The sequence below is a fragment of the Nodosilinea nodulosa PCC 7104 genome, from assembly GCF_000309385.1.
GTDB classification, from domain to species: domain Bacteria; phylum Cyanobacteriota; class Cyanobacteriia; order Phormidesmidales; family Phormidesmidaceae; genus Nodosilinea; species Nodosilinea nodulosa.
In genome coordinates, this window is sequence record NZ_JH976537.1 from 3576169 (window position 1) to 3620611 (window position 44443).

General features: G+C 59.6%; 46 protein-coding genes and 1 pseudogene (1 of these 47 cut by a window edge). 18 read left to right on the top strand and 29 right to left on the bottom strand.

Translation table 11 applies throughout. The features are described 5' to 3' along the window. Together LEPTO7104_RS0116450 and LEPTO7104_RS0116455 are read right to left on the bottom strand one after the other, a co-directional pair. On the bottom strand, window positions 1–79 hold the start of the coding sequence (locus tag LEPTO7104_RS0116450) for a glycosyltransferase (RefSeq protein ID WP_017299678.1). It extends 917 nt beyond the left edge of the window; only the first 79 of its 996 coding nucleotides appear in the window; the start codon lies at window positions 77–79; the stop codon falls past the left edge of the window. 34 nt (window positions 80–113) lie between these two features. Next, on the bottom strand, window positions 114–1019 hold the full coding sequence (locus LEPTO7104_RS0116455) for a LysR family transcriptional regulator (protein ID WP_017299679.1): 906 nt from the start codon (window positions 1017–1019) through the stop codon (window positions 114–116). Window positions 1020–1331: 312 nt separating this feature from the next. Between LEPTO7104_RS0116455 and LEPTO7104_RS34160 the strand changes: the two genes are divergently transcribed. Then, on the top strand, window positions 1332–1655 hold the full coding sequence (locus LEPTO7104_RS34160; RefSeq protein ID WP_017299680.1) for a hypothetical protein: 324 nt from the start codon (window positions 1332–1334) through the stop codon (window positions 1653–1655). 248 nt (window positions 1656–1903) lie between these two features. Here the strand turns inward: LEPTO7104_RS34160 and LEPTO7104_RS0116465 are convergent, their stop codons facing one another. The 3 genes from LEPTO7104_RS0116465 to LEPTO7104_RS0116475 all read right to left on the bottom strand — a co-directional run bounded on the left by LEPTO7104_RS0116465 (window position 1904) and on the right by LEPTO7104_RS0116475 (window position 4940). Further along, window positions 1904–3397: a glycosyl hydrolase family 57 gene (locus LEPTO7104_RS0116465; RefSeq protein WP_051158503.1), complete on the bottom strand. Its 1494-nt coding sequence runs from the start codon at window positions 3395–3397 to the stop codon at window positions 1904–1906. A 337-nt stretch (window positions 3398–3734) separates the two neighbouring features. Next, complete coding sequence (locus tag LEPTO7104_RS0116470; protein WP_017299682.1) at window positions 3735–4058, bottom strand: phasin family protein; 324 nt, start codon at window positions 4056–4058, stop codon at window positions 3735–3737. Window positions 4059–4226: 168 nt separating this feature from the next. Continuing rightward, on the bottom strand, window positions 4227–4940 hold the full coding sequence (locus tag LEPTO7104_RS0116475; protein WP_017299683.1) for a uracil-DNA glycosylase: 714 nt from the start codon (window positions 4938–4940) through the stop codon (window positions 4227–4229). A gap of 146 nt (window positions 4941–5086) precedes the next feature. On the opposite strand from LEPTO7104_RS0116475, the gene LEPTO7104_RS0116480 reads away from it, so the two are divergent. The 5 genes from LEPTO7104_RS0116480 to LEPTO7104_RS0116500 all read left to right on the top strand — a co-directional run bounded on the left by LEPTO7104_RS0116480 (window position 5087) and on the right by LEPTO7104_RS0116500 (window position 10001). Then, window positions 5087–5965: a S1 RNA-binding domain-containing protein gene (locus tag LEPTO7104_RS0116480; RefSeq protein ID WP_017299684.1), complete on the top strand. Its 879-nt coding sequence runs from the start codon at window positions 5087–5089 to the stop codon at window positions 5963–5965. Between the two features lie 5 nt (window positions 5966–5970). Continuing rightward, window positions 5971–6846, top strand: coding sequence for a Tab2/Atab2 family RNA-binding protein (locus LEPTO7104_RS0116485; RefSeq protein ID WP_017299685.1), 876 nt, complete (start codon window positions 5971–5973; stop codon window positions 6844–6846). A gap of 93 nt (window positions 6847–6939) precedes the next feature. Further along, the gene (locus LEPTO7104_RS0116490) at window positions 6940–7806 is read left to right on the top strand and encodes a carbohydrate ABC transporter permease (protein WP_017299686.1); all 867 of its coding nucleotides are present in this window, start codon (window positions 6940–6942) and stop codon (window positions 7804–7806) included. 176 nt (window positions 7807–7982) lie between these two features. After that, complete coding sequence (locus LEPTO7104_RS0116495; protein WP_017299687.1) at window positions 7983–8561, top strand: SH3 domain-containing protein; 579 nt, start codon at window positions 7983–7985, stop codon at window positions 8559–8561. A 561-nt stretch (window positions 8562–9122) separates the two neighbouring features. Then, window positions 9123–10001, top strand: a complete 879-nt coding sequence (locus LEPTO7104_RS0116500; protein ID WP_017296738.1) for an IS982 family transposase — start codon at window positions 9123–9125, stop codon at window positions 9999–10001. A gap of 26 nt (window positions 10002–10027) precedes the next feature. Here the strand turns inward: LEPTO7104_RS0116500 and LEPTO7104_RS0116505 are convergent, their stop codons facing one another. Next, the gene (locus LEPTO7104_RS0116505; protein ID WP_155523666.1) at window positions 10028–10606 is read right to left on the bottom strand and encodes a helix-turn-helix domain-containing protein; all 579 of its coding nucleotides are present in this window, start codon (window positions 10604–10606) and stop codon (window positions 10028–10030) included. Between the two features lie 453 nt (window positions 10607–11059). Between LEPTO7104_RS0116505 and LEPTO7104_RS34165 the strand changes: the two genes are divergently transcribed. The 4 genes from LEPTO7104_RS34165 (at window position 11060) to LEPTO7104_RS37050 (ending at window position 15294) form a co-directional block, all read left to right on the top strand. Continuing rightward, on the top strand, window positions 11060–11965 hold the full coding sequence (locus tag LEPTO7104_RS34165; RefSeq protein ID WP_017299689.1) for a hypothetical protein: 906 nt from the start codon (window positions 11060–11062) through the stop codon (window positions 11963–11965). A 142-nt stretch (window positions 11966–12107) separates the two neighbouring features. Continuing rightward, window positions 12108–14117, top strand: coding sequence for a serine/threonine-protein kinase (locus tag LEPTO7104_RS34170; protein ID WP_017299690.1), 2010 nt, complete (start codon window positions 12108–12110; stop codon window positions 14115–14117). 105 nt (window positions 14118–14222) lie between these two features. Continuing rightward, window positions 14223–14687 (top strand): globin family protein, encoded by a 465-nt coding sequence (locus tag LEPTO7104_RS0116520; protein WP_017299691.1) that lies wholly within the window; start codon window positions 14223–14225, stop codon window positions 14685–14687. Window positions 14688–14796: 109 nt separating this feature from the next. After that, a complete protein-coding gene (locus LEPTO7104_RS37050; RefSeq protein WP_017299692.1) occupies window positions 14797–15294 on the top strand; it encodes a transposase in 498 nt (165 codons plus the stop codon). Here LEPTO7104_RS37050 and LEPTO7104_RS0116530 read toward each other — a convergent pair. From LEPTO7104_RS0116530 to LEPTO7104_RS0116550, 6 genes are all read right to left on the bottom strand, one after another. Next, window positions 15291–15749, bottom strand: coding sequence for a GatB/YqeY domain-containing protein (locus tag LEPTO7104_RS0116530; protein WP_017299693.1), 459 nt, complete (start codon window positions 15747–15749; stop codon window positions 15291–15293). The two genes, LEPTO7104_RS37050 and LEPTO7104_RS0116530, sit on opposite strands and share 4 nt — an antisense overlap. 217 nt (window positions 15750–15966) lie before the next feature. Next, window positions 15967–16410: a hypothetical protein gene (locus LEPTO7104_RS0116535; protein ID WP_017299694.1), complete on the bottom strand. Its 444-nt coding sequence runs from the start codon at window positions 16408–16410 to the stop codon at window positions 15967–15969. A gap of 107 nt (window positions 16411–16517) precedes the next feature. Further along, window positions 16518–17867 (bottom strand): 3-phosphoshikimate 1-carboxyvinyltransferase, encoded by a 1350-nt coding sequence (gene aroA, locus LEPTO7104_RS0116540; RefSeq protein WP_017299695.1) that lies wholly within the window; start codon window positions 17865–17867, stop codon window positions 16518–16520. A 161-nt stretch (window positions 17868–18028) separates the two neighbouring features. Next, on the bottom strand, window positions 18029–18181 hold the full coding sequence (locus LEPTO7104_RS43660) for a type II toxin-antitoxin system HicA family toxin (protein ID WP_225887095.1): 153 nt from the start codon (window positions 18179–18181) through the stop codon (window positions 18029–18031). 100 nt (window positions 18182–18281) lie between these two features. Continuing rightward, window positions 18282–18515, bottom strand: a complete 234-nt coding sequence (locus LEPTO7104_RS0116545) for a type II toxin-antitoxin system HicB family antitoxin (protein ID WP_017299696.1) — start codon at window positions 18513–18515, stop codon at window positions 18282–18284. Window positions 18516–18563: 48 nt separating this feature from the next. Then, window positions 18564–19646, bottom strand: a complete 1083-nt coding sequence (locus tag LEPTO7104_RS0116550; RefSeq protein ID WP_017299697.1) for a PIN/TRAM domain-containing protein — start codon at window positions 19644–19646, stop codon at window positions 18564–18566. 189 nt (window positions 19647–19835) lie between these two features. Between LEPTO7104_RS0116550 and LEPTO7104_RS0116555 the strand changes: the two genes are divergently transcribed. Further along, the gene (locus LEPTO7104_RS0116555; RefSeq protein WP_017299698.1) at window positions 19836–20975 is read left to right on the top strand and encodes a histidinol-phosphate transaminase; all 1140 of its coding nucleotides are present in this window, start codon (window positions 19836–19838) and stop codon (window positions 20973–20975) included. Between the two features lie 60 nt (window positions 20976–21035). On the opposite strand, the gene LEPTO7104_RS34180 is transcribed toward LEPTO7104_RS0116555, so the two are convergent. Both LEPTO7104_RS34180 and LEPTO7104_RS0116565 read right to left on the bottom strand, forming a co-directional pair. After that, window positions 21036–21512 (bottom strand): hypothetical protein, encoded by a 477-nt coding sequence (locus tag LEPTO7104_RS34180; protein WP_017299699.1) that lies wholly within the window; start codon window positions 21510–21512, stop codon window positions 21036–21038. 444 nt (window positions 21513–21956) lie between these two features. Continuing rightward, window positions 21957–22547 (bottom strand): GNAT family N-acetyltransferase, encoded by a 591-nt coding sequence (locus LEPTO7104_RS0116565; RefSeq protein ID WP_071527265.1) that lies wholly within the window; start codon window positions 22545–22547, stop codon window positions 21957–21959. 192 nt (window positions 22548–22739) lie between these two features. Between LEPTO7104_RS0116565 and LEPTO7104_RS42380 the strand changes: the two genes are divergently transcribed. Next, window positions 22740–23699 carry a hypothetical protein gene (locus tag LEPTO7104_RS42380; protein ID WP_026072778.1) on the top strand — a complete coding sequence of 320 codons (960 nt, stop codon included), beginning with the start codon at window positions 22740–22742 and terminating at the stop codon, window positions 23697–23699. Between the two features lie 26 nt (window positions 23700–23725). Here the strand turns inward: LEPTO7104_RS42380 and LEPTO7104_RS0116575 are convergent, their stop codons facing one another. Continuing rightward, entirely contained in the window at window positions 23726–24538 is an 813-nt protein-coding gene (locus LEPTO7104_RS0116575; protein WP_017299701.1) for a histidine phosphatase family protein, read from the bottom strand. Between the two features lie 201 nt (window positions 24539–24739). On the opposite strand from LEPTO7104_RS0116575, the gene LEPTO7104_RS34190 reads away from it, so the two are divergent. The 3 genes from LEPTO7104_RS34190 to LEPTO7104_RS0116590 all read left to right on the top strand — a co-directional run bounded on the left by LEPTO7104_RS34190 (window position 24740) and on the right by LEPTO7104_RS0116590 (window position 29043). After that, window positions 24740–25543 (top strand): cation diffusion facilitator family transporter, encoded by an 804-nt coding sequence (locus LEPTO7104_RS34190; protein WP_083887080.1) that lies wholly within the window; start codon window positions 24740–24742, stop codon window positions 25541–25543. 133 nt (window positions 25544–25676) lie between these two features. Beyond that, entirely contained in the window at window positions 25677–27242 is a 1566-nt protein-coding gene (locus tag LEPTO7104_RS34195; protein WP_017299703.1) for a D-Ala-D-Ala carboxypeptidase family metallohydrolase, read from the top strand. Further along, window positions 27208–29043 (top strand): alpha/beta hydrolase, encoded by a 1836-nt coding sequence (locus tag LEPTO7104_RS0116590; RefSeq protein WP_155523667.1) that lies wholly within the window; start codon window positions 27208–27210, stop codon window positions 29041–29043. The genes LEPTO7104_RS34195 and LEPTO7104_RS0116590 overlap by 35 nt, the downstream gene beginning before the upstream one ends. 83 nt (window positions 29044–29126) lie before the next feature. Here the strand turns inward: LEPTO7104_RS0116590 and LEPTO7104_RS0116595 are convergent, their stop codons facing one another. Continuing rightward, window positions 29127–29951, bottom strand: a complete 825-nt coding sequence (locus tag LEPTO7104_RS0116595) for an SDR family oxidoreductase (protein ID WP_017299705.1) — start codon at window positions 29949–29951, stop codon at window positions 29127–29129. After that, the gene (gene rnc, locus LEPTO7104_RS0116600; protein WP_225886998.1) at window positions 29948–30631 is read right to left on the bottom strand and encodes a ribonuclease III; all 684 of its coding nucleotides are present in this window, start codon (window positions 30629–30631) and stop codon (window positions 29948–29950) included. The genes LEPTO7104_RS0116595 and rnc overlap by 4 nt, the downstream gene beginning before the upstream one ends. A gap of 47 nt (window positions 30632–30678) precedes the next feature. On the opposite strand from rnc, the gene recF reads away from it, so the two are divergent. Beyond that, on the top strand, window positions 30679–31809 hold the full coding sequence (gene recF, locus LEPTO7104_RS0116605) for a DNA replication/repair protein RecF (protein WP_026072780.1): 1131 nt from the start codon (window positions 30679–30681) through the stop codon (window positions 31807–31809). A gap of 239 nt (window positions 31810–32048) precedes the next feature. Here recF and mutS read toward each other — a convergent pair whose 3' ends face one another. Further along, window positions 32049–34733 (bottom strand): DNA mismatch repair protein MutS, encoded by a 2685-nt coding sequence (gene mutS, locus LEPTO7104_RS0116610; RefSeq protein ID WP_017299708.1) that lies wholly within the window; start codon window positions 34731–34733, stop codon window positions 32049–32051. A gap of 103 nt (window positions 34734–34836) precedes the next feature. Between mutS and LEPTO7104_RS0116615 the strand changes: the two genes are divergently transcribed. Then, window positions 34837–35064 carry a hypothetical protein gene (locus tag LEPTO7104_RS0116615; RefSeq protein ID WP_017299709.1) on the top strand — a complete coding sequence of 76 codons (228 nt, stop codon included), beginning with the start codon at window positions 34837–34839 and terminating at the stop codon, window positions 35062–35064. A 249-nt stretch (window positions 35065–35313) separates the two neighbouring features. Here the strand turns inward: LEPTO7104_RS0116615 and LEPTO7104_RS0116620 are convergent, their stop codons facing one another. From LEPTO7104_RS0116620 to LEPTO7104_RS40200, 10 genes are all read right to left on the bottom strand, one after another. Continuing rightward, entirely contained in the window at window positions 35314–35760 is a 447-nt protein-coding gene (locus tag LEPTO7104_RS0116620; protein ID WP_196358121.1) for a tellurite resistance TerB family protein, read from the bottom strand. Between the two features lie 218 nt (window positions 35761–35978). After that, window positions 35979–36365 carry a ribosomal maturation YjgA family protein gene (locus LEPTO7104_RS0116625; protein WP_225886999.1) on the bottom strand — a complete coding sequence of 129 codons (387 nt, stop codon included), beginning with the start codon at window positions 36363–36365 and terminating at the stop codon, window positions 35979–35981. A gap of 21 nt (window positions 36366–36386) precedes the next feature. Then, entirely contained in the window at window positions 36387–37709 is a 1323-nt protein-coding gene (locus tag LEPTO7104_RS0116630; RefSeq protein WP_017299712.1) for a DUF58 domain-containing protein, read from the bottom strand. Continuing rightward, a complete protein-coding gene (locus tag LEPTO7104_RS0116635; protein ID WP_017299713.1) occupies window positions 37709–38683 on the bottom strand; it encodes an AAA family ATPase in 975 nt (324 codons plus the stop codon). The genes LEPTO7104_RS0116630 and LEPTO7104_RS0116635 overlap by 1 nt, the downstream gene beginning before the upstream one ends. Beyond that, the gene (locus tag LEPTO7104_RS0116640; protein WP_017299714.1) at window positions 38680–39861 is read right to left on the bottom strand and encodes a DUF4350 domain-containing protein; all 1182 of its coding nucleotides are present in this window, start codon (window positions 39859–39861) and stop codon (window positions 38680–38682) included. The genes LEPTO7104_RS0116635 and LEPTO7104_RS0116640 overlap by 4 nt, the downstream gene beginning before the upstream one ends. Further along, window positions 39858–40445 (bottom strand): DUF4129 domain-containing protein, encoded by a 588-nt coding sequence (locus tag LEPTO7104_RS0116645; protein WP_017299715.1) that lies wholly within the window; start codon window positions 40443–40445, stop codon window positions 39858–39860. The genes LEPTO7104_RS0116640 and LEPTO7104_RS0116645 overlap by 4 nt, the downstream gene beginning before the upstream one ends. A gap of 100 nt (window positions 40446–40545) precedes the next feature. Continuing rightward, window positions 40546–40872 carry a type II toxin-antitoxin system RelE/ParE family toxin gene (locus tag LEPTO7104_RS0116650; RefSeq protein WP_026072787.1) on the bottom strand — a complete coding sequence of 109 codons (327 nt, stop codon included), beginning with the start codon at window positions 40870–40872 and terminating at the stop codon, window positions 40546–40548. Continuing rightward, complete coding sequence (locus tag LEPTO7104_RS37060) at window positions 40856–41143, bottom strand: hypothetical protein (protein WP_155523668.1); 288 nt, start codon at window positions 41141–41143, stop codon at window positions 40856–40858. Before LEPTO7104_RS37060 ends, LEPTO7104_RS0116650 begins: the two co-directional genes overlap by 17 nt. 86 nt (window positions 41144–41229) lie before the next feature. Beyond that, a complete protein-coding gene (locus LEPTO7104_RS0116660) occupies window positions 41230–41970 on the bottom strand; it encodes a DUF4386 domain-containing protein (protein WP_017299718.1) in 741 nt (246 codons plus the stop codon). A 161-nt stretch (window positions 41971–42131) separates the two neighbouring features. After that, window positions 42132–42284, bottom strand: coding sequence for a hypothetical protein (locus tag LEPTO7104_RS40200; protein ID WP_017299719.1), 153 nt, complete (start codon window positions 42282–42284; stop codon window positions 42132–42134). 189 nt (window positions 42285–42473) lie between these two features. Between LEPTO7104_RS40200 and LEPTO7104_RS0116670 the strand changes: the two genes are divergently transcribed. Continuing rightward, complete coding sequence (locus LEPTO7104_RS0116670) at window positions 42474–43493, top strand: AraC family transcriptional regulator (RefSeq protein WP_017299720.1); 1020 nt, start codon at window positions 42474–42476, stop codon at window positions 43491–43493. A 567-nt stretch (window positions 43494–44060) separates the two neighbouring features. Here the strand turns inward: LEPTO7104_RS0116670 and LEPTO7104_RS34205 are convergent. After that, window positions 44061–44443: pseudogene (locus LEPTO7104_RS34205) on the bottom strand (ISKra4 family transposase); the annotation flags it as partial.

Genomic DNA, 44443 nt, shown 5'->3' on the forward strand with positions numbered 1-44443 from the left:
GGGTCTTGAGTTCGGCAAACAGCCCGCCGCAGTGGAAACGCTTGCCGGTGCCAGGGACCAGAAAATAGAGGTGACGCATCGATGTAACCCTGGATGATTAAAGTCCTGGAATTCTAAACGGCTTTGGCGCAGCTAAACTCACCCACCTCCCGCAGAGCGTCTAAAAAGGCGTAGAGCGCTGGGGTGTGCAGGGCGTCTTTGAGAATGGTGGCCCCGATTGGGCGGGAGATCGGGAACGGTAGCGAGCAGATCTGCACCTCAGGCGGCACTGGCTGGGCGGCCAGACGAGGCAGAATGGCGAGGCCCAATCCCTGCTGCACCATCGCTACCATGGAGGAGTCGTGGCGAATGCAGTAGGCAATCTCCAACGGATGTTCTTGAGCACCCAGCACGGTGCGAATGCGCAGGCCGCAGCTGCTGTGGCTGGAGCCGATGATCGGCATTTTGCGCATCTCATCGACGCTGAGGGTGCCGGTGATGGGGCGATAGCTGGGAGGCAGCAGGGCCACGTAGTCGTCATCAAAAATCGGCAGGGTTTCTACATCGTCGCCGTCGATGGTTTCGGCGACGCAGAGGTCAACTTTGCCTTTGACCAGGGCCTGCTTGAGCTGGTGCAGCTCATCCATTTCGTGGACGCTGATGGCGATCGCCGGATACCGACGGTGCAGCCGCGCGATCGCCCCCGGCAGCACGTGGGTCGCCACGCTGCGAAAGGAGGCAATCCGCAGGGTGCCCCCCTGCACCCCGCGAGCCTGGTTGGCCTCGCTGGCAATGGTGTCGAGCAGGCCCAGCATGGCGCGGGCGTGGGCGGTAATGCGATCGCCCACCGGGGTCAGCCGCGCCCCGTGGCGACCGCGCTGCAGGAGGGTAATGCCCAGCTCGTCTTCCAGGGTGGCGATGGCGTGGCTGACGGTGGACTGGGTGACATCGAGCTGAAGGGCGGCTTCGCTGAAGTTGCCGCAGTCTGCGATCGCCACCAGCGCGCGTAGCTGAGAAAGCTTGATTTTGCTGAGGTTCATCGCTATTACAACCCCCTAAATGCTGATTTCAAGGCTAAGGGCTGAGGCCATAGCTAGCCTATCGATTTTTTGCATAGAACCCATTCACGTCATGCTTTGTTACATTTCTGCGGCTCGCGTAGATTGTGTATATCGACGAAAGCAGCCCAGCAATCACTGCTCCACAGCAAGGGTTCACAAACCCGCTAATCAGCTTCAGCACTGTCATGCGTTACGGCTCGGCAAGGTCCCTCAAGGGTCCACTGAGTTTGCTGCCTCAGCGTCGTCTGCTTCAACTCTGGAGCAATATTTTAACCCTAGGGAGGCAATGCCATGGACACTACCCGCAATCCCAACCGCGATCTGCAACAGCAGCGTCAGCGCCTAGAAGCCCTGGTGCAACCCACCCTAGGCGCTCGTATCGATTCCAGTCCCAGTCACAACGGCCCCATCTACAGCGGTCTAGGACGGGCCATCAAACAATTAGGAGATAAAACCATGAGATTCTTTACCGGTCAAAACGAACTTCGCATTTGGCAGCGCAGCCGCAACGGTCAACCGCTCTGGTTTGCCCACGACCCGGTGACTAACCGCACTCGCTCGTTTTACTCCGAGCAAGACGTGCGCACCTGGCTCGACCAGCGCTACTACGAATAGGTTGGGCTGGCGCTTGCGATCGCTGCGCACAGCATGAACCACAGCGATCGTGAACAGATTCTTTCCACACCCCAGGGCAGCAGGTCAAACTTGCTGCCCTTTTTACGAACATTTTTGAGCTCAACCCTGAGCCTGAATGGCAGAATCTCGAATGAAACCAGGTCTTCAGGCGGGGTAAACGGCGTCTGCCCCGACCAGTCGGGGGTTGTGCAACCAAGACTCGGGACTGGTTCTGCCCCAAACACCCCCTAAGCGAAATCGTGGGCAAGAATGGCCTGACCGCGGCGGTAAAGCTCTTCGGCGTAGCCCGTCCAGGTGCCCTGACCCCAGTAGCGAAAGCAGCTAGTTTGCAGCAGCAGGTTGTGAATCAGGGCGTTGCGGTAGCGATACTGCCGCTCTAGCGTATCGCCCTGCTCGCTCTGGCGCTGCATAGTCTGGTGAAACTGGGCGCTCAGGCGCTGCATCGGGTCGAGCACGTTGTCGTAGCCCTGCACCCAGCTGCGATCGCCCGTCCAGGAGCCACCCTCCATCGAGAAGCTCTGGTCTTCGGCGTGGATGGAGGCGATCGCATTCGCCACCGCCTCGGTTCCGGTCGCATCCCCCATCGCTGCCCACAGTCGGCTCTGCCCCACCGCCTGACAGGTGGGGAATGTCTCCGGCCTGCACCCCGCCGCCGCCAGCAGCTCCAGGTATTCGGTGCCGTTAAAGCCCACGACACCCCGCTGGCCGCCGCCCTGGTCGCGCATTTCGTACCACGATCGCATGAAGGCGCTGGGGAACTCGTTCATCATCACGCCGCCGTTTTCGCCGTCGCTGATCTGGCTGACCAGCGGCGGCACGGCGGCATCGCCAAGGACAACTTTGCCCAGGGTTTTGGCTTCCCAGTAGGGCTGCATTTGGCCCACCAGCTTGGTGTCAGAGCCCTGGGTTTTGACCAGCACCACGATCTCTTCTACCTCGCCCTGAGAATTGCGGGCCACCAGGCGGTGGGGCAGGTGGGGCTGCGATAGCCCATGCCCCTCTAGCGATTCCACCGTGTGCTCCTGCACCAGCATCCAGCGGTAGCCGCAGTCTTTGAGCGTTTTGACAAAGGCGTAGAGCACGTCGGGGTGGTTGGGCAGGTGCATCTCCGGCGGCGAAAAGCCCCGCACCCGAGCCAGGGCCTCGGGGCCAAACAGGGCGGCAAAGTGGTGCTGCCAGGCGCGAATGTGCAGCTTGAGATCGGGCACCGGAGTTGAAGGTACCACCGCATGGCCCCAGCAGGTGCCCAGCCACTCCACGTAGGGCTGGTAGGCGGAGTCGCAGGCCAAACGGCGCAGCTTGGCCAGAATATCCTGCCGGTCCATCTGCTGCAGGCCCCAGAGCAGAGTACCCGAGTAGTCGAGCATGACCCGAGGGTTACAGCCCTGGCTCACCAGCTCGGGGATGAAATCACCCAGGCGAGCGTAGCAGTAGGCAAAGGTGCCCGCGTTGTGGTTGTCCCCCTCGTAGGGATGCTCAAACATGTACTGGAGATGGTTAATCACCTCGCCCGTGGCCCCAGCGGGAATGCTGGGCTGGTGCATGTGCAGGGCGATCGCGAAGCCCGCCGAAATATCGGCCAAATTCAGGTTGGTGTGGTTCAGAAATACCGGCTCACCGCTGGCCATGACCGCCGCGACATCGGCCTCTCGACCCGACAGGGGAGGTAGTCCTTCTTCTAGGGCGGGCCAGTCCATGGGAGAGAGTACAGCACCGGTCATAGGAACCTCCGAGCATGGCACCACCGACTGCCGCCGGGGAAACCTGTGGTCACTATTTAGTGTTGCACTGACGAGAAGAGTTAACCACGGCTAGTAACATTTCGTGGTCTGCAAGATCGCCCAGGCATACACCCGATGCTCGCGGCTAGCCACAGCAATAAAGCAGCTTCTGCAAAAGAGGACATCTCCAGATGGGGGCGCAGGGCCTGCGCCTTGGAGGAGAAACAAAATGCCCAGGTCTTTTCGTCGTCAGAATTGGCTTTGATAACGTTGGTCACCGTCTCGGAGGGAGGCGATCGCTATGCCATCCAAGATTTCTGTCCAAGCCATAAATTGGCTATTTCCAGGCGCGGTTTTCCAGGTCGCGCACCTGGCGCTCCAGGCGATCGAGGCGGCCGCGCAGCTCATCCATTTCGGCCTGGCGGGGTACACCCAGATCTTGCAGCGTATTGCGAAACAGCCGCTGAAACTGATCTTCTAGTGCTCCATTGCCCTCGTTGAGCTGGGCCATCACTTCATCTACCAGAGTTCTGGCCTGCTCGGGGTTAAACTTGCCTTCCCGCACCCATTCTTCGGTCACGACCTTGACCCGCTCGGCTACCAGGGAAGTTGTTCCCACGCCAATCATCAGCAACTGACGCAACAGATTATTGGTATCCATTCATGTCTCCTTATGGTGTGCGGGGCTCGGTCTGACGAGGCTTGGCCTGGTAGACAGGTCAAAGGCTGCTCAGCGACTTTTTGGCCACTCGTCTATTTTGTCAGAGATTCCCTAGGCCCAGAGCATTGCCAGAGTATTGAAAGCCGAACCCAGCGCGGCGGGTAGCCCTCAGCGGCTCGTCAGCTCATCTACCTTGGCCCGCACTGCCTGAATGTCCTGCCACATCAGCCATTTGGGGCTGCCCTTGTCGCGCGACGGGTTGCGCAGCAGGTAGGCAGGGTGAAAGATCGGCATGCACAGGCGACCGTCCCACTCCATCCACTGGCCGCGAACTTTGCTAATGCCCGACTTAACCCCCAGAATTCCCTTGAGCGCCGTAGCCCCGGTGAGCAAAATGATTTTGGGATCGACCAGGCGAATTTGCTCTAGCAAATAGCCTTTGCAGGCGGCCACCTCCGCAGCGGTGGGCACGCGGTTGTCGGGCGGGCGACATTTGACGATATTGCAGATGTACACGTCGGTTTCGGTGTTAAACCGCACCGACTCCAAAATTTTCTCCAGCAGCTGACCCGACTTGCCCACAAAGGGTAGCCCCTGCTCATCCTCCTGCTGCCCAGGCCCTTCGCCGATAATCAGCACCGGGGCGCTGGGGCTGCCTCGGCTGACTACGACATTGGTACGGGTGGGGGCCAGAGTACAGCGCTGGCAAGAGCGGCAGTGGGTGCCCAGGATCTCTAGATTGGGGTAAATTCCCGGCGGAATCGGCACCGCCCCGCTGGTGGGGATGGCCTCAAAATCGACGCTGCTGGGGTCTGCACCGGCCTTGTCTGCGATGCCATCGGCGGCACCAGCATTGAATAGACTAAATTGCTCGTCGGCCATCGGCTCTGGGGGCTATATCGTTGTCTCGGCATCATTGTAAAGGGTCTCGGGCCGCCCTGCCGCGTCTATGGCTCAGCGGCAGCCCAGGTTGGCGTTGTATAGTAGAAAGCTAGTCGAATTCTGTTTGTTGTCCAGGAGCCTCAGCCTTGACTTTTTCCGCCGAAGATTTTGCCAAAGCCCTTGAGGCGCACGACTACGATTTTCAGGTGGGCAGCACCGTGCGGGGTACCGTGATTTCCTGTGCTAACGACGGAGCCACGGTCGATATTGGCGGTAAGTCATCGGCCTTTTTGCCCATTCGTGAAGCGGCGGTGCGGGCCATCAACTCCTTTGAAGGGGTGCTGGAACCCGGCGTTGAATACTCGTTTCAGGTGATTCGCGACCAGGATGCCGACGGTCAGGTGCTGCTGTCGATTCGTAAGCTCCAGCTCAAGCAGCTGTGGGACAAGCTGGCCCAGCAGGCCGAAGCCAGCGAGGTGCTAGAGGTCAAAGTGACTGGCTACAACAAAGGCGGGGTGACGGTCGATGTGGAAGGGCTGCGGGGCTTTGTGCCGCGATCGCACCTGGGCCGCACCTATGAAAACCTTGAAGATGCCGTGGGCCAGCGCCTCACCGTGGGGTTTCTGGAAGTCAACCCCGCCGCCAACAAGCTGGTCATGTCGGCCCGCCTTGCCGCCCGCAGCCAGGTGATGAGCACCCTGGAGCTGGGCCAGTTGATCGACGGCACTGTAGCCAGCCTCAAGCCCTTCGGCGCGTTTATCGAGTTCGACGGCATTAGCGGTCTGCTGCACATCAAGCAAATCAGCAAAAACTACGTCGAGTCGCTGCCGTCAGTGCTGAAGGTGGGTCAGCCGATCAAGGCGGTGGTGGTGGCCCTCGACCCCGAGCGCAACCGCATTTCTCTCTCGACCAAGGTGCTCGAAAAGTACCCCGGCGAGCTGATCAAAGAGTCTGAGGCCGTGTTTGCCGACGCCGAAAACCGCCTGGGCGACATTAGCCGCATGCTCGGCGACAGCGAGGCCTAGGCACTATGGGCACTGTGTGGGAACTCGACTTTTACTCCCGGCCCGTGCTGGATGAGAACGATAAGAAACTCTGGGAAGTGCTGCTCTGCGAGGGCCTGGTCGATAGCCAGACCGACAGCGCTGACACCTTTCGCTACAGCAAGTTTTTGCCCAGCAGCGAGGTTAACTCGATCGCGCTCAATGGGGCGATCGACGAGGCGATCGCCGCCGCCCAGGCCCAGGGCATTGCTCCCCCCAGCCGGATTCGATACTTCCGCTACCAGATGCAAAACATGATTTTGCGGGCCTGCGACGAAGCGGGCATTCCGGCCCGGCCCAGCCGTCGCACCCTGGCATTGCAGGGGTGGCTGCGCGATCGCACCCAGACCGTCTATCCCCATATGGAGGGCTATGCCAGCGCGCCTTCTCCCTCGGTGGCTGCCCCGCCCCCCAGTCCTCAGCCCTTACCCGATGCTCTGCTGGGCCAGCGGTGGGCCTTTGTCAGCCTGGAGGCCGCCGCTTTTTCCGACCTGCCCGAATGGGATATCGGCTTTGGCGAAACCTTTCCCCTGGCGATGGCCGAGCTGGCCCCCAATACCCCCATCCCCGGCCTGCTGATTTTTTCCCCCCGGGCCACGGCGCTAGCCGCCTGGATGTCGGGACTGGAGCTGGCCTATTGGCGCATTGAGGCGGGCAAAAACCCTGCGATCGTGCTTGAAACCGGCGCTTCCGACAGCTGGATTTTGGCTGGATTGACCAACGCCACATTGCTCTCCGAGGCCCAGGCCTTTGAGGCCGCTAAGGCCAAAGCCAACCAGGTCCACTTCATCGGCATCCAGGCCAGCCCCGAGAGCGAATCCTTTGCCGGGTTCTGGCTGCTGCAAGAGCTGCTGCTGGGGTGAGAAGATGGCATCCACCAAGGTCACTCGCCTGTCAGATCGCCGGTTTCTTCAAGAAACCGGCGATCTAGTCTTGCCTCATTGGAGAGACGAGTGATGCCAGAGACCAGGCTGCCAACCTTCTTTCATAGCTTTACAAAATGGCCCCACTGGCGCAACCTGGGCCTGTACGCGCTGCTGCTGGCGATCGCCCTGGCCATGGTATTTCCGCTGCTGTGGCTGCTCAGCACCTCCTTCAAAGGCTCGACCGAGAATCTGCTGGCCAACCCGCCCCAGCTGCTGCCCCAGCAGCCCACCCTGGATAACTACCGGCAGGTGTGGCAGTCTAACCCCTTTGGGCAATACTTTCTCAACAGCACCGTGGTGGCGGTGCTGACGGTGGCGGCCAATCTGCTGCTGTGCTCCCTGGCCGCGTACCCGCTGGCGCGGCTGTCGTTTTTGGGTCGCGACACTCTGCTAGCGCTGATTGTGGCCACCATCATGATTCCGTTTCAGGTGGTGATGATTCCGCTATACATTTTGGCGGTCAACCTGGGGCTGCGCAACACCTACCTGGGGCTGGTGCTGCCCTACCTGGCCTCGGCCTTTGGCATTTTTCTGATGCGCCAGGCCTTTCAGGGGGTGCCCAAGGAGCTGGAGGAGGCTGCCCGCATGGATGGCTGCTCTGACCTGGGAATCTGGTGGAATGTGATGCTGCCCGCCACCCGCCCGGCCCTGGTAACGCTGGGAATCTTTGTGTTTATTGGCACCTGGAGCGAATTTCTCTGGCCGCTGATTTTACTCGATCGCCCCGAGCGCTACACCCTACCCCTGGGGGTGGCCCGGCTGGCGGGCAGCTTTTCGCTAGACTGGCGGCTGATCGCGGCGGGGTCGATTTTGTCGGTGCTGCCTGCCATTGTGGTTTTTGTGCTCTTGCAGCGCTACATCGTGCCTACGGAAACAGGCAGCGGCGTGAAGGGATAGGGGAGAAATTGTACGGCCATTGCCTTCCCGGCGGGCGATCGCCAGAACAGGCCCAGCTTTATCAGTTCCTTAGATTAATCCCCTAGGTTGACATTGATGATTTATTCAAACATCGTTCCAGCCGAGTCGTTCCCACGGGCTACGGCTTTCCTTTTTGCAGTTAAATTCTACAAACCATGAAAATGAAGACCCTGGCCACTGGCCTAATTGCCACCGCCGCCGCCATTGGCCTATCTGTGTCTGCGGCCTTTGCCCAGGTCGCCGAGGTGAATATCGATCTGCTCAACGTGCGCTCTGGCCCCGGCACTAGCTTTGCTGTTCGCGGCACCATACCGATGGGTGCCCAGGCCAAGATTATTCAAACCCAGGGTGACTGGCTGTACATTGTCACTGGCCCGATCGAGGGCTGGGTCTATGCCCCCTACGTCACCATTTTGAATCAGCCAGGGCCGGGGGTTGACGCTCCGGTGACTACTGTTATGGTGTGCAACGGCACCAACCGCACCACCGCTCGCGTCTATCGCCAAAACGGCGAACTCAAGCTGCGGGTGCATGATCGCCTCGATCACATCACCTGGCTCGACACTCCCGCCCGCATGGAAACTGGCGCTGGGGCAACCGCCTACGTCAATATCAACGGTGAGCAAACCACTCGGGTTTTGCAGAGCCAAAGCTCGCCGACGAACTGCTCGATTCAAACCACCAACCGCCCTCTGGAGACTGGCGTGGTGACCGAAATAGAGCAGCCCCAGTAGGCTCACAGCTTGCCCTGCCTCCTAATGCGCAGATGGCTGTCAACCAGCGGCTCTGAGACCTGGTCATTGAGCGCCACCCTTCCGACTGATGCTAATGCAGGCTGATTTACTGACAAAAGCCCTGCCGTAGGTTGGTGTTGAGCGAAGTGAAACCCAACAGCAGCAAGCCTTTGTTCGGTTCTGCTGTCGCGCCACCCAACCTACGGCAGCATCAGGGTTTCAAGGGTTTTGCCAGTCAATCAGCAATGCAGGTGGCCACGCTTAGTTCCAAGCCTCACCCGGTTTTGCGCCCGGGCGCTATGTGGCGCGCTTGCTGCTTTTGATCAGGACAATCATATATCTCTGAAGGCTTTCCCATTAAGCCTTCCTTATTGCTGTAACTAATTAACCTGAGTTCGGGATAAGGAAAGGAGGGGCTCTGTAAGCTGATATAGCTGTAGCCAGTCTGGTTAAGACATGTCTCCTATGACCGTTCAAACGTTTGAACGGTCATAGGGTTCCTGGATGTCCTAACCAACGTGACTATGGCTATATCACGTAAATGATTCAGCAGGCCCCCCTATGGATAGTCTAGAAGAGCTGTTTTGCCACATTGATGATTTCTGCTGTCAGTTCGAGCCGAAATGGCACCAGATGCTGCTGGGTGAAGGCGTTCAACACCGTCAGCGCCAGCGATCGCTGAGCTTAAGCGAGGTGATGACAATCTTGGTGTGCTTCCACCAGCAGCACTATCGCAACTTCAAGGCGTTCTACAACAAGCATGTCTGCGTGCACTGGCGAGAGGCCTTTCCTGGCCTGGTCAGCTATCACCGCTTTGTGGAGTGGATGCCGTCGGCTCTGCTGCCCTTATGCGTGTACCTGAAGCACTGTTTTGGCGCTTGTAGCGGCATCAGCTTTATCGATAGCAGCAGCCTCAAGGTGTGCCACAACCGTCGGATTCGACGCCACAAGGTGTTTCGCGGCCTGGCGGCTCGGGGCAAAACCTCAGTTGACTGGTTCTTTGGCTTCAAGCTCCACCTGGTGGTTAATGACCAAGGGGAGTTGCTCAACATCCAAATCACGCCGGGCAATACCGACGACCGCAAGCCCGCCTGTGACTTGCTTCAAGGCCTCTATGGCAAGGTCTTTGCTGACCGGGGCTATGTCTCCAAAGCACTGGCAGAACGCCTCTTTGAGACCTGTGGCATCGAGTTCTTTGCCAAACCCAGGCGCAACATGACAAACCACTTGATGCGGCTCACCGACAAGTTACTGGCCCGCAAGCGCGCCATTGTCGAAACCGTCATTGACCAGCTCAAGAACATCTCCCAGATTGAGCATTCCAGGCATCGCAGCCCTACCAACTTCATGGTCAATGTCATCTGTGGCTTGATTGCCTACTGCCATCAGCCCAAGAAGCCTTCCCTCAATCTTGACTTCGCTCTTCCTCCATCGGCTTAACCCGAACTCAGGTTAATTAGGTTAAATTAAGCGGGTACGCCAGCGGCGGCAGCAGTATCGTCCGAAAAAGCGACCACAAGCACATCCACATCCTGAATCTCAGAGAGCCAGTCAGAATGGTTATGCTGTAGTGATTTTAGCTCTACTGATTTATGCTCGCTGGCCCCGGTTTGGACATGGCACCCCATTCGTTCAAGGCAGCTACTTAGGGCATGCATCAAAGTTTGCTCATTCGAGCTAGGTTCTCTTTGCCAAATGATTGCGACTTTTATCTCTCCTGCAAACTCCTCGCCCAGGGAATGGGCAATTTCTGCAGGGCTATAGTGGCGCATAACCGCTCCTCGAATGCGCTTTTTACTAACTTTCTCCCCTAGGGCAACAGATAGCTTCTTCCAGAGCTTATAGCCTACAGACTTCTCAACATACTCAGGATTCAGAGGGTAGATCTCTTCATAGGTTCTCCCCTCCCAGGAGCCAACAAATATGTTGATCTCCAAATCATTAAGGCGTCGCCCCAAGGCCCTAAATAGAGCATCATCGACAAACAGAAGGGCATCTTGAGCCGTAATGTCTTCAGAGTTAAGCATTCTTTGACTGTGTTGCATTGCGTGCACCTATCGCTTAGGCCACATGGGAACCGGAATTCTCCTTCTTAGGCAGCAAAAGTCTTATCAGAGAAGCTGAATCCATATATCATTCTACGCCCAACTGCAAAAATTAGGTTGATCCAGATCACATCCAAAAGTGATAATGCCAACCCATAAAAACACAGGAATCACACCGGGGCATTGCAAGTTTAGCTAGGCTTTGTCTGTGACCCAATGGTCTTAGGTCGATGCTGGTAAATCAGGGTAAAGTCTGAGTTTTTGCGAGGATTAGAGCAAGAATTCATTTAGAAAGCTATCCACAATTCACGAGCCTGTTCTATTTTTTGGCAAATCAGTGAGTTTTTATGGTTGATGAAACATCCCTAAAAAGGAACATTATGGTTTCATCACCTCTCCCTGTTCTGTGAATCGGCTCGATTAATTATCACATCACAACCCTGGAGAGCACCTATGCGTCAGAATTTTCTTGAGCCAATTGAAAACCGCCTCCAGAGAGGCTACAGCACCATGTTTGGCTGTACAGCGCTTGGGTATTGGTACGCCTTCATAGCTATAGCTAACGAGATCGGACCCTACTTAAAAAGCACTGATGCGCCCTATCACAATGCTGACCACACAATCCAGGTATTGTCAGTGGGGCAAACGATTTTGGAAGGGCGTCATCTACAGCACCACAACCTTACGCCCCAGGACTGGCTCAATATGATGGTAGCCCTACTGTGCCACGACATCGGCTATGTTCGAGGCATTTGTCCTGGCGATGATTGCTCTGTCAACCGTTTTTCAACTGGTCACGGAGAAGACTGGATCGTGCTGCCAAGCCGTTCGACAGACGCCAGCTTAACCCCTTACCATGTCGATCGAGGAAAAATGTTTGTAAGTTATCATTTGGCGGAGCATCATCTGTTAAATGTTGACACGGTAGTCGCCTGTATTGAACACACCAGATTCCCTGTTCCGCCTGAACCAGGCTACCAAACCACCAGCGATTTACCAGGTCTGTGTCGGGCGGCTGACCTGCTGGGGCAGCTCAGCGATTCAGACTATCTGAAAAAGCTCTCGTCTCTATTTTGCGAATTTACAGAAACAGGGACCAATGCTGCAATGGGATACGAATCGGTGGCTGATCTACGGGCCAACTATCCCCATTTTTATTGGCATGTGGTGTATTCATTTATTCAACCTGCTCTCAGGTATTTGGCCGTAATCCCAGACGGTCGCCGGGTCATCGCCCAGCTGTTTACTAACGTATATCTGGTGGAGTTAGAGCAGTCATTGTCAGAGGCTTCTCCAACGGGCTGGAATCAGCAGGCTCCAGATCAAGGGCTTTGTCCTTTTGCTGACTCGGCAATTTAGGCCTGTCCAGAGAATGCCTCAGGGCCTGACTTAACCCTCGGAAACTCAGCCCAGCTGTTTATAGCAACAGTGCGGGTTTGCGCTAATCTGTGACAGATACAGAGAACCCACCACTAGCTAGAGTGGTTCAGCAGTACGCGCCATGGCTGAAACAGGACAGGGAGAACGGTTGCTTGGAAAACGCTACCGGGTGCTGCGGCAGCTCAGCCGGGGTAGCTTTGGCGACACCTACCTGGCTGAAGATAGCCATCGGTTTCAAGAGCTGTGCGTGCTCAAGGAGTTTAACCCCCAGGTACCCGGTAAACTGGCGCTTGATAAGGCCCAAACCCTGTTTGAGCGCGAGGCCAGCATTCTCTACCAGATCAATCACCCCCAGGTGCCTCGATTTCGCGAGCTGCTGCGCGATGGGGTACGCCTCTTTTTAGTGCAGGACTACGTTGAAGGCCCTACGTACCGGGAGTTGCTCGATCGCCGCCGGGCGTACGACGGGCGCTTTAGCGAAGCCGAGGTGGTTCAGTTTTTGATGCAGACCCTGCCGCTACTGCAATATCTGCACAGCATCGGCATTGTGCACCGCGACATTTCGCCCGACAACCTGATTCAGCGCAACGCCGACGGTCGCCCGGTGCTGATTGACTTTGGCGGTGTCAAGCAGCTAGTGGTCAACGTGCGCTATCAGCTGGGGGTGACCCAGCCCTACCAGGCCACCGACGGCAGCATCACCCGGCTGGGCACCGCAGGTTATGCTCCCGAAGAACAGCGGGCATCGGGACAGGTCAGCCCCGCAACGGATCTCTATGCCCTGGGAGTTACGGCCCTGGTGTTGCTGACTGGCAAGGAACCCAAGGAGCTGTATGACGATCGCCGCGATCGCTGGGTCTGGCCCGAGCAGGTAGAACTCTCGGCAACCCTGACCCAGGTGCTGACGCAGCTGGTGGCCCGCCAACCCGGCGATCGCTACCAGTCGGCGGGGCAGGTACTGGCAGCGCTCAATCTGGCCCATCCAGACCCTCTCTCGGCGGCCTGGTCCCAGCCCATGCCCATCCGCATGCAGCCGGTGGTGCCGCCGCCTCAGCCCACGGTAGCCGTGGCCCCGGTGGCCCCCTACGCCCCGCCTATGGCCTACGACCCCACAGCGACGGTACCGCCACCGCCGCGAGCGGTGCCGGTACAAAAGACATCGACAGGGTGCTGGCCCGCCCTGGTGGGGCTACTGCTCACAGTGGGGGTGGCCGGGGGGCTGTGGTGGTGGCTCGACCCGCTGAGCCAGTTTGGCGGCGGTGGGTCAGAGGTGGTGTCGCCCGGCGGCAGCGATGCGGGCAACCCCAACCTGAGCGAGGTCGAGCGCACCCGCAAGCAGGCTCTGCGCGATCGCGCCGTCGCCCTCGGCGTTGACTGGGGCTATCTCACCAGCCTCACCGATCAGCTTTTCTTTGAGAAAAACCCCAACCGCCAAGGCACCCAGCTCACCGATCAGCCCGCAGACGAGCCGCTGCGAGCCGAGTGGGATGCGATCGCGAATCGCAATCTAGACCTGCTCGAAGCCAATCTCAGCACCGAGGCCCGCCGCAAGCTGGGCCGCTATAACCCCACCGACAGCGATCGCTGGAAGCGTCAGGTCAACCAGCTCTATGTCAGCACCAATGCTCTCTACGACCTCACCGATGCCCGCTTTAACCAGCTCTTTCCAGAGCGGGCTAAGGGGGGCTTTGTTGAAACTCCCATCGACCAAATCCGGCTGGCCCTGGCGCAGGATCAGGTCAACGCCATGGAAAGCGGCGCTAACCTGACTGAAATTACCTTCCAGCAGGGAGCCCTAAGTCAGCAGCAGCAGGGCAACCTCAACCCCGGCGGCGGCCAGGTCTATATTCTCAACCTCAGCGCCGGGCAGCTCCTGCGCCTCAACCTCCAGGCCCCGCCCGACAGCACTCGCCTGTCAATTTACGTGCCGGTCCCCACCGACGAGGTGCCCCATCTGCTTGCCGATGCCGAGCAAAATACCTGGGCTGGTGAGCTGCCCCAGTCTGGCTACTACGAAATCGTGGTGGTCTCTAGGGCCAGCAGCCCCATCGCTTACAACCTGACCGTAGCCGTTGACAATGTCACCAACGACATCCTCAACCGGCCAGACCCACCGGCAAAAGACAACTAGCGTCATCGCCGAAGAAACAGCCACCCCCGGCGGATGTTACCTTTTGCAACACATTGGGCAAGTTAGGGAATGCCGTTCGCCTATGCCTAAGCACCTTCTGCCGCCATGAACCATGCCCTGCTCGCCACTATTCAGCAGTCTGACGGTCGCTACCTGAGCGATTTGGAGCTTCGCCCCCTGGCGCAATTTGTCGCATCCTTTGACTCTCGGGTGAAAACCTACACCCGCCTCAAGGCTGAGGGCGAGACGCTAGTGCTCAGCGCTCTGCGGCAGCTCATGCTCACCCATCAGTCGGCGGTTCAGGAGCACGGAACCAAGTGCCAGCGCGACATGCTCTACAGCCTGGATTGCATTGCCAAAGCTATTCTGCTCGACAACTCCGACGGCTTTGTAGAAGAGTACGTGGTGTGGATGCAAAATATTACCCGCGCTCTGCATAAAGAAGACTCTGCGATCGCCGCCTACCGCAGCCTGCAAACCGAAATTGCCGCGACTCTGCCCGCCGAGGGCGCCCATCTGGTCAACGGCTATTTAGATAAACTCATTGCCGCCTTTGCCGAAGGCATGTAGGGCAATAGCCCCAGCCCCAAGCTGGCTGAAACTTCCCTCCCAGGGCTGATGATGGCCCAGCGCCACTGGGCAGACTATAGGGTACTGGTGCATTCATGGTTTAGCGCTCATGAGCCTACGCAGTCACGCCTACACCATAGCCGCTTCGAGGGCAGACATTTTGACCGATTCCGCCGCCCCTAGAGCCTATTTAATCGAGCTTTCGACCGTTCAGCAACAGCCTCTGCTAGGTGACTATGACCAGGGCAATTTTCGCCCTAACGACTGCGGTCTCATCGTCGCCGACGAATGGGTGCGATCGGCCACCAACCGCAAGGGCATTGACATCGATGTCTGGACAATTACCCCTAATCGCCTGCAAAGTATTGTCTTTTTACAGGTGCCCATTGCTCCAGCGCTGGTCTTAACAGGGGGGCTAGGTAGCCAAAAGCCGTGGTTGCTGTCGTCGTTTATCGCCAGCTTTAAAGCAGCGGCGGCCAAGCGCATTAACCTACGGCTCAACCAGGTCGGCCAATCGGTGTGGCAGCGCAACTACGACGAATGCCTGATCGCCGACGAATCCCAGCTTTCTGAACTGCGCCATCAGCTTCAGGTAGTGGCGCGCTAACTGCCCAGTTTGGCCTTGACCAGCGCCTGCACCTTGCCTCCGTCAGCCCGGCCCTTGAGTTGCTGCATGGCCGGCCCCATCACCTTACCCATGTCCTTGGGCGATGTGGCCCCGGTTTTGGCAATCAGGTCGTCAATGACGGCTTCTACCTCGGCATCGCTGAGCTGTTGGGGCAGATATTCTGCAATAATCTCCAGTTCTTGAGCTTCTTGGGTCGCCAAATCTTCTCGCCCAGCCTTCCGGTACTGCTCAACGGAGTCTTTGCGCTGTTTGGCCAGCTGGGTCAGCACCTCTAGCTCCTGCTCAGGAGTGAGTTCGCTCTGGCCGCTGGGGCGCACCAGAGTTTCTTTTTCGAGAATGACTTTTTTAATGCTGCGCACCGTCTCCAGACGGAGTTTGTCCTTCGCCTTCATGGCGGTTTTAATATCGTCGCTAATGCGATCTTTTAAGCTCATTGAGAAGACATCCTTGCACTTGCCTAAGCGCATCGTAGGCTACCCTCTCACTTTACCGGGTGATTGAAGGAGGTGGGGAGTGGGGGGATGGGGAAGGTGAGGGAGGTGAGGGAGATGGGGAAGGTGGAGAAGGTGAGGAAGGTGAGGAGTTCAAAACTTCTCCATCCCCTCATCCCCTCATCCCCTCATCCCCTCATCCCCTCATCCCCCTATCCCCTCATCCCCCTATCCCCTCATCCCCCTCCAACTGCTGCCCTAAAAAATTGATTAAATCGGCGCAGGTAAACAGCTGGGTTTCATCAAAGTGTTCGCTAATATCGAGGCCAAAGGTGGTGTAGAAGTCTTCGCACAGGGTGAGTCCCCAGTCGAACCAGCACACCGCCGGAAAGGCCAGATCGTCGACCAGGTGGTCGCTGGGCCGGACCCGACCGATCTCAAGACCGGAGTAGGCGTGCAGATGGTGGTAGGCAAAGGCGATGAGCGGCTGGGGCAGGGCATGGGCCACGGCCGGAGGCGTCCAATAGCGCACAAACCACTGATCGCTGGTGAGGCAGGGGCGCGATTGCAGCCACTGGTTGACCCGGTGGCGGGCGACCATGTCAGGGCTGAGGGCCATGTAGGTGGTGAGGCTATTGACAAAGTTTTTCAACGGTTGCCACATCGGTTTCTGAAACGGCGAGCCTCTGGGGCGTGGCCTCTGGGGCGTGGCCTTTGAGCTTGGTTAGAGTGTGCCCAAGCTTACGGCTCAAGTCATGGTTTAGGGATGAATTAGCCCAAGCCGCAAAGTCGAGCCAGCGTAGCTGAAAAGCTGGGATAGGAAACCGCCGCTGCCTCTGCCCGCTGAATCTGAACGGGGCCTTTGGTGCGCAGGGCGGCGATCGCCAGGCTCATCGCCACCCGATGGTCAGTATAGCTATCGACAATCGAACCGCTGAGAGGGGTGCCGCCATGGATGGTCAATCCATCGGAGAGTTCTTCAATGCGGGCACCCAGGCTGGCGAGCTGGCTGGCCATGACGGCGATGCGATCGCATTCCTTGACCCGCAGCTCAGCGGCATCGGCAATGGTTGTGGTGCCTTCGGCAAATATAGCCGCCACCGCCAGAATCGGGACTTCGTCGATCATGCGGGGAATCAGATCACCGCTCAGGCTAACGGCCCTGAGGCGGCTGTGGCGCACCCGCAAATCTGCTACGGGTTCCCCGGTCACCTCGCGCGGATTCTCTAGGGTGATGTCGGCCTCCATCATTCGCAGCGCATCGAGAATGCCGGTGCGGGTGGGGTTAATGCCCACATTCTCGACCACCAGGTCAGAGCCGGGGGTAATTGCCCCGGCCACCAGCCAAAAGGCCGCCGAGCTAATGTCGCCGGGCACCACAACGGTTTGTCCGGTCAGGGTGGCTGGGCCGCGCACCGTAGCGCTACAGGTATCGGCATCGACAACAATATCGGCACCAAAGGCCCGCAGCATGCGCTCGCTGTGGTCGCGCGACAGGCTGGGTTCGGTTACCGTAGTGGCACCATCGGTCATTAGCCCGGCCAGCAGAATGCACGACTTGATCTGGGCTGAGGCGACCGGGGAGTGATAGTGGATAGGCTGGAGCGCCTGCCCCCGCACCGCCAGGGGAGCCAGACGGTTGCCCTGCCGTCCCCAGATCTCGGCCCCCATCTGGGTCAGGGGTTTGATGACGCGGTCCATGGGGCGCGATCGCAGCGAGCCGTCGCCCGTGACCGCAAAGTAGCGATCGGGGTGGGAGGCCAGTATCCCCAGCATCAGTCGCAGGGTGGTGCCCGAATTGCCGGCATTTAGCACATCGGCGGGCTCCTGCAAATTGCCCAGCCCTACCCCCTGCACCCTCACCCACTCGTCCTCCAGGGGTGACAGGGTGACGCCCATGGCCTGAAAGCAGGCGGCGGTGCTGCGCGGGTCTTCGCCCAGCAGCAGGCCCTGAATGCGGGTTTCGCCACTGGCGATCGCCCCCAGCATCAGCGCCCGGTGGGAAATAGACTTGTCCCCCGGCACCCGCACCCGCCCGGTCAGAGTCACCCCATCACTGGGAAACTCCAGGGTCATAGTTTGATGGGGTGCAGCGTCGGTCAGCTCAATGCGGGCGGTCATGGCAGCGGTAGTGAAAAGCCGATGCTGATCGTACCCTATTGTGTCCAGGGCTTTTTGATGACGTGAGTGATATTTCTACTACTGATAGAAATGTGTGAAAAGCTCTGACTCTGGAATGTACCGACACGCATGCCTGTAAATAGCCCGGCAAGTTCCTGTGTCTAACTGTCGGTGGTTAGTCCTGTGAGAGTTTCCTTGCCCAAACCACTTTCTCTACGCAACTTAATGTGGCTACCCCGTTGACTGTGAACCTGAAAGCCAAAGCGCTCCAGAATAGTGACGAGCTCTGCCCCTGATAGCCGTTTTGCCCTAATGGTTCGCCAAGCTTAAATTTGGGGATCATCGTTTCCTGAAAGCTCTATAAATCAAGCCTTTCAGGAATCACCTATTCCAATTCTTAATGCTGGCACTGCACTAGGCATAGATCGGCTGCAACTCAAAAGTGACCAGAATGTGGGGATGAGACACTAAGCCAAACTCTGCGGGATCTTCCCCTTCTAAATGTAGAGAAACAGCTTCCTGGAGGTTATCGACAACCTCGCCCAGCGTTTCTCCTTGGGTGACTACAGAGATTTCCAAACACTCTGCAATGTAACCACTTTGTTCTCCGGGGCGAATAAACGATTTAATCGTTTGTTGAAGCTGCATCGTCATTCTCTTCAAGAAAATAATTTCGACGGCCTACTTATCTAACACTCACGACGCCACCATTGATGTTTTAGGCCGGGCAAAGATCATGCGCCCGGCGGAGGTTTGCAGCGAACCCGTTACCACTACTTCTAGTTCTTCGCCAATGTAGTCGCGGCCCTCTTCGACCACCACCATGGTGCCGTCGTTGAGGTAGCCCACGCCCTGGGAGGGTTCTTTGCCTTCCTTAAGAATTTTCAGGTCGATGTCGTCGCCGGGCAGGTAGGCGGGGCGAATGGCCTGGGCCAGGTCGTTGATGTTTAGCACCTCAACGTCTTGGAAGCTGGCGACTTTGTTGAGGTTGTAGTCGTTGGTGAGCAGCATGGCGTTGAGTTCCTGGGCCAGCTTCACCAGCTTTGCATCCACCGTGGGAATGTCGTCGTAGTCGACGGAGTTGATCAGCAGCCGATTGGGATAGGCTTCACGAATGCGATTGAGCACATCTAGACCCCGACGACCGCGATCGCGCTTTTGGTCATTCGACGCATCGGCCACCTGCTGGAGCTCTTGCAGCACAAACTGGGGCACCAGCAGCTGACCCTCCAGAAACCCCGTAGCCATCAGCCCTTCTATGCGGCCATCAATGATGCAGCTGGTGTCGAGCACCTTGGTTTTGCTGGGCTTGAGGGTGCCCTCGGCGACCAGGGTTGACTCCAGCGTGCTGGGGCTGATCAGGCGCAGCAGCGATCGCCCGTGGGTATCGGCCAGATTCATGCCCGACACCGCAAACAGCACGCTGCCCAACACCGCCGTCATCGGCTTAATAAAGCCAAATTCTGCCGGAATCGGCAGCAGGAACAGCGGGGCCAGCATCAGGTTGGCGATCAGCAGACCCAGGACCAGGCCCACGGCGCGGGTGAGAATGCGATCGGGGGGGAGTTCTTTGACCTGGCGCTCCAGGCGGCGGTAGCTGGTCTGGGTGACCAAGCCTAAGCCAGTGCCAATCAGCCCGCCAAACACCGCCGTGACCGACCCCAGCGCCTCAATATTCGTGACCTGCTGCAAAATCGGTTCGGGCAGCAGGTCAATGCTATAGAACCCGATGCCCGCCCCAGCAAAGATGAATGAAAATACGATGAGTGCGTCTAGCATGGTGATCTGCGGTTCGGGCCTTGATTTTGCAGCGGCTAGAGGCTAAGCCCTTAGCCCCTTTTAGTGTACTCCGCCAGCTTAAAAGCAGCTGGGGAAGCCAATCTGGCAAAAGTATACCGCTAATGCCCGTCCTCCTAACCGTTCCACGGGCTCTGCAATAATGGTGGGGTTACTGCACTTGCGTTCTCCATGTCTTTGCCCTTTTTGCGATCGGCGGTGGTCCAGCTGGCGGCCTATGCCCCCCATATTGAGTCCGCAGAGGATCCATCCCCCGCTCAGCTGGCCCTAAGTTTGGATAGGCTTGACACCAACGAGTGCCCCTACGACCTGCCTGAGGCCCTGAAAGAGAAGCTGGCCTGGCTGCTGCACCACGACATTGCCGCTAACCGCTACCCCGACGGCGGCCATGGGGCACTAAAGGCTGCGATCGCCCAGTACGTAACCGAGACTGCCTCCGCTGAAGCCAGCTTCAGCGCTGCCCACATCTCCGTCGGCAATGGCTCTGACGAGCTGATTCGCTCACTGCTGATTGCCACCTGCATCGGCGGCGAAGGCGCGGTACTGGTGGCCGATCCCACCTTCTCGATGTACGGCATTCTGGCCCGCACCCTGGGCATTCCCGTGGTGGCGGTGGGCCGCAGCGAAGACACCTTCGAGGTGGATCTGGCGGCGGCCCAGCAGGCGATCGATCGCCCCCAGGGTCTGCCAGTGCGAGTGGTGTTTATGGTGCACCCCAACTCCCCCACCGGCAACGCCCTCACTGCCGCCGAGATCGCCTGGCTGGAGCAGTTACCCCCCGAAATTCTGGTGGTCGTGGACGAAGCCTATTTTGAGTTCAGCCAGCAAACTACCGTGGATGCTGTACTTAAGCGCCCCAACTGGGTGGTGATGCGAACCTTTTCTAAAGCATTTCGGCTGGCGGCCTACCGGGTGGGCTACGCCGTCGCCAATCCAGGCCTGACCCAGGCCCTGGAGAAGGTGCGCCTGCCCTACAACCTGCCCAGCCTTACCCAGGCGGCGGCGCAGCTGGCGCTGGCCCACCGTCAGGAGTTGCTGGCGGTGGTGCCCGAAATTCAACAGCAGCGGCGGGAACTGGCGGCGGCGATCGCCCGCCATACGCCCCTGCGCCTTTGGCCCAGCGCCGCCAACTTTCTCTACGGACGGCCCCCCACTCCGCCGGGTCAGCCGTTGAAGGCAGAGCTAGAGCGCTGGTTCAACCATCTGCGGGCACAGGGAACGCTGGTGCGCCACACGGGCGGCGGCTTGAGAATCACCGTGGGCACCCCGGCGGAAAATCAGCGCACCCTGGCCCACCTCCAGCAGGTTTAAGAGGGAGCCACCCGAGGGCTGAGCCTGCGGGTGTCGCCCGGCAGCTGAGCGCAGTCGAAGCTACACCAAAGCCCTGGCCCGCCGTACGGTGTAGGGCAGCACTCCCACCAGGAGGGCAAAGGCTTCATCGGGGACTTGATCGACCATATTCTGGTCAAAATAGCTCTTAAACTGCTCCAGAATGAGCTGGGCGCGATCGATGGGTACGGGCTTGTCGGTAAAGTTTTGGGTCAGCCGCACCCACTGCAGGCGAATTTTGAGCGCTTTTTGCTGAGCTCCAGCGGAGTCGGGAGAAATGAGCGACAGACTGCCCAGGGGAATGACCGAGCGGCAGTCGGCGTCAAGACCGCCGCCAACGGCAGCCCCAGGACCGGCAAACTCGGTGTAGAACTCTTTGTGGATAATCAGCCCGTTACGGCGGCGGCTGTTGACCACCCAGAGTTCACCGCCTCGAATCCTGGCCAGAATGTCATCATCCTCTGACAGCAGCAGGTTAGATTCAAAAAACGGGTTGGACAGGCGGCTTACTGAATTCACAATGGGGGGCCGGGCGGGCTTGGATGCGTCAAACAGACCAGGGGAACGTAGGGAGTTTCCCGATCCTGGCCCTGAACTATTCGGCTCAAAATTAGAGATCATCCCCGCCACATCATAGCGACAACGGCTTAGTTAGCCCCGACCTGCACTAACTCCCCAGGCTATGGACCACCTGATGGATCACAGAGCCTTCAGGTACTTATTCTAGAGTAAACGCCGAGTCGCCCCTCGCAGAAGTATTTAGCTGTGCTGAAGGAGGGATAAATTTCTACCGCTATAGTTTGAGGTTTGTGTGAAGTCACCCGGTTCGTGCCGGACTAGGGGCTGTCATCAATTAATCGCCAATAGTCTAAGAATCAGCGGTTACAGTCCCTAGCCTGTTTTTTGGGTCGGGCGTGGCAATGCCTATGGGATAAGGATCGTAGCCAGAATTGATGACACGCCCTAGGGCCAGGGGGCGGGCGGCGTGAGGGGCTTGTGCAGCAGCAGCCGACGGGCCTGTAGCCCGATCCAGGAGGCTGGGGTATCTTCGGTCTGACATACTTTGAATCCAGCTTTGCGGTAGAGCGCCTGGGCGGCCACATTATCTTCCATGACGTGGAGGCGCAGCTCGTAGATGTGCCACTGGCGCGCCAGTTGCTCACAGGACTGTAGCAGCGCAGTGGCTATGCCCTGCCGCCGAAAACCCTCTGCTACGGCTAAGTTGGAAACGTACACGTGGCGATCGCCCTGCCAGGGCCAGGGCTGGCGAAGAGAGGCTTCTACGGTGCCCGCGATCGCGGGGCGCTCGGTCGGGGGCACCGCCATCAGGCAGGCATACCGGGGAGACTGAGCCTTGAGCCGCTGCTTCAGATCTTCCTGGATGCCAAAACGGATAAAGGGATATACCCAGTATCGCCAGCCTGAACAGTCGTAAAAGCTGTTGGTGAGGACATCGGTTAAGCGCTCGATGTCCTGGAGCTGGGCGGAGCGAATCAGCGGTTGGGCGGCGGCCATGGTTGGCAAAGGCGATGAATCGGAGTCGATTTGTACCATAGGTTCCAGCAGCCCCCGCAAAATAATACACGGCGTTGGCGTCCGCGCAGCCCGTTGGCGCATTCAGCCCGGACGTGATGACAATCGCCTGTGCAGTCAATATACCCCCCTGTCACCAGTCAGCGAGTAGGATCGAAAAGTTGGTTTGGCCCCACCCCCCTACGCCATCACTCCCCCAGCCACCTCCCAACTATGGCTACCTCCCCTTTCCTGATCACCTTTGCCCACCACCGCGACCCAAGACTTCTGTGGCCCGCAGCGGCGGCGGCATCGGTTGTCGTTCACGGGGTGGCCCTGGTCATGGTGCGGACCCTGGCGATTCAAACGCCGAACCTGCCGGAGGGAGAAATGGCTCCCCTGCCTATTCAGATGGTGACCCTTCCCCCCGACCTGCCGGCCCCCGGTGAGCAAAATACCAGCGTGGCGGCCCCGCCCAGCGATCTGGCGGCGGAAGATGGAGCCGCGATCGCCGAGTCGCCGACCCCTGTGACCGCCCAAACCCCGCCTGACTCCGTAGCGCCTGACAGTCCTGCCCCCATCAGCCCGCCCCTGGAACCATTCACGGCCCCGGCTCCGCCTCCTGTGGTGAATAGTCCGCCAGTGGTGCCAGTACCAGCACCGCAGCCAAAGCCAGTGGCCCCCCTGCCTCCGACCGTGGCCCCGGCTCCGCCCCGCCCCGCCGCCCCTGCCGCCCCTGCTCCCGCCGTTGAAGCTCCACCCTCGCCTGCGGTAGCGCCAGCGCCAGCACCGCCGCCTGCGGCCTCCGCTCCCGAGGGGGCAGGGGGAGCGGGGGGGCAGGTGGTCCCCGTGGGCATTCGCCTGAACCCCAGCGGCAGGGATATTCCTGAAACGGCACCTCAACTGCTGGGCGCCACGGCTATTGATGTGCAGCCCCTGGCCTCGGGCTGCGGCTTTGCCAACCTGGATGCCCTGCTGACGGGGATGGTGGCGACTTCGGTGCAGCTACAGATTCGCGTGGAGCCCAGCGGCGAAATTTCCCAGGTCAGGTCGTTGCAGGGCACCGGCAGCGGTGCGGTGGACGATTTGGTCAGCTGCGTGGTCAGGCAGCGGCTGCGGCTACAGCCTGCCACCTCGGCGGGGGTTCCCCAGCTGACCGACGCATTTATTCTGGATGCCCGGATTCAGTTTTGAGCCATGGGGCTTGAGGCCTCAGGGTTTCAAGCCTCGGATTTGAGCCAGTGGTCGCAGTCGTTAAAGCGTTTGATTTGCCACAGCTCGGTGTTGAGGCGGTTGGGGCCGGTCTGGGGCCAGCGATCGCGGTCGAGCCAAAACTCAAACCGGGCGGAGTTGGCCATCGGCAAACCCCAGGCGCGATCGCAGCCCAGCAGCCCAGCGATCATCTGCTGCAACATCCAGTGGTGGCTGATGACGAGCACGCGATCGCCATTGCCGTGCCGATCGAGCAGATGGTTGACGGCGGCGCGCGCCCTGGCCTGCCCCTGCTCTAGGGTTTCGGCCCCAGGGATGGGCTGCCAGTCGAGGCTGGTTTCTAGCTGCTCGCAGAGGTCGGGGTGGCGATCGCGGGCCTCCGCCCAGGTGAGGCCCGTAAAAATACCCGCATCGTATTCTTTGAGATCGTCGCGCAGGGTCACCGCCACGGTCCGCCCGCCGATCGCCACAGTGGGGCCAGGCGCAGGGGCCCCATCGGGCAGTTCCGCCAGCGGCTCGGGGCAGGCCGGGTCGGCCAGTCCCCTGAGCAGCCAGGCCAGGGTGGCCGTGGCGCGCCTCAGCGGACTGCAATAGATGTGGGTGGGGTACCAGTCTGCCGCCGCCAAATGCCGCCCCAGCCGCAGCGACTGCCGCGCCCCCAGGGGAGTCAGCCCGGTAGAGCTAACGCCCTCCATGCGGCCTTCGCCATTGCCCACCGACTGACCGTGGCGCACCAGAAGCAATTTGAGCACGGCCATAGGCCCTCGGCTGAAGCGATCGCTGGGTTGATTGTAGGCGTCAGCGGCACGGCGGGCATACATTGCGCGGGCGGGGGCGGGCCAGTTGAGGGGCCAGTCAATGGCAAAACTGTCTGCCGCGCGGGCCAGGGCCAGCGAAACATGCCAGAATGCGTAGGCAAATTCTCGCTATAGCTGTAGCCAGTCTGGTTAAGACAAGTCTCCTATGAACGCTCAAACGCTCAAACGTTCACAGGGTTTCTGGATGCCCTAACCAACGTGACGATGGCTATATCCTCTGTCCCCGGCCCTCTGTCGCCCATGCCACCGACCGTTCACCCTGTCCAACCTCTGCCCTGCCCCTGTAGCCTAGATGCCGTCGATCGCCAGCGGCTGGGGCTATTCCTCGTCCTGGTGCTGGGGTTTGCCGGGGTGGAGCTGCTGGTGGGCAGCCAGAGCCACAGCCTGGCCCTACAGTCTGACGCCGGGCATATGCTGGTCGATGGCAGCGCGATCGCCCTGGCACTGTCCGCCAGCTGGCTAACGCGGTTAACCTCGGCTCGCTCCCGAGCGGGGCAGCCTTCTCCGGAGGCGATCGCGGCCCTGATCAACGGCCTCGGGCTGCTGGCCATGGCGGGGCTGATCTGCCTAGAAGCCTGGCAGCACTTGAATGCGCCTACTACGGCCCTGGCCAGCGGACCGATGGTCAGCACGGCTCTGGTAGGGTTAGGCATCAACGGGTTTGGAGTTTGGCTCCTGCACAGCCGGGGCAATATCTCGCTGAACCGCCAGGGAGCTTTTTTGCACGTGGCCGCCGACCTGGCCAGCTCGATTGGCGTGATTGTGGGAGCACTTTGTATGGCCTTGTTTCACTGGGTCTGGGTCGATGGAGCGATGAGTTTGGCGATCGCGCTCCTGATCGCCAGCAGCGTCCTGCCCCTGATCTACCAGAGCTGGCGGCAAATTACCTGCCCCATTCCGGCCTCCTCCCCTCCCCCCGACCTCGCCAGCGCGGGCTGGCTAGAAACCGGGCGCACCGATTTGAGCCTCCTGGTCGGAGCGCCCCGCCATCAATCGCCCCCCGATTGACAACCGGCGGGTAACAAACCTGGAGGATTGGGCCACAAAACTGCACCATATCGCCCATTCGATTCTAATATTCATAGCTAGGTGGCCATCTCTGCATGGGCCAGCACTGCACTGTGTCTACGGGAGTCAAACCATGGGTACATGGGTCAAGGAAACCGATGAAGCTTTTTACCTGATGCAGGGAAACCAGTGGATCTCCCGCATTCAAAAGCGACCCTCCTCTGGCAATCCGAAGGAGCAGGTGCTAAACGTCGAGGGCATGCGGGACTGGTTTTTGCGGGCCGACGCCCCCCTGGCTATGACCGTATCGGTGGGGGCGGGCGGGCCGGAGCCGGAGCAGATTGGCAGCGGCTCCTCGGGCGGCGGAACCCCACCCGAGGGAGAAACTCCTCCCCCCGAGGGCGGCGGTGGCACCGATCCCACCGATCCTGAAGAGCCAGATCCAGGAAGTGAACCGGATCCTGAACCCGTCAAGAGCATGAGCCTGCGGGTTAAGAGCACCACCTACTTTAAGCTTCAGCCCAAACTGGCCAGCCAGCTCCCCGATGCCGAGAAGGTGCTGGTCACCAACGGCACCACCTTTGACATTCAGTACTACATCGACGTGGGCTTAAACCACTGGAAGGTGCAGCTGCTTGATCCTACCCTGGGCGACAAAACCAACCGCACCTGGTATGTCTATACCCCAGATATCGACGTACTGACAGGCATTCGGCTGCGGGTGATCAGCGATACCCTCTTTAAAACCGAGCCTAAAATATCGTCGCAGCTGAGCGAAGCCCAAAAGGTATTTGTCAAAAACGGCACCCAGCTCAACCTGCTGGCCTTTAAACCCGCCGCAGGCGACCACTATGAGGTCGAACTCGCCGACGCCATTGTGGGAGCTGAAGTTAACACCAAATGGTACGTCTACAGCCCCGACACCAAGGTAGACGGCAACCGTCAAACCCTTGAAATAAACGGCGACACCATTTTCAAATCGCGCCCCGTGCAGTCGAGCCAGCTCGCGGACGCCGAAAAAGTGCTGGTGAAAAAGGGCTCGGTATTTTTGCTGAACTCCTACGCCCAGCCCGAGAACAACCACGTGCGGGTGGCTCTACAGGGGGCTTTTCTAGGTCCCCAAAACCTCACCTCCTGGTATGCCTACGTGCCCGACATCCAGATTTCTGGCACGGAAATTGGCAACCACCCCGGTGATCAGGGTACAGGCCAGCCGGGCAACCCAGCCGACCGAGGCATCGCGCTGAGCTTTCCTGGCTTTACGGGCACCTACTATTCCAACGATCCCATTCAGCCCAAAAACCGCTACGGGGTGCGGGGCAACTTTACCTGGGGTGAAGCCCTGCATGTCAACCGCTCCACCGGGGCCTACCGTAGGCCCGCCAACGCGGGGGTGATCTACGGCGTTTTGCGCGTGGCCGATGTGATGGAGGAAATTCGCAAAATGTATGGCGATAAACCCCTTCAGATCAACTCCTGGTACCGCGATCCGGCCACCAACGCGGCGGTGGGGGGTGCCTCCATGTCTCGCCACCTCTCGGGTGATGCGGTGGACTTTGTGGTGCCGGGGGTGCGGTGCTCTGATGTCTATGCCAGGCTGGATGGCTGGTGGGGCAGTCGGGGGGGGTTGGCCAGTTCGTCGGTATTTACCCACATTGATGTGCGTGGCTACAAAGCTCGCTGGAGCTACGGCTACTAAATTCACGGCCCTACGCCAAAATTTGCGTGGCCTGGGGTGGGCGAGAGCTTGCCGGGCTGCTCTGCGGTTTTTGGCCCTGCTCGCGCTGGGCCTGGGGCTAACTCTGGGGGCAGGACCAGGCTTAGGCCAGGTGGTTTTGCCGCCTCCCGGCACCGATCTCACCCCTAATTTGGCCGACTTTCCGCTGGTGCGAACCTACGATCTGGGCGGCAGCCACCTGGAGCAGGTGGGGGTGGAGGCGGCCTTGGCGGCGATGCCGCTGTCGCTGACCGGGGCGATCGCGCTGCCCCCCGGCCATTCCCCCGTGCCCTGGGTCGTGGTACTGCACGGTCGCCACGCCGGGTGCCACTTTCAACCCGATGCCACCAGCCAGTGGCCCTGCGCCCCAGAACCTCGCTTTGATTTGGGCTTTGCCTACCTGGCGCAGGCGCTAGCTGAGGCTGGCTACGGTGTGCTCATTCCCGACTTGAATGCGGCCTTCAGTGAGACCTACGGGGCTACTGCCGACAACCGTAACGAGCTAGCCGACCAGCGCAGCGGCCAAATTATCGATGCCCACATGAGCCGTCTGGCCCAGGCCGATCGCGGTGATGACCCTGGCTTTGGGCTGCCCTTGGCGGGGCGGGTTGATTTGGGGCGGCTGGCCATGGTGGGCCACTCCATGGGGGGCGGCGCAGCGGCGCTGAACGCTCTTCAGCGACTTAACGTAGACTCGGCTGCATCGCTTCAGGCCAAAATTGCGGAGGGGCTCGGCCCGATCGCGGCTCTGGTGCTAGTTGGCCCCACCCGCAGCTACCCGATCGCCCAGCGGCCCGATGCCTACCAGCTGCCGGATGTGCCGACAGCGGTAATCGCGGGCGGGTGCGATCGCGACATTTTTGACCTCAGCAGCCTCTACTACGCGGAAACCGCTCGGGCGCAGCCCCGCACCAGTCCTGTGGTCGCTATGCTGCTGCCGGGGGCCAACCACAACTATTTCAGCGCCGCCGTCACCGAAGATGACTACTACCGCAGACCCAACAATGCGCCGCTGTGCAACCCGCAGCGATCGCGCGATCGCCTGTCGCGGGTGGCTCAAGAGACATTTCTGGCCCAGTACACCACAGCCTTCTTGCAAACGGTCTGGGCCTTTCCAGGGGATGATGTCGCCTTAGCCAGGGTGGGGCTGGCGAGCGATCGGGCGGCTCCGGCGGCACTGTGGGGACAGGCGGTGCTGACAACGCTGGTATCGCCTACTGCCCAGCGTCGCACTATCTTTGATGCCAAGGAGGCCCCCACCGCCACGCTGACCGCTGGGCTGGAGGCAGCATTCTGCCAGGCACTGTCGGATTGCCATGGCCCAGAACCGGCCTTGGGCCATGGCACCCCGCGACCCTACCCCCACTTTCCAGACCTGCTGAGCCTGGGGTGGACTACCCTCCCGCAGCAGCTGCAAGTGCCGCTGGAGAGCCTCGACGTCGGCGACTTTACCAGCCTGGCGCTGCGCCTGGCCCCCGATCCATCCTGGCTGATGCCTCAGGGACAGCCAGCGTTTGCGGTGGTGTTGCGCGATCGCCAGGGAGGTGCCGCACGAGTCGAAATTCCGCCCACCGTGCCCGCACTGCGGCAGTTTGAGCCTGATCCTACCCAAGGTGCCACGGCCCCCGTTTACCCGAGCGATCTCCGCATTCCCCTGGGCCAGTTTTATGGGGTAGACCTGACCGCGTTGAGCAGCGTGGAGCTAGTGTTTGACCAAGCGCCCCAGGGTCAACTCTACCTGGCCAGCATGGAGTTTGTGGGGAGGAGTGATTTTGGATTTTAGATGGGCGATTTTGGATTTGGTGCAGTTCCAACGTGACAGCTTTTAGCTGCAACCGCCTCACCCTCGCAAATCCAAAATTCTCCCTAGGTGCCTTCAAAGCTTGGATGCCGAAACCCATAGCCCGCCGCCTTGAGCTTTTGGTTCGACACCCGCACGTTGTAGGGCCGCGCGCTGGGCTGAGACGGGTCCCACGTAACAGGGTCGAGCTGGTTGGCGGTACAGACGCGATCGATTAGCTCGCGCACGGTGGGGATTTCGTCCTGCACCAGGTTGTAGAGGCCGCTGAGGGCGTGGGTTTGGGCGAATGCGATCGCCCCCACAATGTCCTCTAAGTGCACCCAGTTGCTGGCCTCGTGCCCAGCGCCGGGGCGGGTCTGCCCGGCGGCGCGGCTGTAGATTTTGGCCAGTTCTCGCCCCGGGCCGTAGATGCCGCCGAGGCGAAAGATGCAGACGTTTCGCTCCGGCGTAGCAGCTTGCAGGAGCGTTTTTTCTGTCGCCTCCATCGTGCGCCCGTTGTCGGTGGCAGGTTTGGCGGGGTCGTCTTCGCGCACCCAGGCCCCCTCGTAGTTGCCGTAGACCGAGTAGGTGCTGGTAAAGATGATTTGCTTCAGGCCAGGAGCCTGCTCTAAGGATTTCACCACGGTTTTGGCCGTGTTTAAGTAAACCTCTTCGTAGTTGGCCTGCCGACCGGCCCCCACGCAAATCAGCAGGGTGTCTTGGTCTTGCAGCAGGGCGGCAATTCCCTCGGCATCGGAGCCATTGACGACCTGAACCGCTGCCGCAACCTGGCGTAAGTCGTCCACGCGATCGGGGCTGGTCGTTGTGGCCGTAACGCTGATGCCCTGGCTGCTCCAGAGCTGAGCCACAGCTTTACCGACATATCCACAGCCCAAAATTGCCGCATTCATGGGTTTAACCTCCTGAGAGCTTCTAGAGCTGCGTTTCTGCGGGCTTCTTTCTTGCTGCGTCCCTGGCCGATGCCGTAGCTGGTTTCGCCCACTACCACCTCAACGGTAAATTCCTTGGCGTGGCCGGGGCCAGTATCGCCCCGGTCTCTGTATTCTGGGGATTGAGGGCCCAGGTGGGCATGGACGTACTCCTGAAATTCGCTCACCGGGTCGATGGCTGGCAGGTCTAGGACACGATCGACCAGCGGGTCAAAGATCGATTCAACGTAGCTTAAAGCCGCTGCAATACCAGCATCGAGTCGGTAAGCCCCAATCACCGCTTCAAACATATCGGCCTGGACGCTGGGGTTGTGGCGTTCGTGCTGCGCCCCAGCTCCCAATTGCATTTGGGCCGGAATGCCGAGTGCTACAGCCAGCTCAGCTAGATGCGCCCCATCCACCAGCTGGTCAGCCCGCTGCGACATTTTCCCTTCCGACATCTTGGGATAGCGGGCAAACAGCAGATCGCGCACTACAAACTCTAGAATGCTATCGCCCAAGAACTCCAGCCGCTCGTAGTCAGGGCCATCGCCAGGATGCTCGTTGGCGTAGCTGCTGTGGGTAAGCGCCTGCCGCAGCAGTGCCAGATTTTGAAATTTCGGTAGCTCCATAGTTCTGTGGCTGGCGGATGAGCGAGGCATCGGTGCCGTCCTGTATCCTAAACCAAGTCAAGCCCCGACTCGCGCCCTTGTACCTCACCCACCTATCGCTCCGGCACTTTCGCAACTATGGCGAGCAGCAGATTGATTTTGCCGCTGCCAAGACGATTTTGGTGGGCGAAAATGCCCAGGGTAAGTCAAACCTGCTGGAGGCGGTGGAGCTGCTGGCGACGCTGAAGTCGCACCGCACCAGTCGCGATCGCGACCTCGTCCAGCAAGACCAGCCCGCTGCGCAAATTAGCGCTTCGGTTCGCAGAGATTTAGGCGTGGCCGATCTCTCCCTGGTGCTGCGCCAGGCGGGGCGGCGCACGGCCATTCTCAACGGCGAAAAGCTGCGGCGGCAGCTCGATTTTTTGGGTGCCCTCAACGCGGTGCAGTTCTCTAGCCTCGATCTCGACCTGGTGCGGGGCGGGCCGGGGGAGCGGCGCACCTGGCTCGACACGCTGCTGGTGCAGCTAGAGCCGGTCTATGCTCACATTCTCGGTCAGTACAACCAGGTGCTGAAGCAGCGCAACGCCCTGATTAAGCAATCCTACGGCGACGACGAAGGGGAAGCTGAGCCCCCTGATGCCACCGAATTTGCCCTGTGGGATGCCCAACTGGCGGCCCTGGGGACGCGGGTGATTCGGCGGCGGGCCAGGGCGATCGCGCGGCTGGCCCCGATTGCCCGCCAGTGGCACCAGGCGATCAGCGGCCAGCGCGAAGACCTGCGCATTCACTACCAGCCCAACGTGCCGATGGAGGAAGATGACCCCCAGGTGATTCAGGCCAGCTTTTTGGAGAAGATCAAGCTGCGGGCGATCGCTGAACAGCACCAGCGCACCAGCCTGGTTGGCCCCCACCGCGACGACATCGAGTTTGCCATTAACGACACCCCCAGCCGCCAGTACGGTTCCCAGGGGCAGCAGCGCACCCTGGTGCTGGCCCTCAAGCTGGCAGAACTGCACCTGATCGATGAGGTGATCGGCGAACCGCCTCTGCTGCTGCTCGATGACGTGCTGGCAGAATTAGACCTGAATCGCCAAAACCAGCTCCTGGAAGCAATTCAAGACCGCTTTCAAACTATTATCACCACCACCCACCTGGGTGCCTTTGGCAGCCAGTGGATGACCTCATCGCAAATTTTAACGGTTAAGGCTGGCCGCATTGAAGATAGCTAAGCCTGGTGGACTGACACAGCTTTGGCAAACATTGATATGCCTTAGGCTGGGTGGCGCAGCAGCAGAACCCAGCAGGCCCCAGACGATCGGCTAGGGACGGGTTCCACTTCGTTTCACCCAACCTGCGGTGGCAATGTGTCAGGCCGTCAGGCTGAAAGCACGCTGAGAATGCAAGCATCTAGACATTTCTCAAGTCGTCACCACAACAAGCCTCAATCGTGTGGATTTAACCTGGAGAATCACATCTTGCCAAATAGATCCATCTGTTCTGCAGGGTCATAGGCACCTGGCAACTCTTTCCCTCGGCGCCTAGGTTTGCTGGGCTTCGGCATTTCTCCCCGCAGCCCCACGGCGATCGTGCTGTTGCGTTCGATCTCGCGCATGACGTCGCGGGCGCGCTGAATGACCGAGGTGGGTAGCCCTGCCAGCCGCCCCGCTTCGATGCCGTAGGATTTATCGGCTCCGCCGGGCTGTACCTGGTGCAAAAAGATAATCTGGTCGGGCATCTCTTTGACCGTGACCTGGTAGTTGGCCACATTGGGAATCAGCGCCGCCAGCTCGTTTAGCTCGTGGTAGTGGGTAGCGAAGATGGTGCGAGCCTGAATCTCCACGGCCAGGTGCTCGGCCACGGCCCAGGCGATGGAGAGGCCGTCGAAGGTGGCGGTGCCCCGGCCAATTTCATCCAGCAGCACCAGGGACCGGGGCGTGGCGTGGTTGAGAATGTTGGCGGTTTCGTTCATCTCGACCATGAAGGTGGATTGGCCCGTGGCCAGGTCGTCCACCGCGCCGACGCGGGTGAAGATGCGATCGCACACCCCCAGCCGCGCCTCCCTGGCGGGCACAAAGCTGCCCATCTGCGCCATCAGCTGGATCAGCCCCACCTGGCGCAGGTAGCAGCTCTTGCCGCTGGCGTTGGGGCCAGTGAGAATGATCAGGTCCTGGGGATGGGCGAAATCCCTGTCTGCGGGAATTGCGCCCATAAAGCTGGAGTTGGGCACGAAGAATCCAGCGGGGAGCAGCTGCTCGACCACGGGGTGGCGGCCCTCGGTGACGGCGATCGCCCGACTCTCATCCATCTCGGGGCAGCAGTAGCCCTGGAAAATGGCCACCTCCGCCAGGCCGCAGAGCACATCGGCGGCGGCAACGGCGGCGGCGACCTTGCGAATCAGCTCCACCTGCTGGCCCACCTGATCCCTGAGCTGGTTAAAGATCTCGTACTCCAGGGCGTTAATTTCAGCCTCGATATTGAACACTCTGGCCTCCCGCTCCTTGAGTTCGGGGGTGATGTAGCGCTCTTCGTTGGTGAGAGTTTGCTTGCGGATGTAGTCGTCGGGAGCCTGGTCGGCGCGGGCGCGGGAGATGCTGATGTAGTAGCCAAAGGCTTTGTTAAAGCCCACTTTGAGGGTGGAAATGCCGGTGCGCTTGCGTTCGGCGGGCTCCAGCTCGGCAATCCACTTCTGGTCATCCACCGCCTGCTGGCGCAGGTTGTCGAGCTGGGCGTTGACCCCATCGCGAATCAGGTGGCCCTCGGTGAGGTAGAGGGGCGGGGTTTCCACTAGGTGCGATCGCAGCGTTTGCCCCAGCTGCTCCAGCTCTGGCGGCACGTACTGAAGCGCTTGCAGGTAGGGTGACTTTGCCTGTTCAGCTAAGGCTGCCAGCTCGGGCAGCCGCAAAAATGATTCGGCTAGTGCAACCAGATCGCGGGCGTTGGCGGTGCCTGACCCAGCCCGACCCGCCAGCCGCTCCAGGTCGTAGATCTGCTTCAGCTTGTGCTGGAGCATCTGCCGCAGGTTGCCGTCCTGCAGCAGTTCGGTGATGGTAGCCTGTCGCGACTGGATGCCTTTGACATCCAGCAGCGGTTGCAGCAGCCAGCGGCGCAGGGTGCGCCCGCCCATGGCCGTTACGGTGCGATCGAGCGCCCAGAGCAGCGAGCCATTGTAGGTGCCATCCCGCTGGGTCTGGGTAATCTCCAGGTTGCGGCGGGTCTGGTGGTCGATCACCAGGTAGGCAGCCAGGGTGTAGGTGCAGAGGGGCTGGAGCGGAGCCTGGACGGTCTTTTGGGTTTCTTCAACATAGTGCAGCAGGCCGCCCGCCGCCCGCACCGCCAGGGGCAGATGGTCGCAGCCCAGGCCTTCCAGCGACCTGAGCCGAAACCGCTGGAGCAGCCGCTGCCGGGCCTCGCTCTGGCTGTAGGGCCCCTGGGGCCGCAGCGTGTAGCAAAACTGGCGCGGCAGACAGTCAGGCAGCTGGTCTGATGTATCTCCCGGCCTCAGCATGGCACCCAGACTGGGCGCATCTACCGGAAACAGCACCTCGGCGGGCTGAAGCCGCAGCAGTTCCTGGCTGAGCTGATCGAGATCTTCCCCCTGGGTGGTGAGAAACTCCCCGGTGGACACGTCTGCGTAGGCGAGACCCCAGTGGTGCCCCGCCACCACCACCGAGGCCAAGAAATTGTTCTGGCTGGCGCTCAGCATCCCCTCTTCGATTACCGTGCCGGGGGTGATTACGCGGGTGACTTCGCGCTTGACCAGGCCCTGGGCCAGGGCGGGGTCTTCCACCTGGTCGCAGATGGCGATCGCAAAGCCCTTTTCCACCAGCAGCGTGCAGTAGCGATCGAGGGCGTGGTGGGGAATGCCCGCCAGGGGCACCCGGCCAATTGCCTTGCCCGCGTCTTTGCTGGTCAGCACCAGTTCTAGCTCGCGGGCGATCGCGATCGCATCCTGAAAAAACGTCTCAAAAAAATCCCCTACCCGATACAGCACCAGGGCATGGGGGTACTGCTCCTTCATCTCCACGTAGTGACGCATCATCGGCGTCAGGTCGTCCCAGTTGACGGCGTGGTGGTCGGCGTAGCGCACCGTATGTTTGGCCAGTCGCTCAGGAATGGGGGGTGGGCTATCGGCAGAGGGAGTTGAACCGGGCATAGAGAAATGTGTCAGATGTTACGCACCGTTAAGCTTCGTTGCATGACCCACGACGGGTACAGGGCCTATGTTAACTTCGATATCGTTGCACATCTTCCAACTGTTGAATACTAACGAGGTTGTTCCCGTGGCCCTGTCAGATCAGCTAGCTCCAGCGCTATCCGAAACCCGCGAAGACTTCTCTGAGTACGTTGCCCATTTGCAGCTTCACATGGCCCTCCAGGCCCGCAACCTGGTGCCGTCCCTCAGCAATACCGGCGACAGCCGCCATAACCTGCTGCATCAAACCCAGGCCGATATCGAAAAATTGGTATCGCGCCAGGGGTTTTAGAGTTGCTTTAAACTCTGAGATTTAGACTCTGAGATTGAGCTTCAGACAGTATTGTCACCAATATCGAATTAGCCCTGCTGGGAAAACTCCTCAGCAGGGCTAATTTTTGCGGCAGTGCAGCGAGAAAGGGTTTTTAACGACTCACAGTAATTTAAGCTGAGCGCTTTAGCCAGTTGCGGCAACCAGCGGAGATGAGAAGTCGGGATGGTAAGGCATTCATTCAGCGAAATACTCTACAGCGTGAACGCTTTACTCTTCCTCATCCTCGTCGTCCTCGTCCTCGTCCTCTTCTTCCTCAGATTCTTCCTCAGAAAAGAGTTCACTGACAATTTCGTCGGCTCGGTCTACGGATATTCTGAGCGCCTGGCGCAAATCATCGATAAACTCTTGCTCGTCTTCGGGCACTTCACCGTCGGCAACCAGGACAACCAGGGCAACAATGAATGCGGCCTCTTCTATGCCTTCATCTCGAATCGTATCTATGGCCTGGGCAACAACGGCTTCTACCCCCGATTCATTGATGAGATTGCCAATTTCAGTACCTAGGGCGGCAAAGTCCTCCTCTGTGTATTCCGAATATAGATCGATACTGCTGACCATTTCACCCAGCGCATAGGCCTCTGCATCGCTAGATACATCGCCATCGGCAAACGCTGAGAATAGACCAATCATGGCGATCGCTAGCTCAGGGCTCAAGGCAACTTGAGCCCCTCCACCGCGCGGCAACTTGCGTTTAGGCATATGTCTCCAATTTGTGATTGAAAGTGTGTCTGCCCCCGACCGTTTTGCAGTTCAATCAGGTTCGCCCTCAGCATTCCCGGTGGCGGGGATGGTTGCACAGGCTGGTTTGATTTTGGGAAATTTTGGGGAGATAATTACGTTGAGTAACAGGTTTCCGGCTGTCGCCAAGAGACCTATCCCCTGGGGACCGCAAAACGATGTTCGACAATGAGCACCACGGCGGCCCCGATCGCGTAGGCCAAAATATCTTTCCAGTCAAAGGTGGTTCCAATCACGGTGGCAAAAAAACGGTTGCCTTCCAGCCCTAGCCTGTCGATAAGGTTGAGATATTGCAGCCCTTCAATTAGACAGGCAAAGACAAAAACGAGTAAGACCGCAGCGGTTGAGCGAATTTGCCAAAATGCTCTCACAAAGCAATAGATCAAAATAACTACCAGAATATCGCCGACAAAGGGGCGAACAATGCGATCGCCCAGAAAAACCGCGATCAATGTTTCGACAAGAAATAGCGAAATTGCCAGATAGAAGTACTTGGCATTAAATCGGATCATCCGAGTCATAGTCTTAAGATGCACTAAATCCTACAGCTTGCCCTGGCTTTTGATGCGCAGATAGCTCTCGACTAGCGGGTCTGAAATCTGGTGGGCAGGGGCATCGAGCACCAGCACACCGCGCCGTTTGAGGCGGGCAAAGGCGGCTTCGCGCTGGCTGAGCAAATCTAGCGCTACGGCCCGCTGGTAGGCGGCATCGACCTGGGCCGTGGGCTGGTGGGCCTGGCGATCGATCGCCGGATCCCGCAGGGTGATGCAAAAGGGCAGGTGGCGGGGGCGCAGGCGGGCCAGGGCCGAGAGCAGTTCGGCGCTGGCGGTTTCATCCACAAGGTCGGTGATGATCACCACCAGCGAGCGGCGGTGCTGCTGCTGGGCGGCGTGGGTGGCGGCGGCCAGGTAGTCCGACTCTTCCAGCACCGGCTCAATCGGGGTGAGGCGCTCGAGCATCTGCTGAAAGTTGGCCCGCCCGCCCTTGGGGGGCATCCAAGTGTGCAGGGTGCGATCGAAGACGCCCAACCCGACGCGATCGCCCCGGCTCACCCCCGCCAACGCCAGCGACAGGGCCGCATTCATGCCCCAGTCGAAACGGGTGAGCCCCTGCACCTGGGCGGTCATCAGCCGACCGCGATCGAGCAGAATCAGCAGGGTTTGCTCCCGCTCCGGCTCCAGTACCCTCACCAGGGGCTGGCCCAGGCGAGCGGTGGCTTTCCAATCCACAAAGCGGAGGTCGTCGCCGGTACCGTACTCGCGCAGCTCGGCAAACTCGGTGCCCACGCCCATGCGCCGCTTTTGCTTCAGGGTGCCGGTGGCTTGCAGGGCCAGCTTGACCGAAAGCTGGTTGAGGCCGATCAGGTCGGGATAGACCGCCACGGTTTCGGCAGCGGGTACGGTCCAGTCGGCCCAGGCCAGGCCCAGGGGGCTGCGCTGCTGAATTTGCAGATCGCCCCAGGCATAGTCTCCCCGCTGCTTGGGGTTGACGGTGAAGGTGATGGTTTCGGTTTCCTGGCCAGTCAGAGTAACCTCCAGCGGCATGGGGGTGCCTTCGAATCCAACGGGATAGTTGTCGTAGAGACGCAGGTAAACGGCAGCAGAAGACTCCCCGTGGAGCGAAATGGGGTTGTCGCGGCCAATGGAGAGGCGGTGCAGGGGATCTCGTTTAATGCTTGCGCGGCGAGATTTGACCCGCAGGCCATCCCAGACCATCACGGCCAGGACGCCACCATCGAACAGCAGCAGCGCCAAAACGGCGACGGCGAGACGGTTGGGCGAGCCAAAAAAGTTGGTCAGCAGGGTGGCGACAACTCCGCCCGCCAGCAGCAGCCCGTAGGTTTTTCGGGTGGGGACGATCGCCATTAGCGGGGCACCGCGACGCTGTCGAGAACGGACTGGATGACGCGATCGCACCTCAACCCATCCAGCTGCGCCTCGGCTCCCAAAATCAATCGGTGGCGCAGCAGCGGCATGGCCACGGCCTTGACGTTGTCGGGGGTGACAAACTCCTGTCCATTCAGCCAGGCGTGGGCCTTGCTCGCCGCCAGCCACTGCACCGTCGAGCGCGGCGAGGTGCCCAATTCCAGGTCAGGATGCTGACGGGTCTTGTGGGCCAGGGCCAGCAGGTAGTCGAGGATGGACTCCTGCACGGTCAGGGCTTTGACGGCCTGGCGGGCGGCCAGGATGTGTTTGGCGGCGGCGATCGGCTTGAGCTGGCCAATATCTAGCCGCTTGGCCTCAAACCCGGCCTGGGCGTTGAGCAGCATCTGCTTTTCTGCTGCCGGGGCCGGGTAGCTGACGACTAGCTTGAATAGGAAGCGATCGAGCTGGGCCTCGGGCAGCGGGTAGGTGCCCTCAAACTCCAGCGGATTCTGCGTTGCCACCACCCAAAATAAATCCGGCAGCGGGTGGCTGGTGCCGTCGAGGGTGACCTGCTGTTCTTCCATCGCCTCCAGCAGGGCCGACTGGGTTTTGGGCGGGGTGCGGTTGATCTCGTCCGCTAAGAGAACCTGGGTAAACACCGGCCCTTTTTTGAGCGTGAAGGTGCGGCTGGTGAGATCAAAGACGTTGGTGCCCGAAATATCCGACGGCAGAATGTCGGGCGTCAGCTGAATTCTGGAAAAGTCGGCCTGGATCAGCCGCGAAAGCGCGCGCACTAGCAGGGTTTTGCCGGTGCCGGGCACCCCTTCAAGGATCACGTGACCTCCCGCTAACAGGGCCACCAAAAGCTCCTGTACCAGAGGTTCCTGGCCCACCACGACGCCGCTGAGGGTATTGCCGATGCGCGCTACGGCGGCCTGTAGATCACTTTGTTGATTACTCTGGCGCTCAGTCATGCCCGCTCGGTGTCTCCTGTGGCGTTGCTGGTGTAATGAAGGGATTGTACCCGCTTAAGCCAGTCGCGTAGCTGGCTTTCGCTTTTCGGGATCGGGGGATGCAGCGTCGCCTCCAGGTCGGTGGCGGAACGGGTGGGCTGCTCATTCCACGCCGCTTGCAGCTGCTCTATGGGCACAGGGGTATGCCCCAGCCCCAGCGCTTTTTGCAGCTGAATACGCTCGGCCTGGCTCAGGGTTTGCACTACAAAGTCGTGGCTACCCGCCTTGTGCAGCACCCCGGCCAAAGCTTGGATGTAGGCCCGGCTGTTGTCTATTTTGGGAGACTGTAAGGTAAGCCGCTGGCCCAGCCTGCGGTTGAGGGCCAGCACCGCGATCAGCGTGACCACCAGCGCCTGCACGAAGAGAATTAATAGGGGCGTGCGGGCCAGGTAGCTGAGCCAGCTGTCGCTGCCGATTTCAGCGGCGATCGCCTCCTCGTCCCGATACCCGTGCAGGTACTCATCAATCCAAACCCGCCCGCCTGAGCCTGCTACCAGATCCGTCAGCAGGGCAAAATTACCCGATTGGTTCTGGTAGGCGTTGGCGGCCAGGTGGGGCGTTGCCGACACCACAAACTGCCCCGAGGCAAAGGCCTGCTGCCAGACCACTGCCCCATAGTCATCCGCTAAAACCACCGCCTGGTCAGAACTGGGCTGGTAGCGGCGGCGGGTATCGATCTGCACCGGGCCAGCCTCACTGGGCAGGGTTTGCGAAAAGGGAGCCGCCGTGGCTGGCGTCTTGACCCCCAGCACCACCAGATGATGGCCTGCCTCAATCCACTGGGGCATCCAGGGCAGCAGGGCGGCAAGATTTTGCTGATCGATGAACCCTGGCAACACGGCCACCAGGGTTTCTGCGCCAGCGGGGGCGTTTTGAATCAGGGTGACGGTGGTGCCATCGGGCTTACCCAGCTGTTTGAGCAAGTCTTCTACCGGGCGTTGCCAGCGCTGCACCGTCACGCCCTGTTGCTCTAACGATTCGTACCAGGCGCTATAGCCTGCCGGGCCGCGGTGCCAGGTGGAGCCGCTTTCGAGATGGCTGGTGGCGGGGGCGCTGAAGATCGTCAGCCCCAGCAGCAGGGCCAGGGCCAGCAAACCGGCGATTAAGTTGCGGCGGCTGAGGGGCAGCGATCGCGTCACGACTGGGCGATCTCCTGGTAGGCGCGGCGGCAGCGCTGATAGGTTTCCTCGGTCGCCAGGGCGTTGCCGTAGGTAATCCGCTCGTGGGTGCGGATCAGCAGCTCGTAGGGGCGGCTGGGGTGGGCGGCGATGCAGTCCAGGTATTCGCCATCGGTGCGGCTGGGCCGGTAGAGCACGGTTTCGGTGTCGTTGAGCCGGGCCAGCCCCGCCATGTAGAGGGCTTTGCAGGCAGCGGCGTAGTCGCCCTGCTGGGCCAGCCGCTGGGCCTCGCGCCACCAAAATGCCGCCTGCCTCAACGCCTCCTGAGAGGGAAGGTTTGCTTTGGAGGCTGCGGGGTTTGGCTGCCGCCGGTTCAGGTAGGCGGTGATGCCCCGATACAGCAGCCAGCCGATCCACAGGGCCAGAGATGCGATCGCAACCCAAAACAGCCCCCGCGCCACGGGTTCCAACCAGGGCCAGCGGGGAAGTTCAGGCGCATTCACATCGACCTTAGAAAACTGGTACTCAAACCATTCCCCCAGGTTTTGCCATCCCTGGCGCAGCTGCCAGGCCAGAGAGTTTGCGCGGTGGGGGAGGTCAGCCATGTAGAGAATCAGCCAAAGCTGGCCCCATTATGGCTCAGGAATAGGCTCGTCTAACCTATCTGGCTTGGGCTTGAATATTGCAGAACAGATTTGTCTGACGTTAACTGTCTTTGCGCGCGATCGCCCGCTCATAGGCCGGGTCATGCTCAGCAAAGCTCAAAACCACTACTCGCCTGGGGGCCGGAGAATCATAGATGCGGTAAACCAGACGATAGGCAACGCCGTTCCAGTCAATTTCCAATGCCCGGTAGCCGCTTAATTCTCCCTTCAGTTTGTGATTCGGTACTGCGCGGCTTTTAACAGGATCTAGAGAAAGCACCTGTTGATATCTAGAAAGATCTCTCCGGAGCGATAAAGGTAAATCTAAAACATCTTGCTGCGTTACTTCTTGGTGCAACTGCACCACATACCTAATCTTGGTACCCACGGGCTTTTAGCCAATGATTGAGAGCCTCTTCATCTACTTCTTCGCCTTCGTCAATCACCGTCACCCACTGGGTCGGGTCGTCAAGGTCTTTGATGCGCTCCACAGCCCGCGCCTCGGCAGATCGTTTGTCCAGGGGTTGAGCTTCATCCCCACGGTGCTTCCAGGCCAGGTAGTCGACAAAATCGCGAATGGTATGCAGCTCTGCTTCGGACAGGGTTTTGAGCTGCTGGGTAATCTGTTCGACTAGGGGAATCAGGGTGGTGTTGTCCATGGCCATGGGGATGGAGCGGTTGGGCCTATTGTGACATTTTCGAGCATAGCGTAGGGGCGGGAGCTGAGTTGTCCCGCGTTGATGCTCTACGCCACAGGGGCGATCGCGCCCTTGGCCAGCCGTCGCTGGGGCACCCGCACCAGGGAGACGCCCACCACCAGCAGCCAAATTTCCCACAGAATAAACCCGATCGGCGTGGTCTCAATCACCGGCAGAGTGGGGATTACGGTGGCCAGCAGTTCGCTCTGGCCCAGCAATAGCAGCGGGGCAGTCAGCAGCCCGAACCAGCCCAGCCACGGTTTGAACAGGGGCGATCGCACCATCGCCATGCCCAGACCCAGCGTCCAGCCCACCAGCAAAAGCTGCCCCAGCTGTTCGCCGATTACCACGCCGCCGTACTGGTGCACCACCTGGTAGGCCACGGCCACCGCCGCCCGGGTTGCCTCATCGGTGGCTGGATTGGTTTGCAATTGAGCCAAAATGGGTACGACAAAGACCCAGCGCATGAGGCCCACGGCCTGAAGCAGTCCCGACAGCGCCCCCATCGCCGTGGCGGCTGCCAGGTAGGGCGTACTGGGGCGATCGACCACCCGGTGCAGCAGCAGACTGGCCGGAACCAGCAGCAGCGCCGCCAGCCCAAACCAAAACCAGGTGAGAATCAGCGCTGCGCCCCCAGCCTGAAACTGGGTCAGCACGTAGTCCACCGGTTCACGCAAAATATCGTCGTACTCAAAGGTCTGAATTAAGCGAATGTAGGGAATGTTCGACATCACCACCAGCGCGATCAAAAAAATGCCGGTGGTGCGCACAAGCTGTAAGCGGCTCATAGCTGGAGTTCCTTTAGTGAGTAGAGGGAAAGGGAGCAGAGAGAAATTTCTTGGTTTAGTAGACTGCGGCGTAAGCTTGCTGACTCTTGCCAATTGCAAGGAGCCGGGGGGCCAGGGAGACAGGGGAGCTGAAATGATGGCTTGATTTCTGCCTGGCCGTGCTAGCGCCGTAGCGCCTGCTGTAGCTGGCTGATTTCTGTCTGGATCAACCCCGGTCCCAGGCTGGGATGGGGTGCGGTATCGGCCACAAGAACGGTGAAGATCACGGCAATGACTAAGCGATTGATGCGAACAGAGCGAAGGAGTTGTGCCATAGGAACGCTGGGGCAAGTTTGCAATCTGTCGGCCTTACTAACCGGCCCGACCAGGCTCGTTTGCCGGTGTAATCTAACGGTAAGGTCGAGGGGCAGCGGGCCAATTGACCCACCGCGCCACAAAGTTGACCCACTGCGCCAGCCTTTCAGACGGCCAACTGACCCAACCCCCAGCAGGAGCGTCCGCTTATGCCAGAGGCGAAGTTCTCCGTGGCGATCGCGCGGGATATTGCCCAGTACGTGACGGCCCAGGGCGGCGACATGGATGGCCTTTGCCGGGCGGCGGGGATCGATCGCGCCTGGCTGGCCGACCCAGACCGGCAGATCGCCGGGGATTGTCTCAAAGCCCTGTGGCGAGAAGCCGTGGCCCAAACCCATGACCCCGATCTGGGCCTGCACCTGGGCGAAGCCTTTGACCTGGCGGCGATCGGCATCGTCGGCTACGTGCTGCTAAATTGCCAAACCTACGGTCAGGCCCTCGAAAAGCTGGCCCGCTACACCCACCTGTTCAGCCAGGGGGTGGCTATTTCCCACCGTGTTACCAACGGCTGGGTGCAATGCGACTGTGCGGTGCTGGGGGATGTGCAAAACTACCTGCTCGACGAACCCCGACACCCGATCGAAAGCACCTTTTCGGCCTTGCTGACCGCCACCCAGCAGCTCACGGGCCAGCCCCTAAAGCTCTACGGCGTCTGGTTTCAGCACCCGCAGCCAGGGAACGTGGCCGAGCACGATCGCATTTTTCAAACCCCGGTGCAGTTTGCCCAGCCCATCAACCGGCTGGCGTTTCCGGCCAGCTGTCTGGACTGGCCCGTGAAGTCGGCCAACGCCAGCCTGCTGGCGGTGTTTGAACAGCACGCCACCGCCCTGCTGTCGGCTCAAAATCAGGGCTACGCCCAAAAGGTCGGTCAGACCATCAGCCAGAATTTGCAGGGAGATGTGCCCAGCCTGGAGGCGATCGCCCACGCTCTGGCGATTAGCCCCCGCCAGCTCCAGCGCGAGCTAAAAAACGAAAACACCTCCTACCAACGGCTGGTGGATGACACCCGCCGCGAGCTGGCCCTGCGGCACCTGCAAGATCCTGAGGTCTCTATTCACGATATGGCCTTTCTATTGGGCTTTTCGGAACCCAGCGCCTTTCACCGCGCCTTCAAGCGCTGGACTGGGCAAACGCCGCGTCACTATCGGCTAGGGCAATCCTTCGACTAGATGACACCATTGATCGACAATATCTGGAATGTTTTAGCCTAGCCAGTATCAATTACATTTCTAGGTAGGATATGTATAAAAACACACACCTTGTGACACCCTGTCAACTTATTTTTAGTTGAAAAACTTTTTTGTGCTAGATTTGGGGCTAGAGATTTTCATATTGATAAACCTCTTAAAAAATTATGGCAAAGAAACTCTGACAATATTCTGGACAGTCTTTGAGAGTCAACGGTTAAATGCAGGCTTTAGCCACCTTCTACAGTGGCCTAGTCAACAAGAAATCGAAGGTCTCAGCGTTTACTCAGAAAATCATCTGAGTCATTGTTCTGAGAGGTCAAGCAAAATGCAAAAAAGTTTACCCACATTCTAGATCGATTGGGTGTGCTGCTAGAAAGAAAATAGAAATGAAGCAAGTAATTATTAAAACTTTAGAAGCGATTCTATTCGAAGTCCTTGAAGCTAACCCCGAAATTAGTATCTCAAACAGGGTAAGCGCAAGAAAAATAGGTCTGTGACATGCTAGGGGCATGCTATCACTGCGACCCTTAGCGAGTCGGGAGTGCGTCATACTTTGAGCGGAGAAAATAAATCAAGGCGGCCGCTGAGATAGGCGCAGCGCAGGGCCAGGATTTGGGGCACTCGCTCAGGCTTCCATCGTGCCCCGGTAATCTGCACCCGTTCATCGATCTGCTTAATCCAAGACTCAACGGGGCCAGAGCCAATGGGCAGTCCCTCCATCTGGTAATACCGATAATTGGGAACCCGACTGCGATGGGTTTGCAAATACGTCTGAAAGCGCCGTGAGGGGCCTGTTTTAACCGGGGCGAATAGGGCAATCGTTTTATCAACTTGCCCCTCCCACAATAGGGATTCAGCGTCCTGCAAGCGTTTCAACGACCCACCGACCTTGTGCAAATTCTCAGTCAAGTGATACCAATCCAAGATTT

Bases quoted from the DNA above. Each gene is read 5' to 3' on its own strand.
- LEPTO7104_RS0116630 (WP_017299712.1), bottom strand. From the start codon at position 37,709: ATGGCGATCGTCCCCACCCGAAAAACCTACGGGCTGCTGCTGGCGGGC.
- LEPTO7104_RS0116495 (WP_017299687.1), top strand. From the start codon at position 7,983: ATGAAAATGAAGACCCTGGCCACTGGCCTAATTGCCACCGCCGCCGCC.
- LEPTO7104_RS37050 (WP_017299692.1), top strand. From the start codon at position 14,797: ATGAGCCTACGCAGTCACGCCTACACCATAGCCGCTTCGAGGGCAGAC.
- LEPTO7104_RS0116455 (WP_017299679.1), bottom strand. From the start codon at position 1,019: ATGAACCTCAGCAAAATCAAGCTTTCTCAGCTACGCGCGCTGGTGGCG.
- LEPTO7104_RS0116645 (WP_017299715.1), bottom strand. From the start codon at position 40,445: ATGGCTGACCTCCCCCACCGCGCAAACTCTCTGGCCTGGCAGCTGCGC.
- LEPTO7104_RS0116565 (WP_071527265.1), bottom strand. From the start codon at position 22,547: ATGGTACAAATCGACTCCGATTCATCGCCTTTGCCAACCATGGCCGCC.
- LEPTO7104_RS34190 (WP_083887080.1), top strand. From the start codon at position 24,740: ATGGCTATATCCTCTGTCCCCGGCCCTCTGTCGCCCATGCCACCGACC.
- aroA (WP_017299695.1), bottom strand. From the start codon at position 17,867: ATGACCGCCCGCATTGAGCTGACCGACGCTGCACCCCATCAAACTATG.
- LEPTO7104_RS0116505 (WP_155523666.1), bottom strand. From the start codon at position 10,606: ATGCAACACAGTCAAAGAATGCTTAACTCTGAAGACATTACGGCTCAA.
- rnc (WP_225886998.1), bottom strand. From the start codon at position 30,631: ATGCCTCGCTCATCCGCCAGCCACAGAACTATGGAGCTACCGAAATTT.
- LEPTO7104_RS34160 (WP_017299680.1), top strand. From the start codon at position 1,332: ATGGACACTACCCGCAATCCCAACCGCGATCTGCAACAGCAGCGTCAG.
- LEPTO7104_RS0116635 (WP_017299713.1), bottom strand. From the start codon at position 38,683: ATGACTGAGCGCCAGAGTAATCAACAAAGTGATCTACAGGCCGCCGTA.
- LEPTO7104_RS34170 (WP_017299690.1), top strand. From the start codon at position 12,108: ATGGCTGAAACAGGACAGGGAGAACGGTTGCTTGGAAAACGCTACCGG.
- LEPTO7104_RS0116625 (WP_225886999.1), bottom strand. From the start codon at position 36,365: ATGACTCGGATGATCCGATTTAATGCCAAGTACTTCTATCTGGCAATT.
- LEPTO7104_RS0116550 (WP_017299697.1), bottom strand. From the start codon at position 19,646: ATGCTAGACGCACTCATCGTATTTTCATTCATCTTTGCTGGGGCGGGC.
- LEPTO7104_RS0116475 (WP_017299683.1), bottom strand. From the start codon at position 4,940: ATGGCCGACGAGCAATTTAGTCTATTCAATGCTGGTGCCGCCGATGGC.
- LEPTO7104_RS0116485 (WP_017299685.1), top strand. From the start codon at position 5,971: ATGGGCACTGTGTGGGAACTCGACTTTTACTCCCGGCCCGTGCTGGAT.
- LEPTO7104_RS0116465 (WP_051158503.1), bottom strand. From the start codon at position 3,397: ATGACCGGTGCTGTACTCTCTCCCATGGACTGGCCCGCCCTAGAAGAA.
- LEPTO7104_RS0116575 (WP_017299701.1), bottom strand. From the start codon at position 24,538: ATGTATGCCCGCCGTGCCGCTGACGCCTACAATCAACCCAGCGATCGC.
- LEPTO7104_RS34165 (WP_017299689.1), top strand. From the start codon at position 11,060: ATGCGTCAGAATTTTCTTGAGCCAATTGAAAACCGCCTCCAGAGAGGC.
- LEPTO7104_RS0116660 (WP_017299718.1), bottom strand. From the start codon at position 41,970: ATGAGCCGCTTACAGCTTGTGCGCACCACCGGCATTTTTTTGATCGCG.
- LEPTO7104_RS0116545 (WP_017299696.1), bottom strand. From the start codon at position 18,515: ATGCAGCTTCAACAAACGATTAAATCGTTTATTCGCCCCGGAGAACAA.
- LEPTO7104_RS0116530 (WP_017299693.1), bottom strand. From the start codon at position 15,749: ATGAGCTTAAAAGATCGCATTAGCGACGATATTAAAACCGCCATGAAG.
- LEPTO7104_RS0116535 (WP_017299694.1), bottom strand. From the start codon at position 16,410: ATGTGGCAACCGTTGAAAAACTTTGTCAATAGCCTCACCACCTACATG.
- LEPTO7104_RS0116555 (WP_017299698.1), top strand. From the start codon at position 19,836: ATGTCTTTGCCCTTTTTGCGATCGGCGGTGGTCCAGCTGGCGGCCTAT.
- LEPTO7104_RS0116500 (WP_017296738.1), top strand. From the start codon at position 9,123: ATGGATAGTCTAGAAGAGCTGTTTTGCCACATTGATGATTTCTGCTGT.
- mutS (WP_017299708.1), bottom strand. From the start codon at position 34,733: ATGCCCGGTTCAACTCCCTCTGCCGATAGCCCACCCCCCATTCCTGAG.
- LEPTO7104_RS0116520 (WP_017299691.1), top strand. From the start codon at position 14,223: ATGAACCATGCCCTGCTCGCCACTATTCAGCAGTCTGACGGTCGCTAC.
- LEPTO7104_RS40200 (WP_017299719.1), bottom strand. From the start codon at position 42,284: ATGGCACAACTCCTTCGCTCTGTTCGCATCAATCGCTTAGTCATTGCC.
- LEPTO7104_RS37060 (WP_155523668.1), bottom strand. From the start codon at position 41,143: ATGGACAACACCACCCTGATTCCCCTAGTCGAACAGATTACCCAGCAG.
- LEPTO7104_RS0116490 (WP_017299686.1), top strand. From the start codon at position 6,940: ATGCCAGAGACCAGGCTGCCAACCTTCTTTCATAGCTTTACAAAATGG.
- LEPTO7104_RS0116670 (WP_017299720.1), top strand. From the start codon at position 42,474: ATGCCAGAGGCGAAGTTCTCCGTGGCGATCGCGCGGGATATTGCCCAG.
- LEPTO7104_RS34195 (WP_017299703.1), top strand. From the start codon at position 25,677: ATGGGTACATGGGTCAAGGAAACCGATGAAGCTTTTTACCTGATGCAG.
- LEPTO7104_RS0116470 (WP_017299682.1), bottom strand. From the start codon at position 4,058: ATGGATACCAATAATCTGTTGCGTCAGTTGCTGATGATTGGCGTGGGA.
- LEPTO7104_RS42380 (WP_026072778.1), top strand. From the start codon at position 22,740: ATGGCTACCTCCCCTTTCCTGATCACCTTTGCCCACCACCGCGACCCA.
- LEPTO7104_RS0116595 (WP_017299705.1), bottom strand. From the start codon at position 29,951: ATGAATGCGGCAATTTTGGGCTGTGGATATGTCGGTAAAGCTGTGGCT.